At 55.2% G+C, this 57,671-nt stretch carries 50 protein-coding genes, 1 tRNA gene and 2 pseudogenes (2 of these 53 running past the window's edge); 28 read left to right on the top strand and 25 right to left on the bottom strand.

Annotated elements, in window-relative coordinates; all coding sequences use genetic code 11:
• A protein-coding gene (locus tag BJF95_RS20430) for an RNA-binding S4 domain-containing protein (RefSeq protein ID WP_075641337.1) crosses the window boundary here: on the bottom strand, window positions 1-277 show its 5' portion. Its footprint begins 125 nt before the window's first position; only the first 277 of its 402 coding nucleotides appear in the window; it begins with the start codon at window positions 275-277; its stop codon lies beyond the left edge, outside the window.
• Window positions 278-280: 3 nt separating this feature from the next.
• Window positions 281-3,295: a helicase-related protein gene (locus BJF95_RS20435; protein ID WP_425348719.1), complete on the bottom strand. Its 3,015-nt coding sequence runs from the start codon at window positions 3,293-3,295 to the stop codon at window positions 281-283.
• Window positions 3,296-3,761: 466 nt separating this feature from the next.
• Here BJF95_RS20435 and BJF95_RS20440 point away from each other — a divergent pair, with 466 nt between their 5' ends.
• Entirely contained in the window at window positions 3,762-3,917 is a 156-nt protein-coding gene (locus BJF95_RS20440; RefSeq protein ID WP_075641338.1) for a DUF3309 family protein, read from the top strand.
• Between the two features lie 36 nt (window positions 3,918-3,953).
• Window positions 3,954-4,211 carry a YMGG-like glycine zipper-containing protein gene (locus BJF95_RS20445; protein ID WP_075641339.1) on the top strand — a complete coding sequence of 86 codons (258 nt, stop codon included), beginning with the start codon at window positions 3,954-3,956 and terminating at the stop codon, window positions 4,209-4,211.
• 187 nt (window positions 4,212-4,398) lie between these two features.
• Here the strand turns inward: BJF95_RS20445 and phbB are convergent, their stop codons facing one another.
• Window positions 4,399-5,124 carry a beta-ketoacyl-ACP reductase gene (gene phbB, locus BJF95_RS20450; RefSeq protein WP_075641340.1) on the bottom strand — a complete coding sequence of 242 codons (726 nt, stop codon included), beginning with the start codon at window positions 5,122-5,124 and terminating at the stop codon, window positions 4,399-4,401.
• Between the two features lie 237 nt (window positions 5,125-5,361).
• Window positions 5,362-6,543, bottom strand: a complete 1,182-nt coding sequence (locus BJF95_RS20455) for an acetyl-CoA C-acetyltransferase (RefSeq protein ID WP_075641341.1) — start codon at window positions 6,541-6,543, stop codon at window positions 5,362-5,364.
• A gap of 239 nt (window positions 6,544-6,782) precedes the next feature.
• Here BJF95_RS20455 and phaR point away from each other — a divergent pair, with 239 nt between their 5' ends.
• On the top strand, window positions 6,783-7,358 hold the full coding sequence (phaR, locus tag BJF95_RS20460; RefSeq protein WP_075641342.1) for a polyhydroxyalkanoate synthesis repressor PhaR: 576 nt from the start codon (window positions 6,783-6,785) through the stop codon (window positions 7,356-7,358).
• A 245-nt stretch (window positions 7,359-7,603) separates the two neighbouring features.
• Here the strand turns inward: phaR and rpmF are convergent, their stop codons facing one another.
• The 3 genes from rpmF to mtgA all read right to left on the bottom strand — a co-directional run bounded on the left by rpmF (window position 7,604) and on the right by mtgA (window position 9,456).
• Complete coding sequence (rpmF, locus tag BJF95_RS20465) at window positions 7,604-7,789, bottom strand: 50S ribosomal protein L32 (protein ID WP_075641343.1); 186 nt, start codon at window positions 7,787-7,789, stop codon at window positions 7,604-7,606.
• Between the two features lie 153 nt (window positions 7,790-7,942).
• Window positions 7,943-8,590: a glutathione S-transferase family protein gene (locus tag BJF95_RS20470; protein WP_075641344.1), complete on the bottom strand. Its 648-nt coding sequence runs from the start codon at window positions 8,588-8,590 to the stop codon at window positions 7,943-7,945.
• Window positions 8,591-8,670: 80 nt separating this feature from the next.
• Entirely contained in the window at window positions 8,671-9,456 is a 786-nt protein-coding gene (gene mtgA / locus BJF95_RS20475; protein ID WP_083638931.1) for a monofunctional biosynthetic peptidoglycan transglycosylase, read from the bottom strand.
• Window positions 9,457-9,617: 161 nt separating this feature from the next.
• Between mtgA and BJF95_RS20480 the strand changes: the two genes are divergently transcribed.
• Together BJF95_RS20480 and BJF95_RS20485 are read left to right on the top strand one after the other, a co-directional pair.
• Entirely contained in the window at window positions 9,618-10,514 is an 897-nt protein-coding gene (locus BJF95_RS20480; RefSeq protein ID WP_075641345.1) for a polyprenyl synthetase family protein, read from the top strand.
• 86 nt (window positions 10,515-10,600) lie between these two features.
• Window positions 10,601-11,239 (top strand): LysE family translocator, encoded by a 639-nt coding sequence (locus BJF95_RS20485; RefSeq protein ID WP_075641346.1) that lies wholly within the window; start codon window positions 10,601-10,603, stop codon window positions 11,237-11,239.
• A gap of 42 nt (window positions 11,240-11,281) precedes the next feature.
• Here the strand turns inward: BJF95_RS20485 and BJF95_RS20490 are convergent, their stop codons facing one another.
• The 4 genes from BJF95_RS20490 to BJF95_RS20505 form a co-directional block, all read right to left on the bottom strand.
• Window positions 11,282-11,947 carry a YiaD family glycine zipper/OmpA-like lipoprotein gene (locus BJF95_RS20490; protein WP_075641347.1) on the bottom strand — a complete coding sequence of 222 codons (666 nt, stop codon included), beginning with the start codon at window positions 11,945-11,947 and terminating at the stop codon, window positions 11,282-11,284.
• A 73-nt stretch (window positions 11,948-12,020) separates the two neighbouring features.
• A complete protein-coding gene (gene ispG / locus BJF95_RS20495) occupies window positions 12,021-13,271 on the bottom strand; it encodes a flavodoxin-dependent (E)-4-hydroxy-3-methylbut-2-enyl-diphosphate synthase (protein ID WP_075641614.1) in 1,251 nt (416 codons plus the stop codon).
• Window positions 13,272-13,401: 130 nt separating this feature from the next.
• Window positions 13,402-14,556, bottom strand: a complete 1,155-nt coding sequence (locus BJF95_RS20500) for an MFS transporter (protein WP_075641348.1) — start codon at window positions 14,554-14,556, stop codon at window positions 13,402-13,404.
• A gap of 130 nt (window positions 14,557-14,686) precedes the next feature.
• Window positions 14,687-15,283 carry an IMPACT family protein gene (locus BJF95_RS20505; protein ID WP_075641615.1) on the bottom strand — a complete coding sequence of 199 codons (597 nt, stop codon included), beginning with the start codon at window positions 15,281-15,283 and terminating at the stop codon, window positions 14,687-14,689.
• A 271-nt stretch (window positions 15,284-15,554) separates the two neighbouring features.
• Here BJF95_RS20505 and BJF95_RS24145 point away from each other — a divergent pair, with 271 nt between their 5' ends.
• Window positions 15,555-15,719, top strand: a complete 165-nt coding sequence (locus BJF95_RS24145; protein ID WP_175577300.1) for a hypothetical protein — start codon at window positions 15,555-15,557, stop codon at window positions 15,717-15,719.
• A 12-nt stretch (window positions 15,720-15,731) separates the two neighbouring features.
• On the opposite strand, the gene BJF95_RS20510 is transcribed toward BJF95_RS24145, so the two are convergent.
• Window positions 15,732-16,202, bottom strand: coding sequence for an Lrp/AsnC family transcriptional regulator (locus BJF95_RS20510; RefSeq protein WP_075641349.1), 471 nt, complete (start codon window positions 16,200-16,202; stop codon window positions 15,732-15,734).
• 127 nt (window positions 16,203-16,329) lie between these two features.
• On the opposite strand from BJF95_RS20510, the gene putA reads away from it, so the two are divergent.
• From putA to BJF95_RS20575, 14 genes and pseudogenes are all read left to right on the top strand, one after another.
• The gene (putA, locus tag BJF95_RS20515) at window positions 16,330-20,046 is read left to right on the top strand and encodes a trifunctional transcriptional regulator/proline dehydrogenase/L-glutamate gamma-semialdehyde dehydrogenase (RefSeq protein WP_075641350.1); all 3,717 of its coding nucleotides are present in this window, start codon (window positions 16,330-16,332) and stop codon (window positions 20,044-20,046) included.
• A 12-nt stretch (window positions 20,047-20,058) separates the two neighbouring features.
• Window positions 20,059-21,294 (top strand): TIGR03862 family flavoprotein, encoded by a 1,236-nt coding sequence (locus BJF95_RS20520; protein ID WP_075641351.1) that lies wholly within the window; start codon window positions 20,059-20,061, stop codon window positions 21,292-21,294.
• Between the two features lie 432 nt (window positions 21,295-21,726).
• Window positions 21,727-22,851: an HD domain-containing phosphohydrolase gene (locus BJF95_RS20525; protein ID WP_075641352.1), complete on the top strand. Its 1,125-nt coding sequence runs from the start codon at window positions 21,727-21,729 to the stop codon at window positions 22,849-22,851.
• Window positions 22,848-23,177 (top strand): STAS domain-containing protein, encoded by a 330-nt coding sequence (locus tag BJF95_RS20530; RefSeq protein ID WP_083638932.1) that lies wholly within the window; start codon window positions 22,848-22,850, stop codon window positions 23,175-23,177. The genes BJF95_RS20525 and BJF95_RS20530 overlap by 4 nt, the downstream gene beginning before the upstream one ends.
• The gene (locus BJF95_RS20535) at window positions 23,174-23,542 is read left to right on the top strand and encodes a response regulator (RefSeq protein WP_075641353.1); all 369 of its coding nucleotides are present in this window, start codon (window positions 23,174-23,176) and stop codon (window positions 23,540-23,542) included. The genes BJF95_RS20530 and BJF95_RS20535 overlap by 4 nt, the downstream gene beginning before the upstream one ends.
• Window positions 23,539-25,560: a chemotaxis protein CheA gene (locus BJF95_RS20540; protein WP_075641354.1), complete on the top strand. Its 2,022-nt coding sequence runs from the start codon at window positions 23,539-23,541 to the stop codon at window positions 25,558-25,560. Before BJF95_RS20535 ends, BJF95_RS20540 begins: the two co-directional genes overlap by 4 nt.
• Window positions 25,557-26,081, top strand: coding sequence for a chemotaxis protein CheW (locus BJF95_RS20545; protein ID WP_075641355.1), 525 nt, complete (start codon window positions 25,557-25,559; stop codon window positions 26,079-26,081). Before BJF95_RS20540 ends, BJF95_RS20545 begins: the two co-directional genes overlap by 4 nt.
• Before the next feature lie 8 nt (window positions 26,082-26,089).
• Window positions 26,090-27,784, top strand: a complete 1,695-nt coding sequence (locus BJF95_RS20550) for a methyl-accepting chemotaxis protein (RefSeq protein ID WP_075641356.1) — start codon at window positions 26,090-26,092, stop codon at window positions 27,782-27,784.
• Window positions 27,785-28,075: 291 nt separating this feature from the next.
• Window positions 28,076-29,992, top strand: coding sequence for a methyl-accepting chemotaxis protein (locus tag BJF95_RS20555; protein ID WP_075641357.1), 1,917 nt, complete (start codon window positions 28,076-28,078; stop codon window positions 29,990-29,992).
• A gap of 153 nt (window positions 29,993-30,145) precedes the next feature.
• Window positions 30,146-30,676 (top strand): annotated as a pseudogene (locus BJF95_RS24705) (MCP four helix bundle domain-containing protein); the annotation flags it as partial.
• Between the two features lie 72 nt (window positions 30,677-30,748).
• Window positions 30,749-31,939 (top strand): annotated as a pseudogene (locus BJF95_RS20560) (methyl-accepting chemotaxis protein); the annotation flags it as partial.
• Between the two features lies 1 nt (window position 31,940).
• The gene (locus BJF95_RS20565; protein WP_075641359.1) at window positions 31,941-32,435 is read left to right on the top strand and encodes a chemotaxis protein CheW; all 495 of its coding nucleotides are present in this window, start codon (window positions 31,941-31,943) and stop codon (window positions 32,433-32,435) included.
• 15 nt (window positions 32,436-32,450) lie between these two features.
• A complete protein-coding gene (locus BJF95_RS20570; RefSeq protein WP_075641360.1) occupies window positions 32,451-33,302 on the top strand; it encodes a CheR family methyltransferase in 852 nt (283 codons plus the stop codon).
• Window positions 33,303-33,308: 6 nt separating this feature from the next.
• Entirely contained in the window at window positions 33,309-34,403 is a 1,095-nt protein-coding gene (locus BJF95_RS20575; protein WP_075641361.1) for a protein-glutamate methylesterase/protein-glutamine glutaminase, read from the top strand.
• Window positions 34,404-34,543: 140 nt separating this feature from the next.
• Here BJF95_RS20575 and BJF95_RS20580 read toward each other — a convergent pair whose 3' ends face one another.
• Together BJF95_RS20580 and BJF95_RS20585 are read right to left on the bottom strand one after the other, a co-directional pair.
• Window positions 34,544-35,383: a copper chaperone gene (locus tag BJF95_RS20580; RefSeq protein WP_075641362.1), complete on the bottom strand. Its 840-nt coding sequence runs from the start codon at window positions 35,381-35,383 to the stop codon at window positions 34,544-34,546.
• Window positions 35,384-36,901, bottom strand: coding sequence for a tyrosinase family protein (locus BJF95_RS20585; protein ID WP_075641363.1), 1,518 nt, complete (start codon window positions 36,899-36,901; stop codon window positions 35,384-35,386).
• A 456-nt stretch (window positions 36,902-37,357) separates the two neighbouring features.
• On the opposite strand from BJF95_RS20585, the gene BJF95_RS20590 reads away from it, so the two are divergent.
• Window positions 37,358-38,089, top strand: a complete 732-nt coding sequence (locus BJF95_RS20590) for a ParA family protein (RefSeq protein ID WP_075641364.1) — start codon at window positions 37,358-37,360, stop codon at window positions 38,087-38,089.
• Window positions 38,090-38,193: 104 nt separating this feature from the next.
• Here BJF95_RS20590 and BJF95_RS20595 read toward each other — a convergent pair whose 3' ends face one another.
• The 5 genes from BJF95_RS20595 to BJF95_RS20620 form a co-directional block, all read right to left on the bottom strand.
• On the bottom strand, window positions 38,194-38,712 hold the full coding sequence (locus BJF95_RS20595) for an RNA pyrophosphohydrolase (protein ID WP_075641365.1): 519 nt from the start codon (window positions 38,710-38,712) through the stop codon (window positions 38,194-38,196).
• A gap of 26 nt (window positions 38,713-38,738) precedes the next feature.
• Window positions 38,739-39,926, bottom strand: coding sequence for a divergent polysaccharide deacetylase family protein (locus BJF95_RS20600; RefSeq protein WP_075641366.1), 1,188 nt, complete (start codon window positions 39,924-39,926; stop codon window positions 38,739-38,741).
• 212 nt (window positions 39,927-40,138) lie between these two features.
• A complete protein-coding gene (locus tag BJF95_RS20610; protein WP_075641368.1) occupies window positions 40,139-41,473 on the bottom strand; it encodes a S41 family peptidase in 1,335 nt (444 codons plus the stop codon).
• Window positions 41,463-42,884 carry a murein hydrolase activator EnvC family protein gene (locus BJF95_RS20615; protein WP_075641369.1) on the bottom strand — a complete coding sequence of 474 codons (1,422 nt, stop codon included), beginning with the start codon at window positions 42,882-42,884 and terminating at the stop codon, window positions 41,463-41,465. The genes BJF95_RS20610 and BJF95_RS20615 overlap by 11 nt, the downstream gene beginning before the upstream one ends.
• Window positions 42,885-43,126: 242 nt before the next feature.
• Window positions 43,127-44,545: a sensor domain-containing protein gene (locus BJF95_RS20620; RefSeq protein WP_245297390.1), complete on the bottom strand. Its 1,419-nt coding sequence runs from the start codon at window positions 44,543-44,545 to the stop codon at window positions 43,127-43,129.
• A 592-nt stretch (window positions 44,546-45,137) separates the two neighbouring features.
• On the opposite strand from BJF95_RS20620, the gene BJF95_RS20625 reads away from it, so the two are divergent.
• Complete coding sequence (locus tag BJF95_RS20625) at window positions 45,138-45,425, top strand: hypothetical protein (RefSeq protein ID WP_075641371.1); 288 nt, start codon at window positions 45,138-45,140, stop codon at window positions 45,423-45,425.
• 198 nt (window positions 45,426-45,623) lie between these two features.
• Window positions 45,624-47,246 carry an ABC-F family ATP-binding cassette domain-containing protein gene (locus BJF95_RS20630; protein WP_075641372.1) on the top strand — a complete coding sequence of 541 codons (1,623 nt, stop codon included), beginning with the start codon at window positions 45,624-45,626 and terminating at the stop codon, window positions 47,244-47,246.
• Between the two features lie 70 nt (window positions 47,247-47,316).
• Here the strand turns inward: BJF95_RS20630 and purH are convergent, their stop codons facing one another.
• The 4 genes from purH to htpX form a co-directional block, all read right to left on the bottom strand.
• Complete coding sequence (gene purH / locus BJF95_RS20635; RefSeq protein ID WP_075641373.1) at window positions 47,317-48,933, bottom strand: bifunctional phosphoribosylaminoimidazolecarboxamide formyltransferase/IMP cyclohydrolase; 1,617 nt, start codon at window positions 48,931-48,933, stop codon at window positions 47,317-47,319.
• A gap of 221 nt (window positions 48,934-49,154) precedes the next feature.
• Window positions 49,155-50,813, bottom strand: a complete 1,659-nt coding sequence (locus tag BJF95_RS20640) for a heparinase II/III family protein (protein WP_075641374.1) — start codon at window positions 50,811-50,813, stop codon at window positions 49,155-49,157.
• Between the two features lie 149 nt (window positions 50,814-50,962).
• On the bottom strand, window positions 50,963-52,357 hold the full coding sequence (locus BJF95_RS20645; protein WP_075641375.1) for an RsmB/NOP family class I SAM-dependent RNA methyltransferase: 1,395 nt from the start codon (window positions 52,355-52,357) through the stop codon (window positions 50,963-50,965).
• Window positions 52,348-53,394 (bottom strand): zinc metalloprotease HtpX, encoded by a 1,047-nt coding sequence (gene htpX, locus BJF95_RS20650; RefSeq protein ID WP_075641617.1) that lies wholly within the window; start codon window positions 53,392-53,394, stop codon window positions 52,348-52,350. The genes BJF95_RS20645 and htpX overlap by 10 nt, the downstream gene beginning before the upstream one ends.
• Before the next feature lie 139 nt (window positions 53,395-53,533).
• Between htpX and BJF95_RS20655 the strand changes: the two genes are divergently transcribed.
• Window positions 53,534-53,734 (top strand): DUF1674 domain-containing protein, encoded by a 201-nt coding sequence (locus BJF95_RS20655; RefSeq protein WP_075641618.1) that lies wholly within the window; start codon window positions 53,534-53,536, stop codon window positions 53,732-53,734.
• A 107-nt stretch (window positions 53,735-53,841) separates the two neighbouring features.
• Window positions 53,842-54,057 (top strand): hypothetical protein, encoded by a 216-nt coding sequence (locus BJF95_RS20660; RefSeq protein ID WP_075641376.1) that lies wholly within the window; start codon window positions 53,842-53,844, stop codon window positions 54,055-54,057.
• Between the two features lie 108 nt (window positions 54,058-54,165).
• Here the strand turns inward: BJF95_RS20660 and BJF95_RS20665 are convergent, their stop codons facing one another.
• On the bottom strand, window positions 54,166-54,528 hold the full coding sequence (locus BJF95_RS20665) for a hypothetical protein (RefSeq protein ID WP_075641377.1): 363 nt from the start codon (window positions 54,526-54,528) through the stop codon (window positions 54,166-54,168).
• A 298-nt stretch (window positions 54,529-54,826) separates the two neighbouring features.
• Here BJF95_RS20665 and BJF95_RS20670 point away from each other — a divergent pair, with 298 nt between their 5' ends.
• Entirely contained in the window at window positions 54,827-55,579 is a 753-nt protein-coding gene (locus BJF95_RS20670; RefSeq protein ID WP_075641378.1) for a hypothetical protein, read from the top strand.
• 5 nt (window positions 55,580-55,584) lie between these two features.
• Window positions 55,585-56,499 (top strand): hypothetical protein, encoded by a 915-nt coding sequence (locus BJF95_RS20680; protein WP_139317585.1) that lies wholly within the window; start codon window positions 55,585-55,587, stop codon window positions 56,497-56,499.
• Window positions 56,500-57,004: 505 nt separating this feature from the next.
• Here BJF95_RS20680 and BJF95_RS20685 read toward each other — a convergent pair.
• Window positions 57,005-57,094 (bottom strand) — tRNA-Ser (locus tag BJF95_RS20685).
• A 380-nt stretch (window positions 57,095-57,474) separates the two neighbouring features.
• Between BJF95_RS20685 and rplU the strand changes: the two genes are divergently transcribed.
• Window positions 57,475-57,671, top strand: partial view of a 50S ribosomal protein L21 gene (rplU, locus tag BJF95_RS20690; RefSeq protein WP_075641381.1) — the 5' portion only. 118 nt of this gene lie beyond the right edge of the window; 197 of the gene's 315 nt are visible here — the first part of the coding sequence; it begins with the start codon at window positions 57,475-57,477; its stop codon lies off the right edge, out of view.

The raw sequence follows: 57,671 nt of genomic DNA on the forward strand, positions 1-57,671 counted from the left end.
AAATGTCATCGTAGAGCAGCTTGGCCTCCTCATAGGGGCCGCGGCGCTCACCGGGCTTCTGCACAATCAGGATCAGGTCTCTGTGATGCAGTTTGATCTCAACCCGATCTCCGGGGCGAACCACAGCGCTGGGCTGGCGGATTTTTTGACCATTGACGGTGACATGGCCAGACGAGATTTCGCTTTGCGCCAAAGTGCGCGATTTGGTGATGCGCGCAAAAAACAGCCACTTATCGATTCGCTGAGGCGTACCTATCAGTGGCTGTTTGTCGTTCATGGCTTACTTCTTCATTTGCTCCTTGAGAGCAGCCAGCTTAGCGAAAGGTGAATCCGGATCTACCGGCTTTTCCTTGCGGGGCGGCTTGGCCTCAAAGCGCTGCGGCTGCGCAGGCTTGGTATCGCGGTCCTTGCGCGGGCCACGGTCATTACGATCACCACGAGGTGCCGTCTTGTCACGCTGGCCGTCGCGGTCACGCGGTTTGCCATTGTGGCCACCGTCGCGACGTCTGTCTTCGCGGGGAGCGCCATCACGGGCACCCGCTTCACGCTGGCCTTCTGTCTTCTGTTCCGTGCGTGCTGCCTGATTGCCACCGTTGTTGCGGCGCTCACCTTGACGCACAGGGCGCTGATTGTCGTTGCGACCACCTGGACGCCACAACAGCACAGGCTTTGGCTCAGCCGGTGCGTCCGGTGTGACCAGAAGATCGGCGGCAGGGGCTGCCACGGTTGTATCCGTGGATGCAGCTTCCTGCTCTGCGGGCGCGTCTTCCTTGGCCGTGTCGGCTTCTGTTGCATCTTCGATGACAGCGGCGGCGTCTGCAGTCTTTTCTCCGCTTTCAGCGGCGAGGAACGCAGCAGCTTCTTCAGGCTTCACGGCATCGGCGCGATAGCCAAGACCCTTCAGGATCTCTTCCATATCGTCGGGTGTGGCACCCAGAATGGAGAGCATGGCCGTGGTGGTGGTAAAGCGGCGGCCGTCATAAGCACCATCTGGACGTGCACCTGATCCGGGCTTCCATTGCAGAAGGGGACGGATCAGATCCGCCAAGCGCTCGAGGATATCGATGCGCACCGCGCGCTTGCCAAGGAAGCGGAAGCCCGCCAGCTTGTAGAAATTGCGCTCAAAACTGGGGTCAGTCACAACCGACGTGCGGCCAGCGGCCAGAACCGGAATAAGCTCGCCAAAGCCCGGCTTGTCCAGGCCATCATTTTTCAAGGCCCACAACAGCGTGATCAATTCGGCAGGAGCCGGCTTGAGCAAGGTTGGCATGAAAATGTGGTAAGCGCCAAAGCGCACGCCGTAGCGGCGCATGGAGGCGCGCGCATCCTGATCCAGCGACTTGACCTCTTCGGTCACATCGCGACGGAAAAGAATGCCGAGGCTTTCAACCAGCTGAAAGGCCAGCCCCTTGGACAGGCCCTGCAAATCTTCAGCGCGGGACAAATCATCCAGCGGCTTCAAAATGGTGGAAATATGGTGATTGACGAAGCGCTCAATGCGGGCAACGACGTGGTCGCGGGCATTGCCGGTCAGTTGCTCGTCGGCCAACAGGATAACCCGCGGACGCATGACGTGATCCGAGCCAACCAAACGGGCAACGGGATCGCCAAGCCAACGCACCAGGCCATCGGAGCCGAGGGCAATGTCATTATTGCCTGACGCGTGCAATCTTGCGGCGCGTGCCTCAAATTCCAGGCCAAGTGCCTTTTGAGCGGCAGTTTGCACTGCCTTCGCATCAGGCCCTTCTGTTCCAGAGATCGGCGTAAACCGGAATCCGGAGAGTTGGCCCACGTGATGTCCCTCTACGAACACATCACCGTTTACACTGATTTCTGCTTCCAGCATCGCATTCTCTCTCAAGCGCTTCATGAGCACAGATGTCCTGCGATCAACAAAGCGTTTCGTCAACCTCTCATGTAACGCGTCAGACAATCGATCTTCGATTTCCCGCGTCTTTTCTTGCCAGTGTGTCGGATCGGCAAGCCAACCTGGCCTGTTTGACACATAAGTCCAAGTCCTGATCTGCGCAATGCGCGCAGAAAGCGTATCTATTTCCCCATCTGTCCGATCGGATCTGCGCACCTGTTCGGCCATGAAATCCGCATTCACAGTACCGTGTCGCGCAAGATCCGAATAGAGGGTGAGGATAAGATCTGCATGTTGTGCCGGGGTTATTCGCCGATAATCGGGCAATGCGCAAGCATCCCAGAGCAGCGAAACGCGCTCGGGCGTGTTTGCGAGGTCCTGAACCTCGGGATAGCGGGCCAAAAATTCCAGTGCCTGCTGGTCGATGGCGGGCAGGGCGCGGGCAAGGCCCGGCACCCTCGGTGGGGCATCCAGACTGCGAAGCAGATTGGCAATCGATGAAAAATCAAAATGTGGCGTGCGCCATTGCAGCACTTTCACCGCATCAAAATTATGGGCCTGAAGCCGCTCCACCAATTCCGGATCGAACGGATCAACCCGGCCGGTGACACCAAACGTTCCGTCTTTCAGGTGTCGTCCGGCGCGTCCGGCAATCTGGCCCAGCTCGCCTGCATTGAGATTGCGAAATTGATAGCCGTCAAATTTGCGGTCCTGGGCAAAGGCTACATGATCGACATCGAGGTTCAGCCCCATGCCGATGGCATCCGTTGCCACCAGATATTCCACATCGCCGGACTGATACAGCCCCACTTGCGCATTGCGGGTGCGTGGGCTGAGCGCACCCAGCACCACGGCGGCACCACCGCGCTGGCGGCGGATCAGTTCGGCGATGGAATAGACCTCATCGGCCGAAAAAGCGACAATGGCAGTGCGCTGCGGCAGGCGGGTGATTTTCTTCTCACCGGCGTAAAACAGTTGTGAGAGGCGCGGGCGCTCAATCACCGTGATGCCGGGCAGCAATTGCTGCAAAATTGGCTTCATGGTGCCGGAGCCGAGCAGCAGCGTTTCTTCACGGCCACGCAAATTCAGCAGGCGGTCGGTGAAAATATGCCCGCGTTCCAGATCGCCCGCCAGTTGAATTTCATCAATGGCAACAAAGGCAACTTTGGTTTCGCGTGGCAATGCCTCGACAGTGCAAACGGAATATTTGGCTTTGGGCGGGGTGATTTTTTCTTCGCCGGTGATCAGGGCAACATTGTTTGCGCCCACGCGCTCAACCAGACGGGTGTAAACCTCACGCGCCAGCAATCGCAACGGCAGGCCAATCATACCCGATCCATGGGCAATCATGCGCTCGATGGCGTAATGGGTTTTGCCCGTATTGGTCGGCCCCAGCACAGCAATCACGCTGCGACCGCTCAGGATCATGGGTTGCGAAGTCAAATACACGCTCCGGACTGCACTTTTCACAGATGCGGCTGTTACAACCGCTATCCGCTGCAACACATGGCGATGCGAGGCGCGAAACGCAAGGAAAGAATTGAATGAGCGGCGCTTTTTAACCAGATCGGTGGCTTGAAAGAGCATTTCCGGCGGCTTCGTGCCTTCTGCCAATCCACGCTCGGCAAGAACAGCCTGCGAACGAATCAGAGACGAATCGCTCACCTGGCCAGATTCAGGATTTGTTCGCTCTCATGTCATCGTGGCCACTGAGGGCACGCCGCGCGTGAGGGCACGAGATCTCGATCTAATTTTAGAGGCGCAAACGGTGGGTTTTGCTTTTTAGAAATTGCTTGCTTCACAATAATGTCATGCAGCGGCGGAACAAAGTGAGCGGTGGGCCGTTATGACTGCGATTCAGCACGGTATCTGAAATAAAATAGGGGGCTCTTCGATGTTGGGCACAATACTGCTTATTATTCTCATCCTTATGCTTCTCGGCGCACTTCCGACCTGGGGTCATAGCCGGAGTTGGGGATATGGCCCATCGGGTGGCTTGGGCCTCGTTGTCGTCATTCTCATCATTTTGTTGCTTATGGGCCGCATATAAACCCCTCTTAAGCGTAGTCGGGAGAAGGAAAATCCAATGAAAAAGTCAGTGATTGCTATGGCGATGATCTTGCCGTTGATTGCATCTTGCACGGCAACAGAGCGGGGCGCTTCTATCGGCGCAGGCTCCGGTGCGATAATTGGCGGCATTGCCACCAATTCCTGGGGTGGTGCTGCTGTTGGTGCCGTTGGCGGTGGTGTTATTGGTGCACTTATTGGTCAGTCGCAGGAACGGCGCGGTTATTGCATCTATCGTGGCCGTCATGGCCAACGCTACGAAGCACGTTGCCGCTAATCTGCTACGCAGTTTCAAGAAAATGCCGCAGGAGACTGCGGCATTTTTTATGTCCGAAGAGATGTTGGAGTCTCAAGCCGGTTCTAAAGCATATCGCGTTTTATTGTCCTCAATAAAACGATAACGTACATGCGACAAAATAAGATCTAAAGCCTGTCGCAGTGAATCCTATTCGCTGCGACAGGCTTTAGACAAAAAACTGTCCGCCATTGGCCGAGATGGTTGATCCGGTGATGAAGCCTGCGTCGTCGGATGCCAAAAACACCACAATCCGGGCGATCTCTTCCGGTTCACCCAGGCGACCCACCGGAATTTGCGGAAGAATCCGCTCATTCAGCACTTTTTCGGGGATGGCGCGGACCATTTCCGTGCCGATGTAGCCGGGGCAAATGGCGTTCACGGTAATGCCCTTGGCGGCACCCTCCTGTGCCAGTGCTTTGGTAAAGCCGAGATCCCCAGCCTTGGCCGCCGAGTAATTCGCCTGTCCCATTTGACCTTTCTGGCCATTGATGGATGAAATATTGATGACGCGGCCAAAATTGCGATCGCGCATCCCGCTCCAGATGGGATGGGTGACATTGAACAGACCTGTCAGGTTGGTTCCGATCACGTCATTCCAATGCTCGGGCGTCATTTTATGGAACATGCCGTCGCGGGTAATGCCCGCATTATTGACCAGCACTTCAATGGGGCCGAGCGCCGCTTCCACCGCCGCAATTCCCTCGACGCTTGCCTCGTAACTGGAGACATCCCATTTGAAAACGGCAATGCCTGTTTCCGCTTCAAAAGCTTTGGCTTTTTCATCGTTGCCCGCATAGTTGGCCGCAACTTTATAGCCAGCCGCCTTGAGCGCCACCGAAATAGCTGCGCCAATTCCGCGTGTGCCGCCTGTAACCAATGCCACTTTGCTCATGCTCTGCTCTCCCTGTGTCTCTTGTCCGGACGAGAGCGTCGGATCGAAAATCGGACTTGACCCTATGCTCTCAGTTTTTGTTTGTGAATCGGATTGATCCGAAAACCGGTTCTCACTTTTCGGCCGATGCTCTATCGCCGCGTTCTCATCTTGCCCTGCTTTTTTAAAAAAAGCTTCGCCGACCGCGCTTTCGCGCGGTGGCAAGAGTTCAAATTTCAGATGGAATGGTGCCGAGTATTACATTGCTTCCAGGCACATCGCGACGCCCATACCGCCACCGATGCACAAGGTTGCCAAGCCCTTCTTCGCGCCACGGCGCTTCATCTCAAACAAAAGTGTGTTCAAGATGCGGGCACCAGACGCGCCAACCGGGTGGCCGATGGCAATGGCACCGCCGTTGACGTTGACGATCGATGTGTCCCAGCCAAGGTCTTTGTTGACGGCGCAAGCCTGGGCCGCAAATGCCTCGTTGGCCTCAACCAGATCCAGATCGGTGACACTCCAGCCCGCTTTTTCAAGCGCCTTGCGCGAGGCGGGAATGGGGCCCGTGCCCATGATCTTTGGATCAACGCCAGCCGTTGCCCAGGACGCGATGCGGGCCAGAGGCTGGATTCCGCGGCGAACGGCTTCCGCCTCTGTCATCAAAAGGGCAGCTGCCGCACCATCATTCAGGCCGGATGCGTTACCCGCAGTAACAGTGCCTTCCTTGTCGAAGGCTGGACGCAGCTTGGTCATGCTCTCCAGAGTTGCGCCGTGGCGGATATATTCGTCTGCATCAACGATGATGTCGCCCTTGCGGCCCGAGATGGTGAAGGGGATAATTTCATCCTTGAACTTGCCTGCCACTTGCGCGGCTTCGGCTTTGTTTTGAGATGCGAGGGCAAAGGCATCTTGTTCATCGCGGGTCAACTGCCACTGGCGGGCAACATTCTCGGCGGTGACGCCCATGTGGTAGCCGTAGAAGGCGTCTGTCAGGCCATCCTTGATCATGGTGTCGATCATTTTCATGTCGCCCATCTTGGTGCCCGCGCGCAAATGGGCGCAATGGGGCGAAAGCGACATGGATTCCTGACCACCTGCAACGATGATGGAGGCGTCACCCATAGCGATCTGCTGCATGCCAAGTGCCACGGCGCGCAAGCCGGAGCCGCAAAGCTGGTTGAGGCCCCATGCGGTCTTTTCCTGCGGAATGTCTGCTTTCATGGCAGCCTGGCGCGCAGGATTCTGGCCTTGCCCGGCTGTCAGGATCTGCCCGAGAATCACTTCATCAACTTCTGCGGCATCAACGCCTGCGCGCTCCAGAACGCCCTTGATGGCTGCAGCCCCAAGATCATGGGCGGGCACAGAGGCGAAGGCACCATTGAAGGAGCCGACCGCTGTGCGCGCGGCACTGGCGATAACGATGGAAGGGGTGGTCATGTGGGTATCTCCTCGGGTGTCCGTATCCTCGCCTCGGAGACTGGCAAAGCTGATCAGAGAAGTCAAACGCTAAGCAATTAATTTTTTCCTGTCACGGTTGTGTGAATTTGAAATGCGAGCAGAAGATACAGGACGGTGGTCTTGCGCCGCACAAAGAGATTGTCAGGCTGCGTGATTTGCGATTAGACTTCATATCCGGGAAGAGCAAAAATAAATATCACGTGGGTTAGGAGACAAAGATGGCAAAAGTCGACGGCGAAATCGTCATTAAGAAATACGCCAATCGCCGCCTCTACAATACAGGGACGAGTACGTATGTGACGCTTGAAGATCTTGCCAAGATGGTCAAGAAGGGGGAGGATTTCACCGTTCAAGATGCGAAGTCCGGTGATGACATTACCCATTCCGTGCTCACGCAGATTATTTTTGAGCAGGAAGCCAAGACCAACAATACGCTTTTGCCAATTTCTTTTCTGCGCCAATTGATTGGTTACTATGGCGACCAGATGCAGATGGTGGTGCCCAGCTTTCTGGAGCACTCCATGAAAGCCTTCACCGAACAGCAGGTGCAGATGCGTGAACAGGTCACGCGCGCATTTGGCGAAACACCGTTGACCAAGAACCTGCAGGCTCCCATTCAAATGATGGAAGAGCAGGTCAAGCGCAACACCGAGATGTTTCATCAGGCCATGCAGATGTTTTCGCCTTTCATGACCCCAACAGCCGCGCCGGAAAAAAAGCCGACGGAAGCCAAAGACATTGATGAGCTGAAAGAGCAGTTGCGCAACCTGCAAAACAAGCTGGATAAGCTCTGAGTGACCCGAGTTCGCGGCGTCTCAACGGATAGGAGAGACGCTGCATCATTCCTGACATCGAAATTGATTGAGGAAATGCTGCGCTCAAAAAGCGAATGCAGCATATAGAAAGCCTGACAACGAACCTTTGTGCGCCATATATGGCGGACGGTGCTGTCGCGTGCTTGAGTTATGGGCTCTGGCAAAAAATCCCAATAAAAAAGGCCCGCAAAGCGGGCCTTTTTTATTCAGTCTCAAGAAAACGCTTATGCGCTTTCCTTTGGCGTCAGAACCTGACGGCCACGGTACATACCGGTCTTCAGATCGATATGGTGTGGGCGACGCAGTTCGCCAGAATTCTTGTCTTCCACATAGGTCGGAAGCTTGAGCGCGTCTGCAGAGCGGCGCATACCGCGCTTGGACGGGCTTGTTTTTCTTTTTGGTACAGCCATTTAAATTACTCCACGTGACGGGCGAAAGCAGAAACATCGACCTTTTTTGAGGGCGAAAAAATCTCTCTCGAACTCGGAATTTGCCGGGCTTATACATGCCGGATAGGGCTTTGACCAGTCCCTGAATCGATTTTTTTGAATCGGATGATGTGCTTACACCTCATCCTCCGTCACGATCCATGGTTCCGCCAGTGCGGCATCGCGCCATTCGACCCACGCGGGGAGCGCTTGAATGCGCTCCATATAGGCCAGACTATCTGCATTTTGTGTCAGTTGGTAGACAGAAAATCGGTTAACCACAGGCGCAAACATCGCGTCTGCTGCCGAAAACGCGCCAAACAGAAAAGGCCCGCCCGATCGTGCGATTTGCTCACGCCAGATGGTTTCAATGCGCTTCACGTCGGCGAGGACATTTTCATTGACGGCAAGTACGCTGGGTGTCCGTCGAAAATTCATCGGGCAGGCGTTGCGAAGGGCGCGAAAGCCCGATGCCATCTCAAGGCTGATGGCGCGAGCGACGGCCCGGTCGGCGGCAGGCTTCGGCCAAAGAGCGGCCTCGGGGAAAAGCTCGGCAATATATTCAATGATCGCAAGAGATTCCCAAATCTTGATATCGCCATGGACGAGAACGGGCAATTGGCCGCTGGGGGAAATGGCTTTAAAGCCGGGATTGCCTGCCGGAACATCAAGCAGGATTTGCTGCTCATCAAAGGCAACCCTTGCGGCTTTCATGGCCATCCATGCCCGCAATGACCAGGAGGAGTAATTCTTGTTGGCGATGTAAAGGGTGAGATCAGTCATCAAACGGCTCCATCAGCAATTGGTGTCTTGATGATTTTCTACCAAGCGGTGCCGATGATGACCAACGCTATTTATTGACGTTATTGATCAAGGCAGGTGATGTAAGGTCCGGCATTGCGGGCGCGGCGCTCCACCATGGCTGCCAGCCGTCTCAGGCCGGGGCCTGGCTTACCGGCATTGCGGGCGATGGGGTTGGGAAGCGATACGGCAAGAAGCGCTGCCTGACGCGCTGAGAGCTTGGAGGCTGGTACTTTGAAATGATACAAGGCCGCGGCCTGCGCCCCGTAAATGCCCGGTCCCCATTCCGCGACATTCAGGTAAAGCTCCAGAGTGCGGCGTTTGGACCACAGCACATTGGCTGTCAGTGCCATGGGAATTTCCAGACCCTTGCGAATGAAAGAGCGGCTGTTCCACAGAAACAGGTTTTTCACCGTTTGCATGGTGATGGTGCTGGCACCGCGGGTTTCTTCACCATCCATGGCATCATCAATCACGGATCGCATCTGCACCCAGTCAACGCCGTTGTGGGCGCAAAACTGGCCATCTTCAGACATCATCACCGAGCGGATGAGATAGGGTGAGATTTTATCCAGCGGCACCCATTGCCGATCATAGCCCTGCAAGGTGGCCAGATCTGCCAGCATCAAGGTGGATGGCGGGTGGATGAAAGAGGGGCGATAGAGGAGCATCAACACAACGGGAATACAGGCAAGGATAACCGCGATCTTGATGGCTCGGTGCAACAACAGCCGCCAGTCCCCTTTTTCTCGCTCTTGGTTTGCCTGAGTGGCACCTTCTGGGTCTGCCTGAATGGCACCGTCTGGCGCGTTTTCCTCAGGCGCGGTTTCCCCAGACGCGTTTTCCATTGTCAAATCGTGCCACTCGTCCTTGTCCCCACATGCTTTATTAGCCTTGAATGCCCGCCAATACCAGACCAGCCGGTGATATCGACCTTTCAGCACACAGATTCTGATTGCGCCATGGGGGCGGGCATGGCAAACAGCGCCCGCAAGCATGAGGCCATGATATGTTTGACGATAAACTTCGCGATGCAGCACTCCGCGTGCAGGCGCTTTTGACCGATCTTTTGCAGCCAACGCCGGGGGAGGACGAAATTGCCAGACCTGAGCTGCTTTTGGCTGCCATGCGCCATGCGGTGCTCAATGGTGGCAAGCGGCTTCGTCCCTTTCTGGTGGTGGAAAGTGCACGGCTGTTTGGTGGCAATGATACGGCGGCCTTGCGCATAGGTGCTGCATTGGAGTGTCTGCACTGCTACTCGCTGGTGCATGATGACCTGCCTGCCATGGATGATGATGATCTGCGGCGCGGTCAGCCGACTGTGCATATTGCCTTTGATGAGGCCACCGCGATTTTGGCCGGTGATAGCCTGCTGACCTTTGCCTTTGATATTATAGCGGCCTCTGAAACCGATCTGAGCGATAGTGCCAAGACAGCGCTGGTGCTGGCTTTAGCCCGTGCTGCTGGCATGGGCGGCATGGCAGGCGGCCAGGCGTTGGATCTGGCGGCGGAAAAACAGGCCCCGGATGAGCAGGGCATTGTGACCTTGCAAGCCATGAAAACCGGAGCCCTGCTGCGCTTTGCCTGCGAGGCGGGGCCGGTGATTGCCGGTGCATCGCTTGAAGATCGCCAGCGGCTTCGCACATTTGGTGCCTTGATTGGTCGCGCCTTCCAGCTTGCCGACGATCTTCTGGATCTGACCGCCGATGCCGCGACCATGGGCAAGGCAACCGGCAAGGATGCAGGACGTGGCAAGGGAACGTTGGTGAGCCTCAAGGGGCAGGCATGGGCAGAGGGAGAGCTGGACCGGCTGGTGGCGGAAGCCGTGGCACTGTTGGCCCCCTATGGCGCGCGCGCTGAGACCCTGATGGATGCAGCGCGCTTTATCGCCAATCGCAAGAATTGATATTGCCTCTGTGACACGTTTTCAGATGCGATTGGCGCGATGATCGCTTAACCGTAAGCTTCACTCTTGCTGTGAAAGCGTCTTTGATGATCTCTGCCCATTTTGCGCAATTTCTGTCCGGTTATCTGGTTTATCTGGTGGCGGTGATCAGTCCCGGCCCCGCCAATATGGCGATTATTTCAACGGCCATGTCTCAAGGGCGACGGGCAGGTCTGGTGATAGCGCTTGGTATTTTTGCAGGCTCCTTCACCTGGGCCATGGCCGCATCCTTTGGCTTGGCGGCTTTGCTGCACCGCTATGGCGAGGCGCTGGTGGTGCTGAAAATTGCCGGTGGGCTTTATCTGTTTTACCTTGCCATCAAGGCGGCCAAATCGGCGCTGCGCAAAGAGCAGGCGGTGGTTGAGACAGATGTGGTTGTGCGACCAAGCCACACCGGCACCCTGTTTTTGCGGGGTTATCTCATTCACTTGACCAATCCCAAGGCAATTTTTGGCTGGGTTGCGATTATTTCGCTGGGCCTTCCGCCAGATGCTTCGCTCAGTGCGGTGGCGATCGTGGTGGGTGGTTGCTTAACCACAGGCTTTTCGGTGTTTTGCGGCTATGCGCTGTTGTTTTCAACGGCGGGCGCCTTGCGCATCTATAGAGCCAGCCGCCGCTATGTTGAAGGCGCAATGGCGTTGATGTTTGGTGCAGCAGGCGTGAAAATGCTCACCACGACCTTATAAAAAAGCCGCCTTGCGGCGGCTTTCCAATCAGTGAGGTGTCGATCAATTGCCCTGAAGCGGTGAGATCGAGACTTCGACGCGGCGGTTTTGAGCGCGGCCTTCTGGCGTGGCATTGCTGGCAATCGGCTGGCTTGGACCATAGCCCATGGCCGACATGCGGCGTGGATCAACACCTTGTGAACCGAGATAATCCAGCACGGCGTCAGCACGCTGCTGCGACAATTGCTGATTATGTTGCAGGCTGCCGGTGGAATCGGTGTGGCCGTTGACGTCGATCAGGGTCTTGTTGAACTTCTTGAGCACGATGGCCACCGAGTTCAGCGTTGGGTAGAACGGTGGCAGAACCTGATATTGATCGGTTGGGAAGGTGATGTTGGATGGCATATTCAGGATAATGCGATCGCCCTGACGGGTAACGGAAACGCCGGTGCCTTGCAGCTGGGCACGCAGCTCTGCTTCCTGATTGTCCATATAGCCGCCGATTGCGCCGCCTGCCAGCGCGCCGATGCCGGCCCCAATCAGGGCTGCATTGCGCTTGCCATGGCCGCCGCCGCCCACTGCCAAACCGCCGAGCGCGCCAAGGCCAGCACCAATCAACGCGCCGCCAGCTAGGTTCGACGTTTTTTGCTCACCTGTATAGGGATCGGTGGTGGTGCAGGCACTGAGATAGGTCGCGCAGAGCGCAACAAGCACGAATCGTTTCAGCATTGGGACGAGCTCCATGGTGTTCGGATTATCCTGAACATAGCAATTGCGGCGATATCAAGAAAAGGGCGGATGCTCATTCCGCCGCTGTTTTTTGGCCGTAGCGCTTTTCAATATAATCGATCACCAGAGCTTCAAAATCCTCGGCGATTTTGGGGCCGCGCAAGGTCATGGCCTTTTGTCCATCGATAAAGATGGGGGCGGCCGGATTTTCGCCGGTGCCGGGCAGGGAAATGCCAATGTCTGCGTGTTTGGACTCGCCCGGACCATTGACGATACAGCCCATGACCGCAACGTTGAGACCCTCAACGCCGGGATATTTTTCGCGCCAGACCGGCATGTTCTTGCGCAGGTCGTTCTGGATCTTTTGCGCCAACTCCTGAAACACCGTGGATGTGGTGCGGCCACAGCCGGGACAGGCCGCAACAACTGGCACAAACTGGCGAAAGCCCATGACTTGCAACAGTTCCTGCGCCACCTGCACCTCGCGGGTGCGGTCGCCGTTAGGCTCGGGCGTGAGCGAGACACGAATGGTATCGCCAATGCCCTGTTGCAACACATAGCCCATGGCCGCAGAGGATGCGACAATGCCCTTGGAGCCCATGCCTGCTTCGGTAAGGCCCAGATGCAAGGCGTGGTCCGAGCGTGATGCCAGCATGGAATAGACCGCGATCAAATCCTGCACCTGGCTGACCTTGGCTGACAGAATGATACGATTGCGGGCAAGGCCAATGTCCTCGGCAAGCTCCGCTGATAGCAGCGCCGATTGGCAAATGGCTTCGCGTGTCACCTGCCGGGCAGAGAGCGGAAAGCCCTTGGCCTGATTGTCATCCATCAACTGGGTCAACAATTCTTGATCGAGAGAGCCCCAATTGACGCCAATGCGCACCGGCTTGTCATAGCGAATGGCCATTTCGACAATATCGGCAAATTGCTTGTCTTTTTTGTCTTTGAAGCCAACATTGCCGGGATTGATCCGGTATTTGGCCAGCGCTTCGGCGCAGGCCGGATGATCGGCCAACAGTTTATGGCCGATATAGTGAAAATCGCCGACCAGCGGCACATCAAGGCCAAGACGCTCCAACCGCTCGCGAATTTTCGGCACGGCTGCGGCACTTTCATCGCGATCCACCGTGATGCGGACAATTTCCGAGCCAGCCTTATAGAGGGCTGCCACCTGTGCCACCGTGCCATCAATATCGGCCGTGTCGGTATTGGTCATCGACTGCACGACAACCGGAGCATCCCCACCAACGATTACGCCGCCAACATCAACAGCAACACTTGCGCGGCGCGATTTTGGGTCAAAGTCTTCAGCGGACGCCATGGCGAAACCTATCATTGTGGTCAATTGATCGTCAGGTGGATCAATCATGTTCGGTTGTCAACATCGTGACAAGGGTTGCGTTTTTCAAGTCGTGCTTTTTAAGTCGTGATTTTTTCAGGCCCTGATTTTTTCATGTATGAGATTGATCGGCATGGCGGGCAAGCCGTGACAGCAGCAAAACAACAACAATCAACACAGGCAGCGCTTTGAAAACCAGCGCGAGTGATGTGTGTTGGGCAACAAAGCCAATCAGGGACGGTGCCACGAGAATGCCGGAATAGCCCATGGTGCTGACCACGGAAATACCGACGCCGGGTGCCATGCCGGGCAGATTGCCCGCCGCCGAAAAGGCAATCGGCACCAGATTGGAAATGCCAATGCCCATCAGGGCAAAACCAATGATAGCCACCGATGCATCGGGTGCATAGCCTGCAATCAAAAGGCCGATGATGGCAATGACGGCGCAGATCTGGGTTGTCTTCACGGCACCCAAGCGGTTGCGCACGCCGTCGCCAGCAAACCGCATGATCGACATGGTCAGCGAGAAAGCAGCATAGGCATAGCCCGATAGCGCAATATTGGCACCCAATTCATTGCGCATATAAAGAGCACCCCAATCCAGCACGCTGCCTTCCGGAATCATGCTGAACAGCGCGATAATGCCCAACAGCCATGGCAAAGCATGTTTGGGCAGGCTGGCTTTGGGGTGGTTTTCGTGCGCCTGGGGCTTGTCATGCAGCAAGCGTGGCCATGCATAGACCAATAGGGCAAGCGCCAGCAGGGTGGCAATGAAGCTCTGGGCCTCAGGGCCAAAGGCAACAATCAGCGGGCCGCCGATGCTTGCCCCAATCAAGCCGCCAACACTCCAGAACGCATGGCAGGAGGAGGTGATGGCACTGCGCATAAAGCGCTCGGTTTCCACCGCATTGGCATTCATGGCAATGTCCATGGCACCCATGAGCCCGCCAAACAGGAAAATGGCGGGAACGGCCAGCGTGATTGTGGGTGCAAGGGTGAGCAACAGCAATGTTGGCAAAAACAGCGCCGCAGAGACAAGGCTGACACGGTTGGAGCCAAACCGGGCAATTTGCGCACCGGCCAAAGGCATAAACACAATCGAGCCAATGCCAAACACCAGAATCATCAAACCCAATTGCGCTTCGCTCAAATGGTGCTTTTCAGCAAAGCCCGGAATTTTGGGAGCCCAGGAACCCATCATGAAGCCGTTGATGAGGAAAAGCAGCGACACCGCCGTCCGTTCGCGTGGAAATTTCATCGCCAGCATTGCGCCTCTCCTCCAGAGTTGAACAACTGTCTGTGTTGAACAACGGGATTTTTCTTTTAAATCGATTTAATTTGCAAGCTGGCGATGACAGCCTCAGCATCACAAATGGTTTGGGCCTGTTACAGAGCGCTCAAGCATCATTATCCTCTTTCAACAAGAGGGTGCGTCCAGCGGTGAGGTCAATCAGCATTTTTGTCACAGTTTCAGCCTGATGGTCCGGGATGGCGCAGACCAGATCGGCACCGGTTTCGGTGTAATGTTCTGCGCAGACCACGGCATTTTCAATGGCAGACAGCCTTGCTTTCACCAGAGCCAGATCGGAAAAGCCCACCCGAAACATGTGCTGGCTGCGGTGGATGACTTCGACCTTCTCGGCTTCGCGCAAACACTGGGCAGCGGTGCCGCCATAGGCGCGAATCAGCCCGCCACTACCCAGCAGGATGCCGCCAAACCAGCGGGTGACAATCACGAGGACGCCGTCCATCTGCTGGCCATCAATGGCCTGCAAAATCGGCTTTCCGGCGGTGCCGGATGGCTCGCCATCATCGTTGAAACGATACGTCTGACCCAGCCGCCATGCCCAGCAATTGTGATTGGCAGCCAAATCGCTGTGCTCAGCCAAAAGCGCTTTGGCATCCTCTTCGGAGGCGATGGGACATGCAAGTGCTCGAAACCGGCTCTTCTTGATCTCCTGATCGTAGCTGTGTAGGCGGGGCAGAGTAAACATGGCTTGTTGTGACGTGATTTGGTCAAGATGCAAAGGTTGATCTTTGTTCATTCACGCCTTTTCAAGCTCCTTTTCGTTTTATGAGGTGCCGTCGATCCAGTTCCGCGCAAGCGAATGTTTATAGGTTTGTTTCAGGCAGAATCAGAGTGAGAGTTTTCTGATTTTACCGAGCAATTTTGAGAGGTTACCGCGTCTTTGCGCGTCATGATGACGTTGGGCGCTGTGATTGAAAAAACCGGGATGAGCCCGGCGAAAACGACAGGATCAGCTTATGTCAGACGACTTCGACCTCGACACAAACACCGACCACTCCAATTTGGCTGCTTTGGTTTTGAGTCAGGAAATTGATTCGCTGACCGACGTTCTGGTGAATGCCCTGACCGAAGTTTTGAACATTCTTGACGACAATTATCAGCGTCCGGATACCGTTCACTAAATTCAAGCGGCTTTAACGGCCATATTCCTTCACAGCCTGCATCACCACAAAGGTCGATGTGCTCGACACATGCGGCAGGCTGGAAATCTTCTCTCCCAGAACATGACGATAGCGGCGAATATCGCTGGTGCGGACTTTCAGCAGATAATCAAACGCACCGGCGATCATGTGGCATTCTTCCACCTCGCGAATTTTGCGCACAGCCGCATTGAATTCGTTCAGCGCCGTCTCGCGCGTATCGCTCAATTTCACTTCCGCAAAAGCAATGTGGTCGAGGCCAAATTTGCGCGCATCCAGCACGGCGCGAAAGCCCAAAATATAGCCCTCATCCATCAATCGCTTCAGCCGCACCTGACAGGGCGTTTTGGAGAGGCCAACCCGTTGCGATAGCTCGGTAATCGTTATTCGGCCATCTTGCGATAAAGCCTCGACAATTTTCATGTCGAACCCATCCAATTCACCAGGTGTGTCGGCTTTTTTCATCTTTTGTCTCGAAAAATATCTAATGTTTGGAGAAATTACCTAGGTTTGACTGAAATTCAAGTTCGATGCTTTCGCAGATGCCATGATATATTTCTCATCAGGCAAAACTCGTTTCAGGGGCGTCGCGATGCAACAGGCCAATTTCACCCAAAAGCTTGAGAATGAAACCGCAGCTTTTACAGCTTTTGCAGATTTTGCGCCGCCCATTCGCGCCCAAAGTCCGCTGCGGGTTGCCATCACGAATGCTTATCGACTGCCTGAGCCAGAGTGTATTCAAGCTTTGCTGGAGCCAGCCACGTTGCCAGAGGATTTGAAGCGGGCCACGGCGGCAACGGCCCGTCGGTTGATCACAGCGTTGCGGGCCAAGCACAAGGGCACCGGGGTGGAAGGTCTGGTGCATGAATATTCGCTCTCCAGCCAGGAAGGCGTGGCGCTGATGTGTCTAGCGGAAGCGCTGCTGCGCATTCCAGACGATGCCACCCGTGATGCGCTGATCCGTGACAAGATCTCTGAAGGTGATTGGAAAGCCCATCTGGGCGGCGGGCGCTCACTGTTTGTCAATGCCGCCACCTGGGGCCTGGTGGTGACCGGCAAACTGACCTCAACAGTCAATGATCGCAGCCTGTCGAAAGCCCTGACGCGGTTGATTGCCCGTTGTGGCGAGCCAGTCATTCGTCGCGGTGTTGATATGGCCATGCGGATGATGGGCGAGCAATTTGTCACGGGCGAAACCATCCATGAGGCCTTGAAGCGGGCGCAGCGGCTGGAAGCCAAGGGCTTTGGCTATTCCTATGATATGCTGGGCGAAGCTGCGACCACCGACGCAGATGCCAAACGTTATTATCGCGATTATGAAGCGGCGATCCACGCCATTGGCAAGGCATCAAGCGGGCGCGGGATTTATAAAGGTCCGGGCATTTCCATCAAGCTGTCGGCGCTGCATCCGCGTTATACGCGCGCCAAGGCGGCGCAGGTGATGGGCGAGCTGTTGCCGAAGGTGAAGCAACTGGCGGTACTGGCCAAGCAGTATGACATTGGCCTCAATATTGATGCCGAAGAAGCCGACCGGCTGGAGCTGTCTTTGGATCTGCTGGAGGAGCTTTGCCTTGATCCGGCATTGAATGGCTGGAACGGCATGGGCTTTGTGGTGCAGGCCTATGGCAAGCGCTGCCCCTATGTGCTGGATTTTATTATTGATCTGGCGCGTCGCGCAAACCGCCGCATCATGGTGCGTCTGGTCAAGGGCGCCTATTGGGATGCCGAGATCAAGCGGGCGCAAGTGGATGGGCTGGAGGATTTTCCGGTCTTCACTCGCAAGATTCATACAGACGTGTCCTATATCGCCTGCGCCAAAAAGCTCTTGGCGGCGCGTGATGTGATTTTTCCGCAATTTGCCACCCACAATGCCCAGACCTTGGCCACCATCTATCAGCTGGCCGGACCTGACTTTGAAATCGGTTCTTACGAATTCCAATGCCTGCATGGCATGGGTGAGCCGCTCTATGATGAGGTGGTGGGAGCAAACAAGCTTGACCGCCCCTGCCGCATCTATGCGCCGGTTGGCACCCATGAAACGCTGCTGGCCTATCTGGTGCGCCGCCTGCTGGAAAACGGGGCTAACTCTTCCTTCGTTAACCGTATTTCCGATCCCAATGTCTCGATTGATGATTTGATTGCCGATCCAGCGGATGTTGTTTCGGCCATGCCGGTGCCGGGCGAAAAGCATGAGAAGATTGCCAAGCCCGCCGATATTTATGGCGGGCGCAAAAACTCTGGAGGCCTTGATCTTTCCAACGAAGCGGTGCTGCAAGCGCTGAGTGATACGTTGAAATCGACAGCATTGATGGCTTGGGAGGCAAAGCCGCTGCTCCTCGCATCAACAGGCGAAGGCCCAAGAACAGGTGAAGGGTCTGGCCGTTCGGTTCTCAACCCCGGCGATCACCGTGATGTGGTTGGCACGGTGGTTGATGCCACAGCAGAGGATGCCATGCAGGCTGTAGCCGAAGCTGGAGCGCAAATGCAGGCGTGGGCGACGACAACACCTGCGCACCGCGCCGCACTTTTGGAAAAAGCGGCGGATGTGATGCAAGAACGTCTTCCCGTGCTGCTGGGCTTGATCATGCGCGAGGCCGGAAAATCGGCCCCCAACGCCATTGCCGAAGTGCGTGAAGCGATTGATTTTCTGCGCTACTACGCCGAGCAGGCCCGCCTCACCCTCACTGAGGAGACAAAGCCGCTTGGCCCCGTTGTTTGCATCAGCCCATGGAATTTTCCATTGGCGATTTTTACCGGCCAGATTGCAGCGGCGTTGGTGGCGGGCAATCCGGTTTTGGCCAAGCCCGCAGAAGAAACGCCGCTGATTGCAGCCGAGGCTGTGCGGATTTTGCATGAGGTTGGCGTGCCGGTGGCAGCGCTTCAGCTGGTGTTGGGTGATGGCCGCATTGGGGCAGCCTTGACCTCTGCCCCCGGCGTTGCGGGTGTTATGTTCACCGGCTCCACCGAGGTTGCCAAGCTGATCCAGAAAGAACTGGCGGGTCGCTTGTTGCCCAATGGCAAGCCCATTCCGCTGGTCGCCGAAACCGGCGGCCAAAATGCCATGATTGTTGATTCGTCAGCGCTGGCCGAGCAGGTGGTGGCCGATGTGATTGCCTCTGCTTTTGACAGTGCCGGTCAGCGCTGCTCGGCGCTGCGGGTATTGTGTTTGCAAGACGACGTGGCCGATCGCACTTTGACCATGCTGAAGGGGGCTTTGCATGAGTTGAGCCTTGGCCGCACGGATATGCTGGCAACCGATATTGGTCCGGTGATTTCCACTGATGCCAAGCAGATCATCGAGCGCCATATTGAGGCCATGCGTCTAAAAGGCAAAACAGTTGAGCAGATCGGCGCACTTGCGGGCACAGAGCACGGCACCTTTGTGCCACCAACCATTATCGAAATCAGCAGCCTGGCAGAACTGAGCCGCGAAGTGTTTGGCCCGGTTTTGCATGTCTTGCGCTATCGCCGTGCGGATATGGATCGGCTGATCGACCAGATCAACGCCACCGGCTACGGCCTGACCTTTGGTCTGCACACCCGGCTGGACGAAACCATTGCGCAGGTCACCTCCCGCATCAAGGCAGGCAATCTTTATATCAATCGCAATGTCATCGGTGCCGTGGTGGGTGTACAGCCATTTGGTGGGCGCGGCCTGTCTGGTACCGGGCCAAAGGCGGGCGGTCCGTTGTATCTTGGCAGGTTGGTCGAGACGGTGGTGCCGTCACAGCTCAAGGGTGAGGCCACAGCTGATCCCGGCTTGATTGCCTTTGCCGATTGGCTGGATGCCAAGGGCAAGGAGGCACAAGCGGCGCGCCATCTGCGCACGCTTTCAAAGCTCGGTCAGGTGCAGGAGATGCCCGGTCCTGTGGGGGAGCGCAACCTTTATCTGACACATCCGCGTGGACGGATTTTGCTGGTGCCAAAGACGCTGCAAGGCCTGTATGCGCAATTGGCAAGCGCGCTGGCCACCGGCAATTCGGCTTTGATTGACGCAACAGATGATCTGAAACCCGTGTTGCAAAGTCTGCCTGACAGTGTGAAGGCCCGTATTCAGGTTACTGAACGCGGTGGTTGGGCGGGGGCTGATCTCGCTGGTGCTCTGTTGGAAGCTTCAGGTGAGGAACTGATTGCCCTCAACAAAACCATTGCGGCGCTGCCCGGCCCACTGCTACTGGTGCAGGCAGCCGCGAGCGCCGAGATGGGCAAAAGCAATGCCTATTGCCTCGACTGGTTGGTCGAGGAAGTGTCGATTTCCACCAACACGGCAGCGGCGGGCGGCAACGCCAGTTTGATGGCGATTGGATAGCGTAGGATATAGATGACGGAGAAGAACATTGCCATCATCGGCGGCGGCCCGGCCGGGCTTATGGCGGCAGATGTTCTCTCCGGTCATGGTCATCGCGTGACCCTCTATGAGGCCATGCCGACCGTTGGGCGAAAATTCCTGCTGGCCGGCAAATCCGGCCTCAACATCACCCATTCCGAAGACTACCAAAATTTTGCCAATCGTTTTGGAGCGGCCAACGGGCGGTTGAAAGCTGCACTTGATGGCTTTACCCCGCAAGATGTGCGCGATTGGGCGCAAAGCCTTGGCACGGAAACCTTTGTTGGCAGTTCCGGCCGGGTTTTTCCCATTGTGATGAAGGCGTCGCCTTTGTTGCGCACCTTCATTCACCATCTGGAAGAGCGCGGTGTGGAAATTCGCACCCGTCATCGCTGGGCGGGGTTTGCGCATGGCGGCTACCGCTTTGAAACGCCGCTTGGCGACGAGATCATTCAGCCCCATGCCGTCCTTTTGGCATTGGGGGGTGCCAGCTGGCCCCGGCTGGGATCGGATGGGCAATGGGTGCCATGGCTCAGGCAGCAAGGCATTGCCGTAGACGATTTTCGCCCTGCCAATTGCGGTTTTGATGTTGAATGGTCCACCCTTTTCAAAACCCGCTTTGCCGGTGAGCCGGTGAAATCGGTAACGCTTACATCGCCCCTCGGCACAACGCAGGGTGAGTTTGTCATCTCAAGCCATGGGGTTGAGGGCAGTTTGATTTATGCCCATGCCAGCGCCCTTCGCGATGGCTTGGAACGGAGCGGTAAGGCCGATCTGGTTCTGGACCTTGCGCCTGCCAAATCGCACGCGCGCCTTGCAGATGATCTCGCCCGCCAACCGGCAAAAGCCAGCTTTTCGACCCGGCTGCGCAAGGCCGCGCATCTGGATGGAGTGAAAGTGGCGCTGTTGCGTGAACGGGTACCGCAGATTGCGACGCTGGAGAGCAAGGCGCAGGCCGCATATATCAAGTCATTGCCGGTACCGCTTTTGCGCCCAAGGCCAATCGCGGAGGCAATTTCGTCTGCAGGCGGGGTTGCGTGGCATGATGTTGATGATGGCTATATGCTGCGCCAGCACCCCGGCCTGTTCGTGGCTGGAGAAATGCTGGATTGGGAGGCTCCCACCGGCGGCTACCTTCTCACCGCGTGTTTTGCCACGGGACGGGCGGCGGGTCGTTCTATGCTGAGATGGCTCAACAATGCCGCCGATCTCACCATTCAAGACGCTTGATAGTCGTAAAATGTTTTCTGCATCGTGTGCGATATAGTTTGTGATAGTATTATTTGGATTGGCTTGCGCCACACTCTACTCCTACCGTTTAAACCCGTGAATATAGTCAACGTCGTTTCGGCGCAGGCGCGATACTTCTGTGTCGTCTTCTGACGACTGCCAGTTTTTGCGCTTTTTTTCGTTAGTGGTAGTGCAATAAAACAATGACTCAATTGGTATGTTAGCTCAATTTTAACCGGTAAGCGCCAAGATACAATCAGAGAAAGATGGTTGTATAGCGACAACCGCCACTCGTTAGACTACCCCTGCATGATGCGGAATGGTTTCACAAAAATTTAATATGATGCCGATGCGTTGCAAACGTTGCGGGCGCTCTCGCGTGGTTCTTTGACTGCTTTGAGGGGGTTTGTGCCAGGATAGTGGAGTAGAACTTTGAAAGTTGTTCTGATCGACGACAGCCGCTCTGTGCTTTTGGCGCTGCGTCACGAGCTTGAGCAGCTTGACGATGTTCACGTCCACGCGTTTGAAGATCCGGAACAGGCTGTTGTGGAATGCTCCAAGCAGAATTTTGATCTGGTTCTGGTTGATTACAACATGCCCAGGCTCACGGGTATTGATGTGATCAGGGCGCTGCGTGCCATGCCTGCCTATGATCTGGTGTCGATTGTCATGATCACCTCGGAGACCGAACGGCTCTTGAAGGTGAGCGCAATTGAGGCCGGGGCAACGGACTTTCTGCAAAAGCCGATTGATATGGTTGAGCTGAAGGCCCGTGTCAAAAACCTGATGAATTTGCGCCGTGCGCATCTGGAACTGGCAGACCGGGCGGAAGGCCTTGTGGCTGTTGTTCATGCAAAATCGGTGGAACTGGCCGCCAGCGAGGAAGAGATTATCTGGCGTTTGGCCCGCGCGATTGAATATCGCGATGGTGCAACGGGTGATCATGTCTCGCGGGTGGCGCAAATTGCCCTTTTGATTGCGCAGGACCTCAATCTGGATCCAGACCTTTGCCGCAGGATTTATCTCGCCGCACCGTTGCATGATATCGGCAAGATTGGCATTCCAGATGATATCTTGGCAAAGCCGGGCCATCTGACGGCTGCAGAACGCGATATCATGCGCCAGCATGTCGAAATCGGCGTTAAAATTCTCGAAAATGGTACCTCGGATCTTTTGCTGGTGGCCGAGCGCATCGCCGGTGGCCACCATGAGAGATGGGATGGTTGCGGCTATCCAAAGGGATTGTCCGGAGAGGATATCCCGATTGAGGCGCGGATTGTTTCTCTCGCAGATGTGTTCGATGCCTTGTGCTCGCCCAGGCCCTACAAGGCCGCCTGGTCGCCGCATGACGCTTTGGTGCATATTTTCCGTGAGAAGGGTCATCATTTTGATCCGGCCTGTGTCGATGCTTTTGAGCGGCAATGGGCCAAGATTTCCGCAATCATGGCAACTCACGAAGATCTGTCCGTAAAATTGCGCATTGCTGCCACGCCACCCCTTTCAAAGGATCAACATCCCGCACCACACCCTCAATATGCAGGGAGAGGACGTTCATGACATTGACCGCCAAGATTTCAGAAACTGTCGCACTGCCATCTGTGCTCACCATTCGGACCGTGCAAATCACCAAGGATGCGGTTCTTGCGGGATTTTCCGCAGCCGAGAGTATCGTGCTGGATGTGCCGCAGGACGCTGACTGCGACTTGAGTTTTATTCAAGTGGTTGAATCAGCGCGCCTGTTTGCACAATCAGAGGAAAAAGAGATCACCTTGCTGCGGCCAGCAAGCGGTGGATTGCTCGCGGTTCTCGAGCGTGGCGGATTTTTGACGGACATAGATCCGTCTGATCGATTTTTTTGGTTGCATGAAAGGCACATACAATGACCGCAAATATCCTCACTGTCGACGATTCTGCCAGCATTCGGATGACGACAAAGATTGCCCTGACCAATGCTGGCTACAAGGTGACAGAGGCCGTCGACGGCCTCGATGGACTGAACAAAGCAAAATCGGCACAGTTTGATTTGATTGTCACCGATTTGAACATGCCGAATATGAACGGTTTGGCCATGATTGAAGCCTTGCGCAAATCGCCTGCGCACACGGGCATTCCGATCATCTTTCTGACCACGGAGTCGGATGCGGCGATGAAGACGCGGGCAAAAGCCGCAGGTGCCACGGGCTGGATCACCAAGCCCTTTGATGCTGATCAGCTTGTCAAAATTGCGCGAAAGGTTTTGGGCAAATGACCAATCTGGATCCCATTCAGGTTTTTAGGACGGAAGCGGCCGAGCTGTTCGAGCAGATTGAGGGCGGTCTGCTTGACCTGTTGCATGACCTCTCCAATCAGGATCAGATCGACGCGGTGTTTCGCGGCCTTCACACCCTGAAGGGATCCGGGGCCATGTTTGGCTTTGAAGCTCTTGCAGCTTTTACCCATCATTGCGAAACGGCTTTTGATCGGGTGCGCAAAGGTGAAGTGCCAGCGACAGCCGAGCTTGTCGCAGCGGTTCTGGATGCCCAGGACCATATGAAATCTCTGGTCGCCACGCCAAATGGTGATCATGAGATGGCGGGCGATGTGCTTTTGGCCAAATTGCAGGCAGCCGTTGGCGCAGGCGGTGCCCATCATCATGCACCCACTGCTGCCCCGCAGCCTGCAGCTGTTGCCGCTGAGGCGGCTCCAAATGGCGCAACGGTTTGGACTTTGGTCTTCCGTCTCCCGATGAATTCCATGGTCAACGGCACAAACCCGCTGGGTTTGCTGGATGAATTGCGCGAGCTGGGCGAGTGCAAGGTCGTTGCCGACAAATCCAAGATTCCTGACCTCGACAGTTTGACGCCGCAAGAACTTTATCTGGGCTGGACTGTGACATTGACCACGGACAAGCCAAAATCCGATATCGAAGATGTGTTTATCTTCGTGATGGATGATATGGAGATCGCGCTGACACAGGCGCGTGCCGATGCGCCAGAGGCTGACGTGGTGGCACCTGTTGTTGCAGCACCGCCGGTTGCCGCTGTTCAGCAAAAATCAGCCCCAGCCCCGACTGCGGCTTCCGCGCCGGTTGATGCCAAGCATGCCAAGCCCGCGGCAGAGAATGTGCGTGTCCCGGCAGAACGCCTGGATGAATTGATGGATCGCGTTGGAGAACTGGTGATTGCCCAGTCTCGTCTGTCGCAATTGGCAGGCTCAAGCGCCGACATCATGCTGCGGTCGGTCTCGGAAGATGTCGAGCGTCTGTCTGGTGAATTGCGTGACACGATGATGGTGCTGCGGATGGTGCCGGTTGGCAGCCTGTTTACCCGCTTCCGTCGTCTTGTGCATGATCTGGCGCGTGAAACCGGCAAAATCATTGAATTGCAAACCGAAGGTGAAACCACGGAAGTGGACAAGACCGTGATCGAGCGCCTTGCCGACCCGCTGGTGCATCTGGTGCGCAACTCCATCGACCACGGCCTTGAAATGCCGCAGGATCGTTTGGCGGCGGGCAAGCCGGAGACGGGCAAGGTTACATTGCTGGCCCGTCAATCGGGCGGTGAGGTGATCATCACCATCAAGGACGACGGACGCGGTATCAACCGTGAGCGTGTGCGTGCCAAGGCAGAATCCTCCGGTATCATTCAGCCAGGCGCGCAGCTGATGGATCAGGAGCTGTTACAGCTGATTTTCCAGCCCGGTTTTTCCACGGCCCAGCAGATCACCAATCTTTCCGGCCGTGGTGTTGGCATGGACGTGGTGAAGAAAACGGTCGAAGCCCTGCGTGGCGTTATCGATGTGCGCAGTGAGGAAGGCAAGGGGTCCGAAATCTCGCTTCGCATTCCGCTGACGCTGGCGATTATTGATGGTTTGTTGGTGCGCGTCGGCACCGGCTGCTACGTCATTCCGCTGTCGGCGGTTGAGGAATGCCTCGAGCTGTCGATTGAAGATGATCTGAGATCGCGCGGTCGCAGCTTTATCTCGCTGCGCGATAGCTTAGTTCCATTCCTTCGCTTGCGCGACATGTTCCGCACCGGAACGCAACCCGACCCTTATCAGAAGGTCGTTGTTATCTCGACCGGCAATGAGCGGGTTGGCCTGGTGGTTGATCAGATCATCGGCGACCATCAGACGGTCATCAAGGCCATGTCGAGGCTGCACCACGATGTGGTGACCTTCTCGGGGGCCACCATTCTCGGCGACGGCAGTGTGGCACTGATTCTGGATGTCACCAATCTGGTCAGTATCGGCCAACAGCAGGAGGCGCAATTGCGGATAGCAGGATGAGTGTTGTACCCACAATGAGCGATTTTCAAAACCTCTGGCATGGCCGTGACGATCTGGCTGTGTTGACCTTCAATCTCAATGGCGAAACCTTTGCCATTGAAGCGGTGACGGTGCAGGAGATCATCGATCTCTTGCCGGAAACCAAAGTGCCGGGTGCCAAGCCATTTGTCTCCAGCGTCATCAACTTTCGCGGCAAGGTTATTCCGCTTGCCGATATTCGGCTGGCTTTCGGCATGGAGGCAACCGAGCCGACCATTGATAGCCGGATCATTGTGATCGAACTGGAACTTGACGGCGAACTTGCACTGACAGGGATCCGCACCGATCGCGTTTTTGAAGTGACCACTTTGATGCGCTCTGCCAGCGAGCCTGCTCCCCGCGTCGGTATGCGCTGGCGCGCTGATTACATTGAATGCCTGGTGAAGCGCGATGGAGAATTCATCATTCTTCCGAACCTTCAGGCCATTTTCGGCGGGTCTGATCAACGTGCGGGGCTGCCCGCATCCACACAGCAAAATTGAGGCTGACTATGCGCTTTACCATTAAACTCAAACTGGCACTGGCCTTCGGTTTTGTTGTCGTCCTGCTCGTTTGCAGCTCATTCTTAGGCATTCGTAGCCTCGGGTCTCTCAACGATGCCATGGGCGATGCGCTGGAAGGTCCCGTTGATCGTTTGCGCCTTGCGCAGGTGCTTCAGCTGGAGCAGTTGCAACAGATCCGCCAGCAAAAGAACCTCTTGCTGGCTGAAACACAAGATGAGCGCGCGGGCAATATTGCCAAGAGCAAAGAGGCGCGCGCCAGCTTTGACGAGGCGTTTTCCGCAGTCACGGCAAAGGCGACGGCGGCTGGACGGGTTGTCTGGGATCGCTTGAATGCCTTGGAAACGGATTTCCGCAAGCAGGATGACCAAATTCAAAATCTGGTTCTGGCGGGCGATGGTGCCGGCGCGTTGAAACTTTCCAATGGTGAAAATCGTAAACTTGTGAATGAAATTGACAAAGCTCTCTCCGAGATCGTAGCGCTTGAACAGAGCCGTTTGCGTGATGCCGAGGCAGCCGGTGACGCTGAGTATGGCAAAACAAGCACGATGTTGATCGGCTTGTCGGCGGCGGCGTCGATTATCGCGATCATCGCGGCAATCTGGATTGTGATAAGCGTAACCAGCGGTATCAATCGCGCCGTGATTGCGGTGCGCAAAGTGTCGGATGGTGATTTGACCGAATTTGCAGAGATCCGCTCGCGCGACGAGATCGGGACCCTGTTGGAATATGTCAACACCATGGTTGAGCGCTTGCGCGGCGTTGTAGGGGATGCGCTTGCCGCATCGGACAACGTGTCGTCTGGCAGCCAGCAGTTGTCCTCTGGCTCCGAGCAATTGTCGCAAGGTGCCACCGAGCAGGCCTCCAGCACTGAAGAAGCCTCGGCTTCGATGGAAGAAATGGCCGCCAACATCCGCCAGAATGCCGACAATGCAGCGCAGACCGAAAAGATTGCCCGTCAGTCTTCCAAGGATGCCGAAGCCTCTGGCGAAGCGGTTGCCCGTGCTGTTGGTGCCATGCGCACCATTGCCGATAAAATCTCGATCGTGCAGGAAATTGCCCGCCAGACCGACCTGCTCGCTTTGAATGCGGCTGTGGAAGCAGCGCGCGCTGGCGAACATGGCAAAGGCTTTGCGGTGGTGGCCTCCGAAGTGCGCAAGCTGGCCGAACGCTCACAGGCTGCTGCTGCCGAAATCAGCACGCTGTCGGGTGAAACCGTGCAGGTGGCAACACAGGCAGGCGATATGCTGAACCGTCTGGTGCCAGATATTCGCAAGACCGCAGAACTGATTTCTGAAATCTCGGCTGCCTGCCGTGAGCAGGACATCGGGGCCAACCAGATCAATGAAGCTATTCAGCAGCTTGACAAGGTAACCCAGCAGAATGCTGGCGCTTCGGAAGAAATGTCGGCGACATCTGAAGAACTGGCCGCTCAGGCTGAAGAGCTGCAAGCGTCCATTGCCTTCTTCAAGGTTGATGGTGCGCATGAGAAAAAAGCGCCTGCTCGCTCGGCTCAGACCGGACGGGTGTCGGCCCAATCAATGACAAAGGCTCCTGCATCGAACCGCAGGCCAGCGGCTGCGCAAACGGTAAGTGCCCAACAGGCACGCGCCAAGGGGTTTGCACTCAATCTGTCCATGGGTGGCCCAGACGACGAAGACAATGATTTCCGCCAAAGCGCGTAATATTTGACAACGGATCTGGCATCTTCGGTTGTCAGATCCCCTGCGGGTGAATGAGATCGCTGCGTAGAACACTTCGGAAATTGAACAAGGTGCATTGCTTAGACCTTGGTCTTTTTTGAATGAAATAGCTCTAAATGCCGCGCGGATGGAAAATGAACAGGTGATTACACCTGTTTTCAAACCGCTTTTGCCTTCTCGACGCGAAACAATGGCCCTTTGTGGTGCCGTTTCCAGCTGAAAGGTCAGCATCCCAGCTCATATAAGTTCACTCGTATTGAAGGACATCGACCCATGCGCTTCACAATAAAGCTCAAGTTAGCGCTGACATTTGCTCTTATCATCGCCATGATGGTGGGCAGTAGCCTTTATGGAATCTCCAGCCTCAATTCGCTCAACAACGCTATAAGCGATATGATTGCCGGTCCTGCGGAGCGCCTTCGTGCCGCACAGGAAATTAGCCGGATTCAATTGCGAATTGCACGTTCCGAGATGAATATGGCAACGGCAGCGACCCTTGCTCAAGCCGAAAAATCAATGACCAACAGTGATGGTCATCGTAAAAACTTCGCTGATACTTTGACGGTTTTGATGAACACCGCAAAGACAGAAAAGGGTAAGGCCGACTGGGCGGAAGTCTCGCGTCTGGCTGACCAGATGTACAAGATTGATGACGAGGTTCGCGCGCTGGTGCGGGCTGGCAATTCCGAGGGAGCGATCAATAAAGCCCGCACCGACGGCCGCCAGGTCATGGACAAGATCGGTGACATTGTTGATGGCCGTGTCGAAGCCAGCAGAGAGCAGATGAAACAGGCCGATGCTGATACCGATATGCTTTATGACAACACGAGGACAGTGACACTCATTATTGTCGGGGTTGCGCTGGTCATTGCATCGATTACGGCGTTTTGGATTGCTCTTGGCATCAGCCGCGGTTTGCAGAAAATCCAGACTGTTGCAGAAGGTGTTGCCCGTGGCGATCTTGACCAGAAAATCGAGATCAAGACCAATGATGAAATCAAGGATCTGGTCAATACCATCAACGTCATGACGGAAAACCTGCGGAATACCGCAGCCACAGCCAATCTCATTGCAGAAGGCGATCTCTCCAAAGATATTCATCCTCTCTCGGACAAGGATGTTTTGGGGCATTCCATGCGCAATATGGTTCACAATTTACGCGAAACATCTGCGGTTGCTGATCAGATTGCATCGGGCGATCTCACGGTGTCACCCAAGCCGCGTTCAAATGTTGATACACTCGGCATCGCTTTGCAAAACATGGTTGAGCGGCTGAAGGGCGTTGTCGCCGATGCGCTGTCTGCTTCCGAGAATGTCTCGTCTGGCAGCCAGCAGTTGTCTTCCGGCTCCGAGCAATTGTCGCAAGGTGCCACCGAGCAGGCATCATCTGCCGAAGAAGCCTCGGCTTCGATGGAAGAAATGGCCGCCAATATCAAGCAGAACGCTGACAACGCCGCACAGACCGAAAAGATTGCCCGTCAGTCTTCCAAGGATGCCGAAGCCTCTGGCGAAGCGGTTGCCCGTGCTGTGGGTGCCATGCGCACCATTGCCGATAAAATCTCGATCGTGCAGGAAATTGCCCGCCAGACCGACCTGCTCGCTTTGAATGCGGCTGTGGAAGCAGCGCGCGCTGGCGAACATGGCAAGGGTTTTGCCGTGGTGGCATCTGAAGTGCGCAAGCTGGCTGAGCGTTCCCAGGCGGCGGCGGCTGAAATCAGCACGCTGTCTGGCGAAACGGTGCAGGTTGCCACTCAGGCTGGCGATATGCTGAACCGTCTGGTACCAGATATTCGCAAGACCGCGGAACTGATCTCTGAAATCTCGGCTGCCTGCCGCGAGCAGGACATCGGGGCCAACCAGATCAATGAGGCTATTCAGCAGCTTGACAAGGTAACCCAGCAGAATGCCGGCGCGTCTGAAGAAATGTCGGCAACCTCGGAAGAATTGGCGGCCCAAGCCGAAGAGCTGCAAGCATCTATAGCCTTTTTTAAGGTTGATGGAGTATCTTCTAAAAAAGCAACACCGAACAATACGAGTGTTCGAAGCCAATCACAGTCGAAGGTTGCGCCTCGTAAAGTGTCCGGTGCCCAAACGGTCAGCGCCCAGCAAAAGCGCGTGTCAGGCTTTGCTCTGGATCTGTCCATGGGCGGGCCTGACGACGAAGATAATGATTTCCGTCAAAGCGCGTAACAGGCTTTGGCACAAAGCGATGGCGGGCCAGTGGCCCGACATCACCCGACACGCATGTCTGCAAGCGCCGGGCAGTTCTACCCTTTTCTGATGAATGATGTCGTTCAGTTCTGGGCTCACTTTTGAAGCTCTTTCTAAAACGGGACAACGCTTATGCGCTTCACCATTAAAACCAAGCTGGCACTCTCTTTCGGCTTTCTCGTGGTTCTCATTGCCGTTCTTGGCATCTTCAGCCTTCTCCAAATTGGCAATGTCAATGGCAAGGCAAACGAGATTGCAACGAACTGGATGCCCAGTGTCGATGTATCCAATCGCATCAATACGATGACGTCTGACTTCCGGATTGCGGAATTGCAGCATGTGATTACGCAAGACGAAGTTGGAATGAAGCGCTGGCTCGACCAACAAAATCAATTGGCCGATTCAATTGCCAAGCTTTCAGCCAAATATGAAACGCTTATTGGTGCGCCTGAAGAGCGCACTCTGTTTGAAGCGTTCAAGACTCCTTGGGCTGAATATCTGAAGTTGCATGAAAAGGCTGTCGAACTGTCGTCGCAAAATCAAACTGAGAAAGCCATGGCTATTTACAATGGTGATGGTCTTAAAGTTTACAACGATGCCTCTAATGCGCTGCTGAGACTTGTTGAATATAACAGCAAGGGCGGCACGAAAGCAGCTGATGACGGTGTGGCAATTTACGATTTGGCCAAGATGCTGGTCGTTTCAGGAATTGCGTTTTGTGCAATTTTTGCCACTGCAATCGCCTTCTGGATCTCCCTGTCTATTGTTCGTGGTTTGAAACGCGGCACGGAACTTTCGGACGCTGTGGCAATTGGTGATCTCAACTATGAGGTTAATCACCCATCGAATGATGAGATCAAGGATCTGATCGATACCATGCAGCGCATGACATCCAACCTGCGCAACACAGCAAATATTGCCGACCAGATCGCCAATGGTGACTTGACGGTCACGCCAAAGCCGCTCTCCGACAAGGATACTTTGGGTCAGTCTCTCCAGTTGATGGTTGAGCGCCTGCGTGGTGTTGTGGGTGATGCAATTTCTGCCGGTGAGAATGTATCGTCTGGCAGTCAGCAGCTGTCTTCGGCGTCCGAGCAGGTCAGCCAGGGTGCCACCGAGCAGGCATCATCGGCCGAAGAAGCCTCGGCTTCGATGGAAGAAATGGCCGCCAATATCAAGCAGAACGCTGACAACGCAGCGCAGACCGAAAAGATTGCCCGCCAGTCTTCCAAGGATGCCGAAGCCTCTGGCGAAGCCGTTGCCCGTGCTGTTGGTGCCATGCGCACCATTGCTGAGAAAATCTCGATCGTGCAGGAAATTGCCCGCCAGACCGACCTGCTCGCTTTGAATGCGGCTGTGGAAGCAGCCCGCGCTGGCGAACATGGCAAGGGTTTTGCGGTTGTTGCTTCCGAAGTGCGCAAGCTGGCTGAACGCTCACAGGCTGCTGCTGCCGAAATCAGCACGCTTTCGGGTGAGACTGTGCAGGTGGCAACACAGGCCGGTGATATGCTGAACCGTCTGGTGCCAGATATTCGCAAGACCGCAGAACTGATCTCTGAAATCTCGGCCGCGTGCCGCGAGCAGGACATTGGTGCAAGCCAGATCAATGAAGCTATTCAGCAGCTTGACAAGGTAACCCAGCAGAATGCTGGCGCTTCGGAAGAAATGTCGGCGACATCTGAAGAACTGGCCGCTCAGGCTGAAGAGCTGCAAGCGTCTATCGCCTTCTTCAGGGTGGATCGCGCTTCCAATGCGCGTCCAACCCCGGTTAAAAAGGCCGCCCCAAGCCGCGCTGCGGCCCCGGCAAAAAAGCCAGCTCCGAAGCAATCTGTCAGCGCCCAGCAGGCACGCGCCCAGGGCTTTGCGCTCGACCTTTCCATGGGCGGGCCAGATGACGAAGATCGTCTTTTCAAGGAAAGCGCATGATATGAGTGAAAATTCCTCCGAACAGCAATTCGTGACCTTCAGCCTTGGTGAAGAGGTGTTTGCCGTGCCTGTCGCGGTGGTCCGGGAAATCCTGGACCATGAGGATGCCTTCAAGATTCCCCATGGGCCGGATTATTTGCTTGGCCTGCGCGATGTGCGTGGGCAGGGCGTTCCTGTGATTGACCTTCGTTTGAAACTCGGCATGACGGCGACGATCAAAACACCCCATACCCGCATTCTGGTAATGGATATTCCATTGGCCAACCGCTCATTGGCGGTTGGTGTGGTGGCCGACAAGGTGTTTGAGGTCATTCCGTTTCAGCTCAAGGATATTGAGCAGGCACCGGATATCGGCGTTCAATGGCGCTCTGATTATATTCACGGCGTGGTGCGCCGTGAGCAGGGCTTTGTCGTGATTATTGATCTCGCCCGATTGTTTTCTGGAGAAGAGGTTGCGCTGGACGTAACCCCGTCAAGAAAATTTGCCACAGCATGACAGGAGAATGCCAGCGTGAGTGCTTTGGCCGAAACAAGCTTTGACGATCACCGGATCAGTTCTAGAAACTTCAAACGGTTATCGAACTACATTTTTGACTATAGCGGCATCAAAATGCCGGAAGCAAAGATGACGATGCTGGAGGGGCGGCTGCGCAGACGGTTGCGGGCCACGGGCATTTCCTCGTTCGATGCCTATTGCACTTATATTTTTGATCAGGGCGGCCTTGAGGAAGAGGCCGTGCATCTGATTGATGCGGTGACAACCAACAAGACCGACTTTTTTCGCGAGCCGAATCATTTCGATTATCTCGCCAGCAAGGTGCTGCCCGCCTTTGATGCCAAGGGTGTGCGCAATCTTCGTGTGTGGAGTTCGGCCTGCTCGATTGGTGCCGAGCCTTATACGCTTGCCATGGTGATTGCGGATTATCTCGAACAGCGCAGCGGCATGGATTATCGCATTCTGGCGACCGATCTTTCTACCGATGTCTTGCAAAAGGCGCGGCGCGGCGTCTATCCGCAAGATATGCTGGAGCCGGTGCCGCGTGCCATGGCGGCGAAATATGTCATGCAATCGCGTGACAAATCGAGGAACGAGGTTCGCATTTCGCCAAAGTTGCGCGCGAACGTTGGCTTTGGCCGACTGAATCTGATGGATAACAGCTATCAGGTGGGAGAGCCGATGCATGTTATATTTTGTCGCAACGTTCTGATCTATTTTGATAAGAAGACGCAGCAACAGGTTTTGCAGCGGTTATGCGAGTGTCTGGCTGTGGGAGGCTATCTTTTCATTGGTCACTCAGAATCGATTGCGGGAATGAGTCTGCCTGTTCGGCAGCTGGCCAATACGGTGTTCAGGAAGGACTGATCGGGGATGAGGAAAAAAATCCGGGTTCTGGTTGTTGATGACTCAGCCAGCGTGCGCCAGATTCTGACTGAAGTGCTGCAATCGGATCCGGATATAGAGGTGATCGGTGCCGCACCCGATCCGTTTGTGGCAGCGCGCCGAATTGCCGAAGAAATCCCGGATGTTATCACGCTGGATGTTGAAATGCCGCGCATGGATGGCATTACCTTCTTGCGCAAGCTGATGTCGCAACGGCCTATTCCCGTGGTGATGTGCTCATCGCTGACCGAAGCCGGCAGCGAGACCCTGATGCAGGCTATGGAGGCCGGCGCAGTCGACATTATTCTCAAGCCCAAGATCGCTGCCGCAGACCATTTGGCGGAGCAGGCCGAGCGTATCTGTCAGGTGGTTAAAAGTGCGGCCCAGGCACGCCTTGGCACGCGCAAGGCAATTGCCGCAGACAGACCCGCAGGCGTGCATGAACCTGCCAAAAAACTGACCGCTGATGCAATGTTGCCGCCACCCACCGGACGTGCCATGGCCAAAACCACCGAAATGGTGGTGTGCGTGGGCGCATCCACGGGCGGCACAGAGGCGCTGCGCGAGTTTTTGGAAAAAATGCCCGCCAACTCACCCGGCATCGTCATTGTCCAGCATATGCCGGAAAAATTCACGGCAGCCTTTGCCAAGCGCTTGAACGGGTTGTGCGAAATGGAAATCAAGGAAGCCGAACATGGCGATCCGGTGCTGCGCGGCCATGTGCTGATTGCGCCGGGCGATCGCCATATGATGCTGGAGCGGCAAGGTGCGCGCTACAGTGTGGCCGTCAAGCCCGGCCCGCTGGTGTCGCGCCATCGTCCCTCTGTCGATGTGTTGTTTCGCTCGGCAGCCCGCGCCGCAGGAAGCAATGCCATGGGCGTTATCATGACCGGTATGGGTGATGATGGCGCGCGCGGCATGTTGGAAATGCATCAGGCCGGTGCCTATACCGTGGCACAGGACGAGGCAACCTGCATTGTGTTTGGCATGCCCAAAGAAGCCATCGCCCACGGCGGCGTCGATAAAACCGTGCCCTTACACCAGATCGCACCGGAAATTCTGGCAGCCGACCGGCGGCGCTAGAGTTTATCAGGGAAAAGTGGGAACCGGTTTTCGGAAAAATCCGGCTCTCAAAAGAAGAATAAAGCGCGCTTTGCTAAATCCAATGAAATGCGCCGCACTTTATCGTCTTACACAATGATGAACGAAAAACCGCCACGCAATCAGGCCTGCTTTGTCTTCTGCTGGACAATCGGGGCCTTGGGTTTTGTGGTTTGCCACACGGCGGATCGCTTCACCCCATCGGCGAAATATTGACCCCATCTCCAACCGGGCGGATACCAGCGCACAGCTCGGCATGGTTTCAGGCGTTCAAGCACCATGACAACAGATGCAAATGCCATAAGGGGCAAGTGGTGGGTGTGAACAGCAATTGGCAGCAACATCAGCGCCCAGCACGTGCCAATGCACAAGCATGCATCCCGTGCGCCATAGCGAAGACAATCACGATCAGCAGCCCAGCCAAAGACACTCAGCCTTGGCGTCCAGTGGCACAGGTTTAGAAAATGCTGTTTCCAAGGGGTTGTTTGCCAAAACATCAGAATGGAAACCGCGAAAATCCAAGATGGCACGTTCAACAGCGCGGTGGCAACCTGGATCAAGATTCCGCTGAAAACCAGCAGCGGGGCAAAGAGCAGCCAGATGCCGCAATAGCTGGATAAGAAACAGACAATTGCGCGCACACGTCGCCTCTTCATGCTCCGGTACCAGATGTGCCGAAAGGGTGGCACCAGCACCAGAGACATCATGGCAATCAGCATCAATATCCATGAAAGTGCAAGGTTCACAGGATCTGCCAGCCACAGAGCGGCTTGCAAGGCGCGCCAACTTTGATCAATCAACGCGCCGGATGCCGTAACACACAGATCTGGAACACTGTTGCTATGGCCCAAAAGGGCCATAGCAAACCAGGCAGCCAAGCTGATACTCAGCACGAGTGGCCATGGCGGCTCCGAGAGTAGAGAGCGGATGGCCTGAAATTTCAGGCTATAACGCTGCAACATTCAGGCAGACTGTTTGTAGAGGCTGATACGCTCAACTGTCACCTTGGCATCATCCGTCAGGGTGATGCGTGGCACCAGATTGACGCTGAATTCGCCCTTGTTCAAAGCGCCATTTTGCGCCAATCCAGCCACGACATTGGTGACATCCATGACTTCTGTCACCCCGGCCCCGCCATGAGCACCGTCGGGTTGTGATGCCTTGCGCACACCAAACAGGCCAATCGAGCCGCAGAACAAATCCATGCGGCCTGTGTGGTCTGCCCCTTCAGGCAGCTCCATATAAACATCAATGACAAATCCGTCCTTTGCGGCCTTGATATTTTCCAGATTGAGGAAGTATCGGTCGCGGGCAGGTTGGGCCAATTTGGCCTGGATGTTTTGGCCTGGATTGGCGGACAAAAGTGCCCTGGTCGGAGCATCGAGGGCGAGGCTCGAAGAAGACATTTTCCCTGTCACGCTCACGACAGACGCATTTGCGCCAACCAGTTCGGGTTCTTGAGATTGCGACAAAGTCTTCTCTCCAACATTGCTGGTCAGAACAGAGCTGACGGCCGTTGCAGCCACAAATTCATCATAGGTATAATCGAGGTTTGGGCTCGTCGTATCAAGCATGTCTTTGGGCGCGTAGTAATAGGCGCTGCCATCAACGTTTGGCACAACAAACTTTCTGTCTTGCGGGCCGTTGAGCCAAGCAGGGTCAGTCGGGTTGGTATGCGTCGCACTCGACTTGTTCCACACATCCCAGAGCCGATCGATGTTGGCATGGTGCAGCCAGAAAATCGGATCAAGACCGGCAATATCGGGATCAGCCATCAAGCCCGGCCCGGCATCATTTTGGCCGCCAATGTCCACATGGACAATGTTATGCGGCTTGCTTTCCAGCTCTCCAGTCTGGATGCCGTTGTGCGAGAAGCCAGTTTTGCCGCCGCCCAGCCCTGCACTGGCACCCACTTTCAAGCCGACAAATTGGGTGGCAGACAAAGCGCCCAAGGTCACATCGCTCGCGGGCAAGACAATTGGCGTTGAGCCCAGACCATAGCGCTGCGCCACATAAAGCGGATTTGGGCTTCCGTCTGGCATGTTGGTGGCCGAGAAGGCAGGCGGCAGCAGCAGAGCCTGCGGGTTTTTCTGGTCGCTGTAGTTCCAGTAAGGCATGGCCCAGTCCTTGGGGCCGCCCGCCTTGACAATCTCTGCGCGCACCAGACCCTCGATCGACCAAACATAGCCGCGATGCCATGGCAGAAAATACCAGCTGCCGTGCTGGCACTGGTTCCAATAAAGCTGCTGCTCGGCTGAAGACGGAAGCGGCTCGCCAGGCGTATAGTAACCGTATTGCTCCCAAAGGCTGCCGTCAGAACTTGTAATATCAATCCCGTGAATAGCCGCCATAAAACGCCAGCTGGTATTGTCGTTCAGCCCTCTTTTCTGCAAGGCAGAAACGCCGATTGCATACCAATACAGCAACGGATCATCAAAACCGCCGCCATTTGCCCATACACTTTTGCGAATATATACCACGTCATTCCCCCCGAAAGATTCGTTGCGCCAGCGGATACCTGAAGACTGAAAGTGTTCAGCCAAGTTTCGAAATGAACTACAATTAAAAGAGACAATGCAAAAAATTACTATCTTTGATTGTTTTTACAATCAAGAGGGTGTTTTAAGAATTTTAAAATAAACGCATAAGGCGATTTTTATCTGTCAGAAAACCTGTTTTCTGTTCGCGATCGTTTGCAGAATGGGTTTGAAAAGAGCGCAGAAATTCTGATCCGGCATGCTCCACCAAAGACCGTCACCGGGCCGCTTCCTTCAGATTTTGATCGATGTTTTTGCGGGCATGCGATATTTAATGGATCCCTCATAACCACTGATTAACCATGTTGGCGCACAATGACTTTGCCCGATGAGACTCTGATGAGACTGGGCCTTGGTGAGCGATGCGTGGCTCTTGTGCTGGTTTTCTGAGGTTGCTCCATGTCCATTATCACGTTTGCCAACACCAAGGGCGGTGCCGGAAAAACCACAGCGGTTTTGTTGCTGGCCACCGAGTTGATGCGGCGCGGATATCGGGTTTCGGTGATTGATACGGATCCGCAGCGCTGGATTTCGCGCTGGTTTGAAGGTGCAGAACCAAGCACGGATTTGCGGGTTGCCACCTATGTGTCGGTCAACTCCCTTCAGCGCACCATTGAAGCCTATCGCGACACATCGGATTACGTGATTGTTGATTTGCCCGGCGCGCAATCGCCGCTTTTGGCCACGGCCCTTGGCCTGTCAAACCACGTGCTCATTCCCATTCAGGGCAGCGCCATGGATGCGCAAGGCGGCGCGCAAGTGATTGAGCTTTTGCAATATCTCTACACCAAGGGCAATATTCGCATTCCGCATTCTGTGGTGCTCTCGCGTGTCAACTCGCTGGTGACAACGCGGGCCTTGAAGGCGGTGAAAGCTTTGCTGGCCGAGCGGCATGTGCGGGTGCTGGACACGCCCATTATCGAGCGCGCTGCCTATCGCGATATGTTCGAGTTTCGCACCTGCCTGCACCGGCTTGATCCGGAACGGGTGAGCAACCTCGACAAAGCCGTGGCCAATGCCGAGCGCTACGCCGATGAGGTGGAAATGCTGGTGCCGGTTTTTAAAATGCCGGTGGCGGACAACATCGACCACCGGATTTTCACAAATCATCCGATTTTGCGGAGAGCTTAGAGTTTGTCAGGGAAAAGTGGAATCCGGTTTTCCCGAAGAGACAAACGAAAACAAGGGAATCGAGAGTTTGTCTGGTTCAATTTGAACCTGACAAACTCTCGCGCTTATCCTACCAGATGTTTGAAGCTGGCCACCACTTGCTCGTAAACCCCGCGCTTGAAGGGCACGATCAGGTCTGGCAAGTCCTGCATGGGCTTCCATTGCCATTCGTCAAATTCGGCATGTTCAGTGGTGGGTGGCGGATTGATCTGAATTTCGCTTTCATCGCCTTCAAAGCGAAAAGCAAACCAGCGCTGGGTCTGGCCGCGATATTTGCCTCTGAGACCAATGCCGATCAGCTGTGGCGGCAGATCGTAATTGATCCACTCCGGGGCTTCTGCCAGAAGAGTGACGGTTTTCATGCCGGTTTCTTCGTAAAGCTCGCGATAGGCGGCGGCTTTGGGATCTTCCCCCGCATCAATGCCGCCTTGCGGCATCTGCCACAGTTGCGGTGAGCCATCATATTCCGAATTCAGCAAGGGAATGCGCCGTCCGGCCCACACTAAGCCGGCATGATTGAGCACCATAATGCCAACACAGGGGCGGTAGGGCAGGTCTTCTGCTTTGATCACAGGTTGGGTCACGGTGTCCTCATCGTTTATGGCAGGGTCTATTGCTGGTTTTCAAGAGCAAGGGCAGAGAGGCCGACGATTTCGATACCACGGCTTTTTGCCTCGCGCACCCACTCCGCAATGGTGGTCACACTTTCATCAAAGGCCGAGGCAACGCCAATGGCAGTGCCATTGCGCTTGGCAATGCGTTCCAACTCGTCAAGACGTTTCAAAATCGCGTCTCGTTGCAACTGGTCATCCAGCTGCAAATCGGCGACCGAGTAAGGCATGTTCATGGCTTTTGCGAATTTTCCGCTCAAGGATTGCGCCGATGAGCCGTCATCGAGAAACAACAGGCCCCGATCTGAAATATCACGCATCACCGGCTCCAGCGCATTGGTATCCGACAAAAAGCGCGCACCCATATAATTCATGATGCCGGTGTAATTGGTGATACTGGCCATGGCCTTATGCAAGAGCGCCAGGTTTTTGGCGCTGGATTGATCCGCCAAAAGCGTATCGCGCCCCGGATTGTTTGCCGGGTAACCAAGGGGCTCCAGCGGCATTTGCAGCAGAATTTCGTGGCCTGCGCGCCTTGCATCCTGCATCCAGCGTTGCAGGCTGTTGCCGCTGGCAGCAAAGCCAAGGGTGATCTCTTCCGGCAAGAGCTTGATGGCCTTTTGCGTGCCAGTCTGGCTTAACCCGAGGCCGCTGACAACGATGGCAATGCGCGTGCCATGCGCGCCTGACCATGGCCGTGCATATTGCTCAACCGGGCGCAAGCCATCCGGCCCTATCACCGGAATTCTGCCTTCAGGACTGTCTTGCAACAGCGCGGGATTAGGGGTTGCCGCCATGCGGGCATCCTGACCGATATGGGACGCGCTGATCAAAGCAGGACCTGAGCCATCGCGTGAGGCCGGCGAATATTGGGTGACAACCGAGCCATCCGGCATGGTGCTGCGTTCAACAATGGCACCCGATGTGGGCGAGCGGGTTTCCAGATGCGGCGGCGGGGCGGCGACTGCTGCGTCTACCGGCTTGGGGGGCGCTTGGGCCACCTGTGGCAAGGGCGCATTCAAAGGTAAAGGCGTGAGGGCGGTATAGAAGGACAGGCCAAGAATGACCAAAACGCTGACAACACCAACACTCGCAGGACCGAGACCGGAACCCCCAAGCCCGTTGCGCCTTTTGGTGCGCGGCTTTTTGCGGTTCTGGCCCAAGGGGGCGTGCAGATCATTGCCCAAATCACTGCCTTTCAGCGAATCAACGGAGCGGAGTGCTTTGCGATATACAGGAGGGGTGCGTTTGCCGCCATCCCTTGCCAGAGTTTGTCAGGGAAACGTGGATCGCGCTTTTCCCGAAAAGACAAACGAAAACAAAGAATTTTAGAGCCGGATATTAACAACCAGCCCGCAAAGAAAAATGCCGACCCTTGGGCCGGCATTTTTGAAGTCGATCAGTTTTTCTTGGCGTTTTCCAACACAACCTTGCTTGGATCCGGCGGGAAAGACGGATCTTTCTTCACGCCGCGCAACAGGTCCAGCGCATAGTTGAGCTGCACATCGTCCTTCGGATCCGGCGGTACGTAGGCAACAGAGCCAGAGCCTTCTTCGGTTTCGCTTTGGCCCTGAATGTGGCCCGGCAGCGCCGATTCACCCTCTGGCTTCAGCTTGCCCTTCAGATCGGCAGGCAATGGCTCTTCCACGGTGATATCTGGATGAATGCCCGTGCCCTGAATGGATCTGCCAGACGGCGTGTAATAGAGCGCCGTTGTCAGGCGCAGAGCACCCTTGTCACCCATCGGGATGATGGTCTGCACAGACCCCTTGCCGAAGCTGCGGGTGCCGACCACGGTTGCCCGCTTCAGATCCTGCAACGCACCGGCGACGATTTCCGAGGCCGAAGCAGAACCACCGTTGACCAGGACGATCAAAGGCTTGCCATCGGTCAGATCACCCGGTGTTGCGTTAAAGCGGCGGGTATCTTCCGGATCGCGCGAACGGGTGGAAACAATCTCGCCCTTTTGCAGGAAGGCGTCAGACACATAGATGGCCTGATCCAGCAAACCGCCCGGATTGAGGCGAAGGTCGAGAACAAAGCCCTTCAGCTTGTCGTCTGGAACCTGCTTCTTGATCTTGGCAATGGCGGCCTGCAAATCGTCAAAGGTCTTCTCGGTAAACGAGATGACGCGGAGGTAACCCACATCGCCATCAACCCGCGACTTCACAGCCCGGATTGGAATCACTTCGCGCTTTACACTCAGCTCAATCGGCTTGTCCACGCCTTTGCGCAAAATGGTCAGCTTGATCGAGGTTCCAACCGCGCCACGCATTTTGTCAACGGCAGCGCTCAGCTTCATGCCGCGCACGGCCTGGCCGTTGATTTCAGAAATATAATCGCCAGCCAGAATGCCAGCCTTGGCACCGGGCGTGTCATCAATCGGGGTGATGACCTTGATCAGTTCGTTTTCCATCGTCACTTCAATGCCGATGCCACCGAACTCACCCTTTGTCTGGGTCTGCATGTCGGCAGCTTCCTGCGCGTTCATGTAGCTGGAGTGAGGGTCGAGCGACGACAGCATGCCGTTGATGGCAGCTTCGATCAGCTTCTTCTCATCGGGAGGTGTCACATACTGGGCGCGGACGCGCTCAAACACGTCTCCAAAAATCGCCAGTTCTTTATAGGTGGATGTACCCGCCGCTTGGGCTGGAACGCCTGCCGAATAAACAACGCTCATGGCTGTTGCGCCCATCAGCGCGCCCACGAGCATTAGAGAAGCCCTACGTATCATTGCGTACCTTTCCGGCGTCCTTCGCCCACCATGGTCGGGAATCAACCGAGTTGCCGTCTTTTCTAAATTCTATGTAAAGCGTTGGGCGATTTGTTTCCAGCGAGAAAGCAGCCGCACTCGCAACTCTCTTATCTCCCATAGCACCAATTGGTTCACCAGACAGCACGAATTGGCCTGCGTGAACATTCACCGCATCCATTCCGGACAAAACTATGTGATAACCACTGCCTGGATTGAGAATAACCATTTTCCCGTAACTGCGAAACTGTCCCGCATACACCACTGTGCCGTCAGCGGGCGCTGTGACCACCGCTGCTGGTGCCGTTGCAACAACAATGCCCTTGGCATCGTGTCCGGTGCCATCAGGATCGCCAAATGTCCGCAAGACATCTCCAGCAGCTGGCAATTCCAGCTTTGCTTTCAGCTCATCAAACGCAAATGCAGGTGCAATGCGGTTTTTATCGGGCGGTGTGTTCTGCGCCTGTGCGCGCTCGGCATCGGTCATTTGCGCCCGCTTCTGGTCTTCCAGCTTTGATTGTTCCGTGGCGTTTCGCACCGATGCCACCTGGTTTTCCAGCGAGGAAATGAAGCCCTGCAATGACGCCGATTTTTGCGCAAGCTCTTGCGAACGCTGCAATTCGTTTTGCAATTGCGCCGAATTTCGCTCGCTCAGTTTGGCATTTTCATCCAAAAGCAGCGCCATGCGGCTTTCTTCTTCCTGCCGGCTTTGCAGGCTGGCCATCATCTGCTCGCGCTCGCCCTGGCTGGCTTTTCGCAGATTGGCCAATTCCTGCAGGTCATTGGCCAGCTTTTCGGTTTCCTTGCGCATGCCGGGCACCACGGCCCCCAGAAGAATGGCGGTGCGCACAGCCCCCAGCGCATCCTCTGGCTTGACCAGCAAAGCGGGTGGCGGATTGCGCCCCATGCGCTCAAGCGCGCCTAACACTTCCGCCAGAACGCCACGCCTAGCCCGAAAGGATTTGCGAATAACATCTTCGCGCACGCCAAAATCAGCCAATCTGCGCTCACTGTCGGTGATCTTTTGCTCCAGATCCTTGCGGCGTGCGGCCGAGTCAATCAGCGCCTGACGCAAAGACGCGCTGCTTTTGTCGAGCGCGTCAATGCTCTGGCGCAATTGCTCTGCCTTGTCCGTCGACAGCTTGATCGATTGCGAAAGATCCTGCAGCTCTTTCGTCACCTCATCGCGCTTGGCCTTCAAAGCCGCAGCTTTATCAGCTGCAGATTGCGGGGCGTCGTCTGGCGCTTGCGTGGTCGGCGCTTCAGAAGGTGGGGCTGGCGGTGGGCTTTCCTGGGCAAGGACTGAGGCAATGCTCGAAAAACACAAAAGCGCTGCTGCGCTGAGCGACATCGCCGATTGCGTCAGACGCTCGCCCGTCTTTTTCCGTAACATCAAATTCCAGATCGCCCTAAAGCATGCCGCGTTTCATTGTCTTCAATGAAACGATAACGTCCATGCGATAAAATAAGACATAAAGCGGGTCGCCGTGAATGCTGTGATCTGCGACCCGCTTTAATGGTTTCAACGCAATCTAACTGATTTGCGATCAGGGGAAAAGTCCGGTTCTGCGCGATGGAAGATGCACCTATTCCTCTTTCAGAGGCAACGATCAGCCAGAGAAATGGGCGTTGAGGTTATGAAAACACCTGTACCAAATTGCGGCCACTTTGTTTGGCGCGATACATTGCCAGATCTGCGGCCTTGAACAGATCGCCGGCTGTTTTTCCATGATCTGGAAAATAGGCAATGCCAATGCTGCAGTGTGTGTGAAGCTCGGCGTTGTCCATCAAAGGTGCCTGCGCAACAGTTTTGCGGATGCGCTCAAAAACATCTTCGAAACGCGCATCGCTTTCGTGCAGAACAACGATAAATTCGTCGCCGCCAATGCGCGCCACCATGCCGTTTTGCGCAACAATTTGTGAAATCCGCGCAGCTGTTGCCTTGAGAAGTTCATCGCCAACCGCATGGCCTAAGGTATCGTTGACCTGTTTGAAATTGTCGATATCGATAAAGCCAACCGCCAGCGTCTGGGCGGTGCAGGTGGCAGAGGCAAGCAGGTCCGGCATTCTGGCTTCAATTGCGCTGCGGTTCATCACCCCCGTCAAAGCATCGTGGTCAATGAGAAAGCGGATGCGCTCCTCGGCCTTGCGTCGATCAATGGCAATGCCCGCCATATGGCTGGCACCCGCCAGAAATTCTATCAGGCTTTTGCTCAGCGCGTTTTGGGCGAACACGCCAACCAGACCTTGATTTTGGCCACTCGCAGACGAAATCTCGAAGCAATGAAAATGATCCTGGTTTGATGCCAGATCAAACATGGCCTCGCAAATAAGCTCCGGCGATGCAGACGACAGCGCCTCGGACAGGCGCTTGGGCAAGCGGGAAAGGCTGGGAGCTTCATACATTGGTGGGTGATTGTCAGGCGAGAAAATAACCGTGGCGCAGCTGATGCCTTCAGATAGCCCCTCAATCAATGCGGCCAATTCCTTCATCAGCAGGGAAATGTCGATGGAATCGACAATCATCCCCAGAATACGGTTTTGCGCCAGCATCAGTCGCTCCGACGCCTTTCGTGCCGAAATATCCCGCGATGTGCCGACAACGCCAATGATGGTACCGCTGCTGTCTCTGAGTGGCACACGGGACATCATCAGCCAGCGATCGCCCCCGACCATTGCCGGTTCTTCAAAACCGAGATCCGGCTCGCCGGTTTCAATAACCCGCTGCTCTATTTCGGCTATGCGCGCATTTTCAGCCGCTTTGCCATGCAGATCAAAATCGGTCAGTCCAATGATGTCATCGATGCAGGAAAGGCCATTGTTTTCAAGAATAGCCTGATTGGCATATAGAAAACGCCCCTCGCGATCCTTGGCGTAGATAAAATCGGGAATGTGATTGACCATTGCGTCGAGCCACAAATAACGCTCTTTCAGCTCTGCGAGCGAATAGATTATCTGAGGATCGCGATGCCATATGTTCACGTTATTGGGGCACTTCTCGCCTTGAAATGAAGTCTCAGTGGGTGTGTCATCCATGGAAACGATATTTTTCACAATGAAGATACTCCAAAGTAGCCTTAAAACACTATTCAGAATGCGTTATATTTCGATGAACGGCTTCATTTTGACGACGATGAAAACGGTCTGTCTTTGCTACCCTCTCGTCTTTTGAGAGTGCTTCGAGCGCATGTAGACTTATTTTATTAACAAAGATGGGAGAATATTCGAATATTCCACATAAGTGCTGCGTCTTATGCAGCGGTCCCAAATCTCACTGAACTATAGCTCAACTTTAATTTGTTATTAGAGATAATGAAATTGGATTTTTTGCATTCGACCAAAATAATCCCCGGTCAATGTTGATCTTTTTCCCCTTGCGCGGCGCGCTTCGAGCAACCGGCTCACGGAGCGTTTGCCATCTGACGGCAAGAATAAGCCGGGAGCGTCAAGGCAAAAGCAACCATAGGGGGATTTTTAAGGTCGAAATAACCTCAAACAGCAGGATTTATCGCTGATTGCGGCGTTTGGGCTAGACTCACCCCTCGCGTGAGCCTAGTCAACCGGTATCTCTGATTGGGTTGAGGTGGCGCATGAGCGATGCGACACGCGATTCCGTCTGGCAAACACAAAATAATAAGGACAAGACATGATCGAACTCACGCCAACACAGATCCGCGGGCTGAAACTTGCGAAAGACGGTGATTTGTTTCCGCAGGCTGCCAAGAAGTGGACGCATCTCAATGCCGAGGTGACTTACTCCAAGACGGACCGTTTCAAAGAACGCCCGCAGAAAATCAAGTTTCTGACCACAACCACCATGAACGAATTGACAGAGCTTGGCCTGATTGAGCGCAACAATGTCGAAGATGATGCCGATCAGGATCCGCGTAAGATCACCATGGCTGGCAAAATGTGGCTGTTGCAAAACAAATAAGCCTGCAAGAGATGTGATTGGTTTGTCGCCACGGCCCAAAGCCATTTTCTGGCGACAGACACTGCCGGCCCACCACTGCCGCGCATGAGACAAAACCCGCCACGAAAATTGAGACAAATGCGCGATCTCGTGCCATAAGGGCGCGCGAAACCTTATGCGCATTCGCAAGACATGCTTTAAGCCCGGGCCGAATTTGACATGATCCGCATTGAAAATATCTCCAAGCAGAACAGCCATCGGCTTCTGTTTATCGAAGCCTCTGCAGCCCTGAACAAGGGCGAGAAAATCGGCCTCGTCGGTCCCAACGGGGCCGGTAAAACCACGCTGTTTCGCATGATCACCGGTGAGGAACTGCCCGATGAAGGGCAGGTGTCCACTGAGAAAAATGTCAGCATCGGCTATTTCAATCAGGATGTCGGCGAAATGGCCGGGCGCTCGGCTGTGGCCGAAGTGATGGAAGGTGCTGGCCCTGTCAGCACCGTTGCAGCTGAGCTTCGCGAACTGGAAGCTGCCATGTCCGATCCGGACCGCATGGATGAGATGGACGCCATCATTGAGCGCTACGGCGAAGTGCAGGCCCGTTATGAAGAGCTGGATGGTTATGCACTGGAAGGCCGCGCCCGCGAAGTGCTGGCAGGCCTGAGTTTCTCGCAAGAGATGATGGATGGTGATGTTGGCAAGCTGTCTGGCGGCTGGAAAATGCGCGTGGCTCTGGCCCGTATTCTCCTGATGCGGCCCGATGTGATGCTGCTTGACGAGCCAAGCAACCACTTGGATCTCGAAAGCTTGATCTGGCTGGAAGACTTTTTGAAAAACTATGATGGCGCGCTGCTCATGACCTCGCATGACCGCGAATTCATGAACCGTATTGTCACCAAGATTATTGAAATCGATAGCGGTTCGCTGAACAGCTATTCCGGCGATTATGCTTTCTATGAAGGCCAGCGCGCCCTGAATGAAAAGCACCAGCAATCGCAGTTTGAACGTCAGCAGGCCATGCTGGCCAAGGAAATCAAGTTTATCGAGCGGTTCAAGGCGCGCGCGTCCCACGCAGCCCAGGTGCAAAGCCGGGTGAAAAAGCTGGACAAGATCGATCGCGTAGAGCCGCCGCGCCGTCGCCAGACAGTGGCGTTCGATTTTCTCCCGGCTCCGCGCTCCGGCGATGATGTGATCAATATCAAGAATGTCCATAAATCCTATGGCAGCCGGGTGATTTATGAGGGGCTTGATTTCATGGTCAAGCGCCGCGAGCGCTGGTGTATCATGGGCATCAATGGTGCCGGCAAATCCACGCTGCTCAAGTTGGTGGCTGGCACCACCCAGCCCGATGAAGGCAGTGTGGCCATCGGTGCCAGCGTCAAGATGGGCTATTTCGCCCAGCATGCCATGGACGTTCTCGATGGTGACAGCACCGTGCTGCAATGGCTGGAAGAAAGCTTTCCCAAAGCCGGTCAATCGCCGCTTCGCGCCTTGGCGGGCTGCTTTGGCTTTTCCGGCGATGATGTGGAAAAGCGCTGCCGGGTGCTCTCAGGGGGCGAGAAAGCGCGGCTGGTGATGGCCGCGATGCTGTTCGATCCACCAAATCTGCTGGTGCTGGACGAACCGACCAACCATCTTGACCTTGATACCAAGGAAATGCTGATCAAGGCGCTCTCCGCCTATGAGGGTACCATGCTGTTCGTTAGCCATGACCGCCATTTCCTCGGCGCGCTGTCCAACCGGGTGCTGGAGTTGACGCCGGATGGCGTGCATCAATATGGCGGCGGCTATCTCGAATATGTCGAGCGCACCGGACAGGAAGCGCCGGGCCTGCATAGCTGATCTGAGTGAAAGATGTAAAAAAGGGCGCGGAGAGGATGATCTCCGCGCCCTTTTTGTATTCGAACACCCATCAATGGCGGAAGTGGCGCACGCCTGCGAACACCATGGCGACGTTATGCTCGTCGGCAGCAGCGATCACGTCGGCGTCGCGCATCGAGCCGCCGGGCTGGATCACGGCAGTGGCGCCAGCGGCAATGGCAGCCAGCAAGCCATCTGCGAACGGATAGAAGGCTTCCGAAGCAACCGCAGAGCCGCGTGTCAGCGGCTCAGAAAGGCCCATAGCCTTGGCGGCGTCTTCGGCTTTCATGGCGGCGATGCGGGCCGAGTCAACACGGCTCATCTGGCCTGCGCCAATGCCCACGGCTTGACCGCCTTTCGCATAGATCACGGCGTTGGATTTCACGTGCTTGGCGATTTTGAACGCCAGCTTCATGTCTTCCAGCTCAGATTCTGTTGGTGCGCGCTTGGTTACCACCTTCAGCTCCAGATCTTCCACAACCAGATTGTCACGGCTTTGCACCAGCAGGCCGCCGGAGACGGTCTTGGCCGTCAAGCCCGGCGCACGCGGATCGGCGAGGCCGCCGGTGACCAGCAGGCGCAGGTTTTTCTTGGCAGCAATGATCGCCTTGGCGTCTTCGGTCACATCGGGCGCAATGATCACCTCGGTGAACAGTTTGACGATCTCTTCGGCGGTTTCCGCGTCCAGTGTCTGGTTGAGCGCAATGATGCCGCCGAAGGCCGACACGCTATCGCAGGCCAGAGCGCGCAGGTAAGCATCTTTCAAAGTCTTGCCAACGGCAACACCGCAAGGGTTTGCGTGTTTGATGATGGCGCAGGCCGGGCCGTTTTCCGGCAGGAATTCCGACACCAGCTCAAAGGCGGCGTCGGTGTCATTGATGTTGTTGTAGGACAGCTGCTTGCCCTGCAACAGGGTTGCTGTGGCAACGCCGGGGCGCTGATCGCCATTGACGTAGAAGCCAGCCTTCTGGTGCGGGTTTTCGCCGTAGCGCATTTCTTCGCGCAAACTGCCGCCAAGCACCCGGTTGCGTGGTGTTTCGATATTGAGTGCCGTGGTGAACCAATTGGAAATTGTCGCATCGTAAGCGGCGGTGCGGGCATAGGCGCGGGCGGCAAACTGCTGGCGCATGGCGTAGAATGTCTCGCCATCATTGGCTTTCAACGCGTCCAGCAGCTCCGTGTAATCCGCAGGATCGGTAACAACCGTGACATAAGCATGGTTCTTGGCCGCCGCACGGATCATGGCGGGGCCGCCGATGTCAATGTTTTCCACGGTGGTTGGGTAATCACCACCGGCTGCAATCACGCTTTCAAACGGATAGAGATTGATCACAGCCAGATCAATGGCCTCGATGCCATGCTCGCGCATGGCTTTCACATGCTCGGCATCATCACGAATGGCCAGAAGGCCGCCATGCACATTGGGGTGCAAGGTCTTGACGCGACCATCCATGATTTCGGGAAAGCCGGTGACGGCTGAGACGTCGGTGGCGGGCAGGCCGGCATCGACCAATGCCTTATAGGTGCCGCCGGTGGACAGCAAGCGCACGCCCATGTGGTTCAATGCGCGGGCGAGATCAACGATGCCGCTTTTGTCAAACACCGACAAAAGCGCCGTGCGAACCCGCACTTTTTCTGGAATGGGGGTATTTTTCGACACGACAGCCATGGCATTTACTCCGATAGGGTTTGTCAGGGAAAAATGAGACCCGGTTTTCCCGAAAAGACAAACGACGACAACAGAAGTGCAATCTGGCGAGAATCAAGGACGGTTCTCCATCCCAGATTGCTTGAAAACGAAGAGCCGGTGCAGATTGCAAAGCCAAGCTGATACCGGCAGTGAACTCGCTGCCCGCCTACCATAGCTGCTCTCTCAAGGAAACAGCCGTCTCAAAGCTTTGAGAAAAACCAGCCGATTTCCGGTGTTTCCATGGTGATCTCGATCTGCTCGGAGCGCTCAATGCCCGAGATACCTGCAAAGAACACATCCTCTGCAATCACCGGATAGCCCTCGGGACAGGAAAACACAAAACCTTTGCTGCCATTGGCTTCCAGCCGAATGGTGTGCGGATCTTCTTGCAGCAGGCGTACAGAAGGGTGGATGTGAAACCGCACAACCGCACCGCCTTTGGGCATGGCACTCAAAACATCACCCTTGCCGGACAAAATCCGATCATGACCGGAAAGCGTGTTGCCCGCCGCATTGAGGCGCAAGCCCCGCTCATGCAGCACGCCAAACGTCTGACGATAGCCATCGTGACGGGCAACGACCTGATCGCTGTCATCATCGCCCGCTCTGCGTGCTACGTCTACTTTTGATGCCCCACCCAGAATAACTGGCCCCAAAAAGCGCGATGGCGAAATGCGGCTTGAGGACTGATCGGCAATGGTCAGGGTCGAATGGGCGGCGGTTGCCCTTGCCATCTGGCCGTAGCGTGCACCGGCAAAGCGCGGCGCGCCCGCATTGACCACAAATCGCTGCGGCCCGCATGACAGCTCAAACGACAGGCAACCGGCGTGGCTGGTGCGGCTGACTTCGCCTTCTGGCGGCAGGCCGGTATCCATCAACACCACCATGTCATTGATTGCAAGCCGCTGATAATGGCTGTGGGGCAGCGCCTTGAAAGGTTGGCCACGGCTTTCATCAAAGCGCATGACCGAGGCAAGTTCATCCAAAGGGGTTGCTGTTGCGCCATTAAACAGGGCGAGTTCCCCATTGCTGTGGCTGAAAAAGCGCAGAACCGGAAACATCCGGTCAATGGTGGAAATCAGTTTAACCGGTCCATCATGGCCAAGATTCACATAGGTATGACGCAGCGGCAAAAGATCGAGCAATATCTCAAGCGCTGCTTGCGGATTGCGCGAGATATGACCGCCATCGGGCAAGAATTGCTGTTCCAGCTCGCTGTCCAGCAGGCGGGCAGCATTGCTGATCTGGGACGCGGAGGCGGGCATGGCAATGGAGGCCATGGCTAGGGCAATGCGCAATCTCAAGCGGTCAATGCCGTCCGGCATATGGGCAACAATGGAGCGCCCGTAGGCGACCTGCGCGGTCAGGCTGCGCAAAAAGCGCCGATAAAAGCCTTTTTCGCAATCTTGCAACACAATCGGCGAATGGGAGAGCCAGGCAATAATTCTCTGCGACAGCACCCCGGCATCCCAGGCAATGCCCTCGCACTTGGTAAACAGCTTGATCCAGCTGTTAACAATGGAGCGGGCCTGCGCGCAGGTCTCTGGCGTTTTATGGCCACGAATATGCCGCAGCCAGGAGAAAGAATGCAGCTCGGTGGCAAAAACCACCGAGGGTAATTCCATGCTAAAGGGGGATGCACGCCCGCATTCCAGCATGCGCCCGGCCAGTGGAAACCGACCCTCGGCAATATCGCCAGCAATATCGGGATCAATCGATCGCAGATCGGTGGGTGCCACCAAAAGGCGTGTTGCGTTGCGACCAAGACGGGGGGCTGCCGCCTTGACGGCCAAACGACCACGCCGCCAGCTTTCACGCAGGTAAAGCGAGGGCAAACTCTGGCTTTGTCTCTGTGGCATCCAACATTCCGTTCCGAGCAGACCCGTCATGGGCAGCAACACCGCGCGTCCATGGGTGGTTTTCTGCGGATTGCATGCGTTAACCGCAATGGACCCCGGCAACCGATGGACGCGATTGTTATGACGCGCCTAATTTCGTAAAGATTTCTTTAAATCTTTCTTAAATGGCATGCATAAAAGCCATCCAGACCGCTGGAAAAGCCGTCTGCGACCTGCAACATCGCCGGTGTGGTGCGAAATTCGCCAAGCGGGGTGATGGCGGCTTCCAACCCGGGCCATTGCTCTGCCTGTACCGGCACGCGCTGAAAATCGGGATGATCGGCCAGAACCTTGACAACCACGTCTTCGCCTTCCAGCGGGTCCAGAGAGCAATTGGAAAACACAATCGAGCCGCCGGGTGCCACCAAAGTCATGGCATGGCGCAGCAGCTTTTCCTGCACGCCTGCCAGCTTTGTGATGTCTTGCGGTCCCTTGGTGTAGAGCACATCGGGGTGACGGCGGGTGGTGCCGGTGGAAGAGCATGGGGCATCCAGCAACACAACGTCAAACAAATCGTCAGGCTTGAACTCCATCAGGTCCGTTTGTACCAACTCGGCTTCAAAGCCCAAACGCTGCAAATTTCCGTCCAGCCGCTTCAAACGATTGGCGGATTGCTCCACAGCTGTCACCTTGGCACCGGCGCAGAGCAATTGCGCAGTCTTGCCGCCGGGAGCAGCGCAGAGATCCACGGCCCGCTTGCCAGCGATATCACCGAACATCTGCACGGGCAGGGCGGCGGCGGCATCCTGCACCCACCAAATGCCCTCTTCAAAACCATTGAGGGCGGCAACGCCGCCTGCAAAGCTGGCCAGCCGCACGCTGCCGGTGGGCAGCACAACGCCGTTTAGCCGTTCGGCCCATTGGGCTGCATCAGATTTGGTGGTGAGATCAATCGCAGCCGGTGTCATCTGGGCATCGGCGATGCGCCGGGCCTCGTCGGCACCATAGACGCTCACCAGTCGATCAAAGAACCAGCCGGGCATGCACACCACATCGGCGGTTTCATCCAAAAGAGCCTGCTTTTCGCGACCAATACGGCGCAACACGGCATTGACCACCTTGGCAAAGCGGCGGTTGCGCGGATCGCGATTGGCCTGTTCAACGGCCAGATCGACGGCCGAATGGTCTGGCACATCCAGATATAGCATCTGGGCGGCCGCAATGATCAAGGAGTGATGCAGAGCGCGCGCGCCATCGGGCAAAGGTGTGTCGAGCAGAAGGCTCAGCATCGCTTCAATGCGCGGCAAAAAGCGCAAGGATGTATTGAGAATGGCGCGTACCAACCCACGGTCGGCATCAGAAAGCGCGGTATAGGCCGGATTGCCATGGTCGCCATCCATCATGCCATCCAGCGAGGTCTTGCGATCAATCACAGCGGCCAACAGGCGGCTGGCGGCAAGCCGTGCCTCAAGCCCCGGCTTGTTTTCATAAACCCGCCCTTGAGGTCTTTTATTGGTCTGGGGTTTCTGGCCTTTGTTTCTGCCGCTATTCTCGTTCAATTCCACGGTCCCTTCGGGGGTTCATCTGGCTTGCGGCCCCCGCCGATTGAGGGCACAGAGCGCGTCTTTGCGCTCCCCTTACCACCCCAGGGATCATTCGTCGACTGGGCTGCTTGCGGCCCCGCACCGCCCCATGGTCCCTGTGATACGGTGGAAGACCGCGCCTGTGGCTGAGAAGGGCCGCGCGCGGATGTAAACACGCCCATGGCCTGCGCCTGGGCTTGCAGTTCAGAGATACGATTGTTGGTATCAGGGTGGGTGGAAAACAGATTGTCCATTTTCTGCCCCGACAGTGGATTGATAATGAACATATGGGCGGTTGCCGGATTGCGCTCCGCCTCATAATTGGGTTGGTGCGCACCGGCAATCTTGGCAAGAGCCGAAGCCAGCCACAGAGGATTGCCGCAGATTTCAGCACCGCGCCGATCGGCGGCATATTCGCGGGTGCGGCTGATGGCCATTTGCACCAGCATGGCGGCAAACGGGGCCACAATCATCGCCAACAGCGCTCCGATCATGCTGCCACCATTGCCATTTTCATCGCGCCTTCCGCCAAAGAAAAAGGCAAAATTGCCAAGCATGGAAATGGCACCGGCCAAGGTTGCGGTTATCGTCATGGTCAAGGTGTCACGATGTTCCACATGGGCCAGTTCATGCGCCATCACGCCCGCCACCTCCTCGGGTGTTAATGCGCGTAAAAGCCCGGTGGAGGCAGCAACTGCGGCATTTTCCGGGTTGCGCCCGGTTGCAAACGCATTGGGCTGCGGATTGTCAAACACATAGACCTTTGGCATGGGCAATCCGGCATTGCGGGTGAGATCGCGCACGATGGTGTAAAATTCCGGTGCCGTGCGCTCATCCACTTCTTGCGCATGATAGGCCGACAGCACCATGCGGTCGGAGTTCCAGTAGGAAAAGAAATTCATGCCCGCTGCAATCACCAGCGCAATCATCATGCCGCCCTTGCCGCCAATCAAAAAGCCAACCCCCATGAAAAGGGCGGTCATGGCAGCCAAAAGCAAAGCTGTGCGCATGATGTTCATGATCATCCTCCAGAGGTTTGACGACGGCTAAGGGTTTTCCCGCGCGCTTCGATGCACTAAATGTAAAGATTAGAAACTGCGTTTCAATCTCTACAGGATAAATGCCGCCATGAATGAAGAGCCAAACAACCGGCGAGATATGGAAAACCAAGGCATTGCGGCCACGCCACCCGCTGCAAAACCACTCTCTGCGGCTGCAAAGCGTGCGCTGGCCGAAGCAGAGACGCGCCGCAAAGCGGAAAAGACGGAAAACGCAGCCCCCGAAATTGGCGGTCGCGGTGGTGCCGATCCGGCGCGCTTTGGCGATTGGGAGATCAATGGTCGCGCCATTGATTTTTAGGTCAACATTACAATTTCGTCATGAAAAACAAATAAACTCAAGCCTGCAACTTTTCGCCTTTATCTGCGTTCACATCGCCTAGACTGCAATTTTTTGAAAGAACGCACATGAAGAAGATTTTCCTTGCCTCGGCATTCGCTCTCGCTACTCTCACGGCCAATATTGCTGCTGCACAGGCAGAAACGATCGTTGTCCGCACTGACAACCGCATGGAGCATCGGCGCGATATGCACCGTATGCCGCAGAAGCATTGCGTGACCAAAAAGACCGTCCGCTGGCACCATGGCAAAAAGATCGTAACAGAAAAGCGCATTTGCCGCTAAGCCGTGTGAGGCTCAGCAAACGAGCGCACGGTCATCAGAATTGGTGACCGTGCGCCCAACGCCACAAAACTTAACCAGCAGTATCGCAAGAAACGAGCATGCCGGTTTTTAAGCTTCAACAGCCTCCCGCACATCATCCAGAAGAAAATGCACAACCACATAATGAGTCGTGTAGTGCTTACCGCTATCGGAAACACTTTCAACGCTGCCACCCTCGGACGGATGCCATTTCTGGTAATGCGGGTTGTTGGTGATCAAGGTGATCGCTTTCCCTGAAAAACGCCCGGCAAGCCGATAGCGAGCCTCAGAGAGAGGCCAGATCTTTTCAAAGTCCTGCTGGCTGATACGCGCTTTCAAAGCTCTCCTGATGACCGCCTTCTCAGCCGAACCATCACTGTTTACAAGTGGTTGAAGCTGAAGATCAACTTCTTCCGCATTGTCCAGCATAAAGGCATATTCGTCTGGCCACATCCGTTTCACGTAACGCTCCTCCCAAAGCTTTCCGTCCCTTAACACCACAAGTGTAGCGCTTTTGCTGTGAGAGGCAAGGCTGATGTGAACCACGCCAGCGCGTGCCTTCGCGAGGTTACGGGGCGTGCCGTGTGATCTCAAATCGTTGTTGGAGATCGTGCGTGGAATGATGCTGGCGGGGTGCCTAAGACTATGAGTAGCAGGAAAGCGCGGTCATATTTTGTCTTTATTTCTCTCTCTGCATGTGTTTGTTTGTCTTACAAAAGTCGTTGAACCTCGTCATCGTTGAGTCCTTCTCATGAATTTACCGCATACTGAAGCAGACTCTGCCAAGGGGTCATACGATAAAACGGTTGCTGAATGGGTTTACAAGTTTCTTGTAGAATCCGGCGAGCCAGCAAAGCCTGTGCTTCTATCCAAACTTGGCGGTCGTATCGCGAAGGAGTTTGGTAAACCAGTAAGATTGCTGCTCGGGCGAGGCATCACCTTATCGCAGATCTTGTCTGAACAGCTTGAAGGGAAGGTCGGGTTTACTGGGACGCAAGGCACTCTTGCGGTATTTCTCGACGAGACAGCAACTTCACGTCGCGACGAGCCACTACCTCGACTAGACAAAGTTCTATGGACGGCATTCTTCAGACCTATAAAGGAAGGCGATAGACGTTTTCTAAGACTTAAGCCGGAAGTTTATTTTTGGGATGGTCCAGAGGATTCGGCGGCACCTTCGCCTGGATGGGAAGAAATCGAGCCTCATCGCATTCCTCCTGAAGAGCTGGCCCTTCCACAGCGGAACCGTGCTGCATACAATGCGATCGAGGAATGGTTCAAACTCAGGGGGTATGTCCTCCAAGATCACGTTAAGGCAGAAAATAGCCCGCAGGCGCGAAGCAATTACAGTCCTGAATTGAATCTTGAGGTTGCGCCATTGGTCTCGAACACAATGACCTCAAAAGGGATAGATGCTTTACGGCATCTTGTGTTGTCTATACCTGAGAAAGATCGAAAGGGTTATAGTATGCCGCTAGATCTCTTGGCTGCCCTGTTGCTGTAGTAAAAATGGCAAATACAGCAGTTGTCTTAGCAGGAGTTCCAAGTGCAATCCACAGTGCTGTGCTTGCGAGTTTGCGCGCTCATTATCCTACAGGCTACGTTTTTCGCGTCGCATCATCGCGACGGCAAAAAGATGACAAGGCTCACTATCTCGATGATGAAGTTCAGGCAATCTTGGAAGCTTGCCGGGATGCTGTATTTGGAGAGAAAAAACGACCTAGTAGCTTCTGCAGAAGTCCTACCCAGCATTGCGCTCTTACTCATTCGGCAGGTAAAAGCTGTTCTATATTTGACGGGCAAACCTGCAGTCTGTTGAAACCAGATTATTTTATTCTTTTGTATCAACCGGGCGAGAACGTTAAAAAGCTCCAGGAGGTTTTACACCACTCTCCGTTAGCCGTTCCGCTAAGCGAACAGTGTTATGGTAAAGCCGATAGAACCGTAGCGTCAGCAATCGACGCTATTGGTGGCGCGCGCGCCGCGATAGCTCACTTGAAGGATCATATGAGCTCTCTAAACTCTCCCTATCTTCTGCCGCCGACCAATTACGGAATGGGAATCGAAAAGCTCTTTAAAATCGATTCTGATATCGAGAAGCAGCAGAGAAAGGTAAAATCCTTCCGTGTGGAGCGCTTTGCTGACCGCGCATACAAGGCAAAGGGAGACTTGCGGTTTAGCCCGGCCTCCTCAGAGATTCAGCATGGGAGTGCAGGCCCCCAAGATCGTGCGGAAATCGCCTTGACGCGCCATTTTCGACTGGGTTGCACCTACGAGGATAAATTTCACTTTGATGTTACGCGGGCGGATGGACATATCCATAAAGGCCGAACAACGCTATTCTGCCGCCTTAATGGTGTTTGGAAGCCGGAGAAGATAAATGCGAACCTACTTGTTGACGATTGCATGAGAGGAAACGGTTAAAGCCTCGTAGCTGTTAAGCTCGAGGCTTTCCGAATTTCGTGAGAGTTGATGACGATTTTTCAGACATACGTCTGGTGCCTAGTCTACTTGATCCCCAGGCCTGTAGGATTAAGCATCTATGAATGACATTTCGCTTACCGCCCCTCTCAGAACGAACCAAAGCGCAGCTATGGCTCAGTTCAAGACGTTAAACGTGAGGTCCACTTCGTCGATTCAACATATTAAGTGGTCAAGTTTGCCGACTTTGTCAAGTTCAATATACGCGAACCGCGAATTCTATAAAAATCTAGCTCCAATACGGCTAACGTTGAATTAATGTTGGAAGCTCACTTTGTTTCCTTCGTCTTAAAGGCAGGAGGTAAGAAAAATATATGCAGTCTATGCTCCGACATGGCCATGTTGTGCCGATAACGTGGCCCTGTGATCATTTGTGATCGCACGTTCTAATCTGCCGATCGTTATGATCTTCATAAGATTTGGTAGCGCATTGAATTAATTCAATAAATGGCGGAGAGGGTGGGATTCGAACCCACGATACGGTTGCCCGTATGCCGCATTTCGAGTGCGGTGCTTTCGACCACTCAGCCACCTCTCCGCTTCACTGGTCGGCGCTAACTTGCGCGGGCTGTCTCATAGCGGCGTTTAGGAGGGCTGGCAAGAGTGGATTGTGCATAATTTTCAGGTTTCGGGGCGCCTCTTTGAAAAAGGGCGTGACGGAAAAATGACAGGGTGGGTGAAATTTGCGCAAGCCATCGTAAATCCTTGCGAAATTCTCTCTCTTTGTCTTGACAGTTTGGGTGGGGTGACGTAAGCGACCAGCGACTTAGATATGGTGTGCTGTGTCTATACTCGTTTTCGCTCTCAATTGAGCGTTTCCACCGGTGAGCTGAGAGGCTTGCTACTTCGACTGACAAAAAGACGGTCATCTGGTTTTTCGCCAGACAAGAGCCGGAAACGAACATGAAAGGATAAACAATGTTCGCAGTCATCAAAACTGGCGGTAAGCAGTACCGCGTGAACACCAACGACGTGCTGACCATCGAAAAGCTGGAAGCCGAAGCTGGTGCAACTGTTGAATTCACTGAAATTCTCGTTGTTGGCGTTGGTGCTGACGCGACGATTGGTGCGCCTTTTGTTGCTGGTGCAACGGTTAAGGCTGAAGTCGTTGAGCA

The organism is Rhizobium oryziradicis (assembly GCF_001939045.1).
Lineage (GTDB): Bacteria > Pseudomonadota > Alphaproteobacteria > Rhizobiales > Rhizobiaceae > Allorhizobium > Allorhizobium oryziradicis.

What these genes read in the sequence shown, in the direction of transcription:
- BJF95_RS20435 (WP_425348719.1), bottom strand. Translation starts at nt 3,295, where the DNA reads ATGATCCTGAGCGGTCGCAGCGTGATTGCTGTGCTGGGGCCGACCAAT.
- BJF95_RS20440 (WP_075641338.1), top strand. Translation starts at nt 3,762, where the DNA reads ATGTTGGGCACAATACTGCTTATTATTCTCATCCTTATGCTTCTCGGC.
- BJF95_RS20445 (WP_075641339.1), top strand. Translation starts at nt 3,954, where the DNA reads ATGAAAAAGTCAGTGATTGCTATGGCGATGATCTTGCCGTTGATTGCA.
- phbB (WP_075641340.1), bottom strand. Translation starts at nt 5,124, where the DNA reads ATGAGCAAAGTGGCATTGGTTACAGGCGGCACACGCGGAATTGGCGCA.
- BJF95_RS20455 (WP_075641341.1), bottom strand. Translation starts at nt 6,543, where the DNA reads ATGACCACCCCTTCCATCGTTATCGCCAGTGCCGCGCGCACAGCGGTC.
- phaR (WP_075641342.1), top strand. Translation starts at nt 6,783, where the DNA reads ATGGCAAAAGTCGACGGCGAAATCGTCATTAAGAAATACGCCAATCGC.
- rpmF (WP_075641343.1), bottom strand. Translation starts at nt 7,789, where the DNA reads ATGGCTGTACCAAAAAGAAAAACAAGCCCGTCCAAGCGCGGTATGCGC.
- BJF95_RS20470 (WP_075641344.1), bottom strand. Translation starts at nt 8,590, where the DNA reads ATGACTGATCTCACCCTTTACATCGCCAACAAGAATTACTCCTCCTGG.
- mtgA (WP_083638931.1), bottom strand. Translation starts at nt 9,456, where the DNA reads ATGGAAAACGCGTCTGGGGAAACCGCGCCTGAGGAAAACGCGCCAGAC.
- BJF95_RS20480 (WP_075641345.1), top strand. Translation starts at nt 9,618, where the DNA reads ATGTTTGACGATAAACTTCGCGATGCAGCACTCCGCGTGCAGGCGCTT.
- BJF95_RS20485 (WP_075641346.1), top strand. Translation starts at nt 10,601, where the DNA reads ATGATCTCTGCCCATTTTGCGCAATTTCTGTCCGGTTATCTGGTTTAT.
- BJF95_RS20490 (WP_075641347.1), bottom strand. Translation starts at nt 11,947, where the DNA reads ATGCTGAAACGATTCGTGCTTGTTGCGCTCTGCGCGACCTATCTCAGT.
- ispG (WP_075641614.1), bottom strand. Translation starts at nt 13,271, where the DNA reads ATGGCGTCCGCTGAAGACTTTGACCCAAAATCGCGCCGCGCAAGTGTT.
- BJF95_RS20500 (WP_075641348.1), bottom strand. Translation starts at nt 14,556, where the DNA reads ATGCTGGCGATGAAATTTCCACGCGAACGGACGGCGGTGTCGCTGCTT.
- BJF95_RS20505 (WP_075641615.1), bottom strand. Translation starts at nt 15,283, where the DNA reads ATGTTTACTCTGCCCCGCCTACACAGCTACGATCAGGAGATCAAGAAG.
- BJF95_RS24145 (WP_175577300.1), top strand. Translation starts at nt 15,555, where the DNA reads ATGTCAGACGACTTCGACCTCGACACAAACACCGACCACTCCAATTTG.
- BJF95_RS20510 (WP_075641349.1), bottom strand. Translation starts at nt 16,202, where the DNA reads ATGAAAAAAGCCGACACACCTGGTGAATTGGATGGGTTCGACATGAAA.
- putA (WP_075641350.1), top strand. Translation starts at nt 16,330, where the DNA reads ATGCAACAGGCCAATTTCACCCAAAAGCTTGAGAATGAAACCGCAGCT.
- BJF95_RS20520 (WP_075641351.1), top strand. Translation starts at nt 20,059, where the DNA reads ATGACGGAGAAGAACATTGCCATCATCGGCGGCGGCCCGGCCGGGCTT.
- BJF95_RS20530 (WP_083638932.1), top strand. Translation starts at nt 22,848, where the DNA reads ATGACATTGACCGCCAAGATTTCAGAAACTGTCGCACTGCCATCTGTG.
- BJF95_RS20535 (WP_075641353.1), top strand. Translation starts at nt 23,174, where the DNA reads ATGACCGCAAATATCCTCACTGTCGACGATTCTGCCAGCATTCGGATG.
- BJF95_RS20540 (WP_075641354.1), top strand. Translation starts at nt 23,539, where the DNA reads ATGACCAATCTGGATCCCATTCAGGTTTTTAGGACGGAAGCGGCCGAG.
- BJF95_RS20545 (WP_075641355.1), top strand. Translation starts at nt 25,557, where the DNA reads ATGAGTGTTGTACCCACAATGAGCGATTTTCAAAACCTCTGGCATGGC.
- BJF95_RS20550 (WP_075641356.1), top strand. Translation starts at nt 26,090, where the DNA reads ATGCGCTTTACCATTAAACTCAAACTGGCACTGGCCTTCGGTTTTGTT.
- BJF95_RS20555 (WP_075641357.1), top strand. Translation starts at nt 28,076, where the DNA reads ATGCGCTTCACAATAAAGCTCAAGTTAGCGCTGACATTTGCTCTTATC.
- BJF95_RS20565 (WP_075641359.1), top strand. Translation starts at nt 31,941, where the DNA reads ATGAGTGAAAATTCCTCCGAACAGCAATTCGTGACCTTCAGCCTTGGT.
- BJF95_RS20575 (WP_075641361.1), top strand. Translation starts at nt 33,309, where the DNA reads ATGAGGAAAAAAATCCGGGTTCTGGTTGTTGATGACTCAGCCAGCGTG.
- BJF95_RS20580 (WP_075641362.1), bottom strand. Translation starts at nt 35,383, where the DNA reads ATGTTGCAGCGTTATAGCCTGAAATTTCAGGCCATCCGCTCTCTACTC.
- BJF95_RS20590 (WP_075641364.1), top strand. Translation starts at nt 37,358, where the DNA reads ATGTCCATTATCACGTTTGCCAACACCAAGGGCGGTGCCGGAAAAACC.
- BJF95_RS20610 (WP_075641368.1), bottom strand. Translation starts at nt 41,473, where the DNA reads ATGATACGTAGGGCTTCTCTAATGCTCGTGGGCGCGCTGATGGGCGCA.
- BJF95_RS20615 (WP_075641369.1), bottom strand. Translation starts at nt 42,884, where the DNA reads ATGTTACGGAAAAAGACGGGCGAGCGTCTGACGCAATCGGCGATGTCG.
- BJF95_RS20625 (WP_075641371.1), top strand. Translation starts at nt 45,138, where the DNA reads ATGATCGAACTCACGCCAACACAGATCCGCGGGCTGAAACTTGCGAAA.
- BJF95_RS20630 (WP_075641372.1), top strand. Translation starts at nt 45,624, where the DNA reads ATGATCCGCATTGAAAATATCTCCAAGCAGAACAGCCATCGGCTTCTG.
- purH (WP_075641373.1), bottom strand. Translation starts at nt 48,933, where the DNA reads ATGGCTGTCGTGTCGAAAAATACCCCCATTCCAGAAAAAGTGCGGGTT.
- BJF95_RS20640 (WP_075641374.1), bottom strand. Translation starts at nt 50,813, where the DNA reads ATGCCACAGAGACAAAGCCAGAGTTTGCCCTCGCTTTACCTGCGTGAA.
- htpX (WP_075641617.1), bottom strand. Translation starts at nt 53,394, where the DNA reads ATGAACATCATGCGCACAGCTTTGCTTTTGGCTGCCATGACCGCCCTT.
- BJF95_RS20655 (WP_075641618.1), top strand. Translation starts at nt 53,534, where the DNA reads ATGGAAAACCAAGGCATTGCGGCCACGCCACCCGCTGCAAAACCACTC.
- BJF95_RS20660 (WP_075641376.1), top strand. Translation starts at nt 53,842, where the DNA reads ATGAAGAAGATTTTCCTTGCCTCGGCATTCGCTCTCGCTACTCTCACG.
- BJF95_RS20665 (WP_075641377.1), bottom strand. Translation starts at nt 54,528, where the DNA reads ATGTGGCCAGACGAATATGCCTTTATGCTGGACAATGCGGAAGAAGTT.
- BJF95_RS20670 (WP_075641378.1), top strand. Translation starts at nt 54,827, where the DNA reads ATGAATTTACCGCATACTGAAGCAGACTCTGCCAAGGGGTCATACGAT.
- BJF95_RS20680 (WP_139317585.1), top strand. Translation starts at nt 55,585, where the DNA reads ATGGCAAATACAGCAGTTGTCTTAGCAGGAGTTCCAAGTGCAATCCAC.